The organism is Listeria farberi (genome assembly GCF_014229245.1).
Taxonomy (GTDB): Bacteria; Bacillota; Bacilli; order Lactobacillales; family Listeriaceae; genus Listeria; species Listeria farberi.
The window spans coordinates 115344-173014 of record NZ_JAARZJ010000005.1; the positions used below are offsets into that span (position 1 = coordinate 115344).

Genomic DNA, 57671 nt, shown 5'->3' on the forward strand with positions numbered 1-57671 from the left:
TTTGGCACTGCTGAAAATGACCGAACGCTGGGGATACCAGCAGATTTAGACGAATACCAAGCGCCGTTCCTAATGATACTCCCTTTTCAAATCTTAGCTCATCACATTGCAGAGTTGAAAGGGAACAAATTAACAGAACGGATCTACACAGACTTTGGTGTAGCAATGAAAAGTAAAACAAAACCTGGAGACTACGCTTAAAAATACTAATAGACTGGAAAAACCAAAGGAGAAACGGTTTTTTCAGTCTTTTTTGACTATAACTCATAAAATTACGGCAATAACTGAGCTAACCAAATATCCATTTAGAAAAGAAATTAATTGTTAAAAATTGATAAATAAGTCACAAGTCTGATACAAGGAGAGTTAACTTGTGGTAAAATGAACTTTGACTTTTAAAAAAAGAAAAGGAAGTGAGTGCCTGGTGGATTTTATTACGTACATCATTGATTTTATTTTGCATATTGACCAACATTTAGTGGAGATTATAAATAATTTTGGAATTTGGACTTACATCATTTTGTTTTTGATTGTTTTCATAGAAACTGGTCTAGTAGTATTTCCGTTTTTACCAGGAGATTCATTACTATTCGCCGCGGGAGCTTTATCCGTATTGGATGGTTCAATTTTACATATTGTGCCTCTAATTATCACACTTTGGTTAGCTGCAGTCATTGGGGATTCAGTGAACTATCAAATCGGTAAAAAAATTGGAACTTCCATACCAGAAGACAGTTGGTTTGGGAGATTAATAAATCAAGAAAAAATGGCAAAAGCAGAGGCGTTTTTCAATAAACATGGTGGGAAAACAATTTTCATTGCTAGATTTATGCCGTTCATTCGTACATTTGCACCGTTTGTTGCAGGAGCAAGTCGGATGAATTATCGCTATTTCATCAATTATAATATTTTAGGAGCCACTGTTTGGGTTCTGCTTTGTACACTTGCAGGCTACTTTTTTGGGAATTTCCCAATCGTTAAAGACAACTTCTCATTAGTTGTGATCGGAATCATTGTAGTTTCGGTAATTCCAATGGTTGTTTCCTTTATTAGAAGTAAGATGGCTCAAAAAAACGCGGATTAATTTCCGTGTTTTTTTATTTCCCGGGAAATGTATAAATGATAAGTTTTGGGGTAATTGTTTAGGAAGAGGTGATAGAAATGGAAAATGTTTTAAATATTACATCCGAAATTGGTAAACTGCAGACGGTCCTTGTAAAAAGACCAGGTTCTGAGTTGGAAAATATCACGCCAGAATATCTAGAGTCGTTGTTATTCGATGACATACCTTACTTAAAAATGATGCAAAAAGAACATGACTTCTTTGTCAAAACGATGCAAGACTCGAATATTGAAGTGCTCTACTTAGAAAAATTAGCAGCAGAAGCTTTAAAAGAAGCTAGTAATAAAGAACATTTTTTAACGAAAATGATTAAAGAATCTAATCAAATGGATGAGAGTGCTCTCTATGTACATGATTATTTGATGTCTTTTGATGAAGAAGAAATGATTCGAAAACTTATGTCCGGATTGAAAAAATCAGAAATTCCAGAACGTAAAAAGAAACATTTAAATGAAATGATGGACGAACAATATCCGTTTTTCTTGGATCCGTTACCTAATTTATATTTTACACGTGATCCGGCTGCAGTCATTGGCAGTGGTGTAACAATTAACAAAATGTTCCAACCTGCAAGAAGACGAGAGTCGCTATTTATTGAGCTTATTTTAAAACATCATCCTCGTTTTAGTAGTCAAGAAATCCCGATATGGTCTGGTCGAGAAGAGCCTTTTCCATTAGAGGGCGGAGATGAGCTTGTATTGAATGAGGAAACGGTTCTCGTTGGTGTTTCTGAGCGAACTGATGCGCGTGCGGTTGAACGGCTAGCAGAAAGTTTATTTAGTCGCGCTCCAAAAATCAAGCGAGTACTGGCAGCTGAAATACCAGAAACAAGATCATTTATGCATTTAGATACCGTTTTTACAATGGTCAATTTTGCACAGTTTACAATTCACCCTGCTATTCAAAACCAGCAAGGCGAACTAAATGTCTATATTTTAGAAAAAAGTGAAAACGGGCTAGAAATCACTCCGCGTAGAGATTTTAAGCGTGTAATTGCCGAAGTTCTAGGAGTGCCAGAAGTTGATTTTATTCCTTGTGGCGGAGAAGATGTGATTGTTTCAGCGAGAGAGCAATGGAATGATGGCGCTAATACGCTTGCAATTGCCCCGGGAGAAGTAATTACATATGATCGAAATCATGTATCAAATGATCTTTTAAGAAAGGCTGGTATTAAGGTTCATGAAGTAATTAGCTCAGAGCTTTCTAGGGGGCGCGGAGGTCCTAGATGTATGACAATGCCGATAACTAGGGAAAATTTAAAATAAGCCTTGAAAAACTGGTGATTCTCGCTAAAACACGACTTTCACAAAAAGTATTGTCGCTGTTTTTAAGATATGCTATAGTGTTTTCAAACCAGAAATTTTCGAGAAATATCTTGCTGGTTAGTTTGCGCTATGATATAATATTTTATTGTGAGTAATTATAAATTATTCCTTGCTCGCTCTTGATTTTAAGGCTTGCTAAAGGCAGTCTTAATTTCAGGGATATGGTGTGATTACATACCTTATCAGAGCCGCTTAAGACCACAAGGAGGTGTAGAGTAGATGGCTAGAAAGTACGAAATTATGTACATTATTCGCCCTAATATTGAAGAAGATGAGAAAAAAGCTGTTGTTGAACGCTTTGACGGAATCTTAACTGAAAATGGCGCGGAGATCATCGAATCAAAAGAATGGGGTAAACGTCGCTTAGCATACGAAATCAATGACTATCGTGATGGTTTTTACCACATCGTGAAATTGAATGCTGATAAAGCAGATTCTATCAACGAATTTGACCGTTTAGCAAAAATTTCTGATGATATCGTTCGTCACATGGTAATTAAAGAAGAAGCATAAGAATTTATTCAGGGCTAGGACCTTGATTTACTAAACGAGAGGAGGTTGGTTTTGCATGATGAATCGTGTAGTACTTGTAGGACGCTTAACAAAAGATCCTGAATTACGTTACACTCCAGCTGGTGTGGCCGTTGCGACTTTTACTTTAGCTGTAAATCGTACGTTCACTAACCAACAGGGAGAACGAGAAGCTGACTTTATTAATTGTGTTGTTTGGCGTAAACCAGCAGAAAACGTTGCTAATTTCCTGAAGAAGGGAAGTATGGCAGGGGTTGATGGCCGGGTTCAAACTCGTAATTACGAGGGAAACGATGGTAAACGTGTTTATGTGACAGAAATTGTAGCTGAGAGTGTTCAATTCCTTGAGCCGCGCAATGCTAATGGCGGTGGCGGAAATAATAACTATCAAGGCGGAAATAACAACAATAATTATAATAACGGTGGAAATAACTTCGGACAAGCACCTACTAATAACGGTGGATTCGGACAGGACCAGCAACAATCTCAAAATCAAAATTATCAATCCACTAACAATGATCCTTTTGCAAGTGATGGTAAGCCAATCGACATTTCTGATGACGATTTACCATTCTAAATTCATTTTAGCGGTTTGAACTTTAAGATAGGAGGAACTTTCAATGGCTGGAGGACGCAGAGGCGGACGCCGTCGGAAAAAAGTATGTTACTTTACTTCCAATGGTATTACGCATATCGACTATAAAGATGTAGAACTTCTAAAAAAATTCGTTTCCGAACGTGGTAAAATTTTACCTCGTCGTGTAACTGGAACGAGCGCTAAATATCAACGTAAACTTACTGTTGCTATCAAACGCTCTCGCCAAATGGCTTTACTACCATTTGTTGCTGAAGAAAAATAAGTTAATTTTAACAGTCTAGAATTCATTTCTAGACTGTTTTTTGTTAAAAGGAAGACTTTATGTGGAGAAAACTTAGGGCTTAAGGTGGACGTTAAGCAGCTTGCTTTTATGTTATTCTTAAATAGAAGAAAAAAATGCACAGGGGGAAACAAAATGTATAAAAAAATAGCGACAGTAGGGATGACAGTTTTACTAGTAGGTGCTTTGTCGGCATGTAGTTTTGGAGATGATGATAAGGATACTTCTTCATCTAATGGCAGTAACGAAACAACAAGTAGTAAAAGCAGTAGTAATGATAGTAATTCAACAGATAGCCTGCAAAACAAAAGCTTTGATATGAGTTATGAAGACGCAGTAAAGGCATTCCAAGACAAACATACGGATGCAGAAATATCTAGCGTTGAATTAGAGAAAAGCCTGGGAAAATATGTTTATACTGTTGATGGAATTTCAAATGACAATGAATATGAAATGAAATTCAATGCTGAAACAAAAGAACAGTTGAGTGATGAAACAGATAAGCTTGATAAAGAAGATGCTGGTGGTGCTGAAAAAGAAAACGAAAAACTTACTTTAGATGGGATTAAGTCACCGAAAGAAGCAATGGATAAAGCAATTAATCAACAAGCTGGCGACGTTACAAGTTGGAACATAGAGCGGGAATTAGATACCACATATTATGAAGTAACAGTAAAACAAGACAACCAAAAATACGATATCAAACTAAATGCTAAGACATTAGAAGTCCTTCAAACAGAGCAAGACGATTAATTAAGCAAAAAGCAACCTGTGATTATTCTTTCATAGGTTGCTTTTTTTATGAATATTATTACTAAAATTAAGAATTAATATGGGTCTTTAATCCTGTTAATAGGTTCTTTTTACACGTTTGAAAATTCTGAAATGTATCCAAAAAATTGCTGATTTGACCATTTTTAAGTCGTTCATGACAAGAATCGGACATTTCATTACATTTTTGGTTATAATGACTAAATTCGTTGTAAAATGTTAGTGGAGGTGAATTAGTTGAGTAATTTTACCGCAAAAGTACCTTTGTCAGAAAAAATGGCGGATGTTTTGATTTCAAAAGATCGCTGGAAAGATGACGAAGAAGGTTATTTAAAAGTAAAATATGGGCTAGAGATAATTTTAATTAATGTCATGAAGTTTGCAATCGTATACGGTATTGCCTTAGTAACAGGGTTATTACTGCAAACGGTGACAGTGCATCTGTCATATTTATGGCTCAGACGGTATTCTTTTGGATTACACGCAACCAAAACATTGAATTGTACACTAATTAGCTTAACAATGTTTGTGCTTGCGCCTTTTATTTTCCAAAATTTGCCCTCTAATAATTGGATTGTTTTAGGCACATTTGCATTTATACTACTCAACATGTTTTTATTCGCTCCGGCAGACACAGAAAGTTTGCCTTTAATCGGTGAAGAACACCGAAAAAAACTAAAAAGAAAAGCGATGATAGGGACGCTAATTTTAACGGGAATTGCGTTACTAATACCATTCGCAGAGATGAAAACATTAATCATGGTAGGATCTTTGTTTCAGGTGATAAGTATTAATCCACTTACTTACAAACTATTGAAAAGGAGGTATCGGAACTATGAAAAATATGAATAAATCAGTTGGTAAATTCCTTTCTAGAAAGCTAGAAGAACAATCCATGAAAGTTGCGGATTCTTCTATGAGTAAAGCTTGTTTCATGTTTGTATACGAACCAAAAAGTCCATTTGTAAAAATGCAAGAAAAAAACGAAAATAAATAAATTTAAAACTGTATAACATCAAAATTCATGCTAAAATAAAAAGAAGGCAAACTTACATATTTAAACATAGATATTTTAGACAGTGGAGGATTAATATGTTTAGTATTTTGATGGCAATTATACAGATAACGGGTATTTTTATAGCAATCCAGATTTTGACAAACAAAGTTTTTTCAATTAAAGAGGGATTGGTTACTATAGCAATTGCTATGCTAGCCTTCCCTTTATTTACATTAGTTCAATACTGGTCGATGATTTTTGTGTTGATAATTTTTGTAAGTGCCCTATATTGGAAAAATAAAAATGTGGTAGTTTCAGGTTCTATTACGCTTGTGGTTATTATTTTGCTTACTATCAGTGATTCTATAGTAGGTTTTATTTTAGTACCAGGCTTGAACTTTAAATATGATGAGATTTTTAATGAATTATTACCAACGCTAATTTATTGCGCGGGAATGTTGGCAAATTTGTTAGTATTTTCGTTTCTTCTTAGAAAACTGGTTGAAAAAGTTAACATTTCTAGATTTGTTGAACATAGAAAATATGCGTATATTATTTTTTCTATCGTGGCGCTTACTGTATTAGCGTTCTATATGAATATATACGCGGGGTCAATTGCAGGTTTCGATGGTTCAGTTTTGAAAATTAATACACTAATTTTTACAGGATACACCATTTTGCTAATAGTTATTGTGACGGTTGTTATTAATACAGCAACCAACGAACTTAAAGTACAAAATCAGAAGGAACAGCTAGAACAGTTACAGGATTATGTTACTACATTAGAGTCCCTGCATAGAGAAATGCGCGTTTTTCGTCATGATTATGTGAATATCCTATCAACGCTTATTGGATATATCGATAATAATGATATGCCGGGTTTGAAGTATTACTTTGAAAATAATATTGTACCTATAAATAAAACAATTGAATCGAATAACTATAAGATTTCACTGCTTCAAAATATTCATGTAATTGAACTAAAGGGCTTATTGGCAGTTAAGTTAATACGAGCTCAAGAGTTGAAAATTGATGCGATTTTGGAAGTTGTTGAACCGATTGATAAAATTTCGATGGATATTATAGATTTGTGTAAAGTTGTTGGAATATTGCTAGACAATGCTGTTGAAGCAGCGCTAACTTGCGAAAATCCAGTTATTCGTATCGCTTTCGTGAAAAAAGGTGATAGCATAATTATTGTGTTTGCGAATAGTTTACCTGTAAATATGCCACCAATTTATAAAATATTTGAAGAAGGTTTTTCCACAAAAGGAGAAGGTCGGGGTTTAGGCCTTGCTAGTTTGCGGGAGATTATGAAAAAATATTCGCATGTTGCCTTAGACACAAAAGTGACTAATAGAGAAGTTATTCAAGAATTAGAAATTATGTAGAAGAATGGGGATGAGTTTATGCTACCGGTTTTTATTTGTGAAGATAACAGAATGCAGCGAGAAAGGTTAACAAAATATATTGAAGACTATATAATGGTTGAACATTTTGATATGAAGTTAGAGCTTTCAACAGGAGATCCATTTGAGTTAGTGTCACGAATGCCTAGACATCAAGGTATGGGATTGTATTTTCTAGATATTGATTTAGGACAACCGGACATGAATGGCTTTGAATTAGCTCAAGAAATTCGGAAATTCGATCCGCGTGGTTTCATTATTTTCATTACAACACATGCGGAACTAAGCTATATGACTTTTACGTATAAGGTGGAAGCGCTTGATTATATTATTAAAGATGATATTGATATGTTGCAAGATCGTGTCTTAGCTTGTATGAAGCAAGCTGAAGAACGTATTTCTAATGACCAAGATATGCAGAAGTACTTTACCTTTAAAGTTTCAGATAAAAAGATTATTCATGAACTTTTAGACGATATTTTGTTTTTCGAAACAGCTCCTACAATTCATAAAGTAATTTTACATGGCAAAAATCGCCAAGTGGAGTTTTATGGTAAGCTGAAAAGCATTGAGAAAATGTTGGATGAATCCTTTTATAGATGCCATCGCTCGTATATTGTGAACAAGAAAAATATTCATGAATTAGATACAACAAAAGGCGTGGTGAAGATGTCTAACGGAGAAAATTGTTATGCATCATCGAAACTAATTAAAAGCTTGAGTTTATAAAAGTGGCCTTCTAGGTCGCTTTTTTTGTATGAAGGTTAGCTTGAATTTGATGAAACACGGAATTATAGGTAAAATAATAGTGATGAATTGTTAGTTAATTTTATGTTATGATATAGATACTCAATTTCAGACAAAAGTATGTAAAAAAATGGGGAGCTGGATGAAATGTCAGGCTATTTTCAAAAACGAATGCTTAAATATCCATTATACGGTCTGATTGCAGCGACAATTATTTTGAGCGTAATCACGTTCTTTTTTTCGTGGTGGTTATCGGCGTTAATTGTTGTTGGTGGAATTATTCTTACAGTTGCGATGTTTTATTTTGAATATCGCCTGAATGAGGACGTTCAACTATATGTTTCTAATTTAACGTACCGGATTAAGCGTAGTGAAGAAGAAGCGCTTGTAGAAATGCCGATGGGAATATTGCTGTATGATGAACATTATAAAATCGAATGGGTTAATCCGTTCATGTCTAAATACTTTGATAAAACAGAGCTAATCGGGGAGTCTTTAGAAGAAGTGGGACCTGAATTTTTGGATGTAATTACTGGAAATGATGAAAAGGGAATTATGTCGATTGCTTGGCGTGATCATCGTTTTGATACGATTGTTAAGCGTAAAGAGCGGATTTTGTATCTATACGACCGAACAGAGTACTATGATTTGAATAAGAAATTCCAAGCGAATAAATCTGTTTTCGCGGTTATTTTCTTAGATAATTATGATGAATGGGCGCAAGGAATGGATGACAGACGACGTAGTGCATTAAATAACTTAGTGACTTCCATGTTGACTAACTGGGCCAGGGAGCACCGTATTTATTTGAAGCGAATTTCGACAGATCGCTTTATGGCTTTTTTGACTGAAGAAATGTTGAAGCAATTAGAGGAAGAGAAGTTTCAAATTTTGGACCGAATTCGTGAGCGGACGTCAAAACAAAATATTCCGCTGACTTTAAGTATTGGGATTGGCTATAAGGAAGATGATTTGATTAAGTTAGCAGATTTGGCTCAGTCAAGCTTGGACCTTGCTCTAGGGCGAGGCGGAGATCAGGTCGTAATTAAACAGCCTGAAGGAAAAGTTAGATTTTATGGTGGAAAAACGAACCCGATGGAAAAACGGACTCGAGTTCGGGCACGCGTGATCTCGCAAGCCTTACAAGAACTGATTACGCAAAGTGATCAAGTTTTTGTTATGGGACACCGCTATCCAGATATGGACGTAATTGGGTCAAGCTTAGGTGTAATGCGAATTGCTGAAATGAACAACCGGAATGCTTATGTGGTTGTTGAACCTGGCAAAATGAGCCCTGATGTGAAGCGGCTAATGAATGAAATTGAAGAATATCCAAATGTGATTAAAAATATTGTGACGCCGCAAGTCGCACTGGAAAATATCACAGAAAAGAGTTTGCTTGTCGTAGTTGATACGCACAAACCTTCGATGGTTATTAATAAGGAACTGCTTGATTCTGCTACGAATGTGGTTGTTGTCGATCATCACCGTCGTTCAGAGGAATTTGTTGGTAATCCGGTTCTGGTTTATATCGAGCCATATGCGTCATCTACGGCCGAGCTGATTACGGAGCTATTTGAGTACCAACCTGACTTAGAGCAAGTTGGGAAAATTGAAGCGACGGCACTCCTTTCCGGAATTGTCGTTGATACGAAAAACTTTACACTTCGGACTGGGTCGCGCACGTTTGATGCGGCTAGTTATCTACGGTCGCTTGGTGCGGATACGATTTTAGTGCAGCAATTTTTGAAAGAAGATATTACTACTTTTACTCAGCGGAGTCGTTTAGTGGAGTCGCTTGAAATTTATCATGATGGAATGGCGATTGCAGCTGGGCGTGAAGACGAGGAATTTGGTACGGTCATTGCAGCACAGGCTGCAGATACAATGCTTTCGATGGAAGGCGTGCAAGCATCCTTCGTTATTACGCTACGTCCGGATAAATTAATCGGGATTAGTGCGCGGTCGCTTGGACAAATCAATGTGCAAGTCATTATGGAAAAACTAGGCGGTGGCGGACATTTATCGAATGCGGCCACACAGCTTAAAGATGTTACAATTGCAGAAGCAGAAAAACAATTAATTAGCGCCATTGATGCGTATTGGAAGGGAGAAACATAATTATGAAAGTTATTTTCTTAAAAGACGTTAAAGGTAAAGGTAAAAAAGGTGAAACAAAAAATGTTGCAGATGGTTATGCAAACAATTTTTTAATTAAAAATGGTTACGCGGTCGAAGCTAGCAATGCGGCTTTAAGCACACTTTCAGCTCAAAAGAAAAAAGAAGATAAATTAGCTGCCGAAGAATTAGCTGAGGCAAAAGCTTTGAAAGAAAAAATGGAAAAATTAACAGTGGAATTAAAAGCGAAATCTGGTGAAGGCGGTAGATTGTTTGGTTCCATTACATCTAAACAAATTGCTCAAACACTTGAAAAAACGCATGGTATTAAGGTAGATAAACGCAAAATGGATCTACCAGAAGCAATTCGAGCTTTAGGACATACGAAGGTGCCTGTGAAGCTGCACCATGAAGTAACGGCAACACTTGATGTACATGTCAGTGAAGAATAATTTTTCTTAAGGGAGCGTAAGACAGTGGATAATAATTTCCAGGACAGAACACCACCACAAAATATTGAAGCCGAACAAGCTGTACTGGGCGCGATATTTCTTGAGCCAAATGCGCTGATTACTGCTTCTGAAATTTTAATGCCGGATGATTTTTATCGAACTGGTCACCAAATCATTTTCGAAACGATGCTTGATTTGAACGACCACGGGAAGGCTGTCGATGTTTTAACAGTATATGAGGCGCTTGCTGCCAAGGGTAATTTAGAAGATGCGGGCGGTTTGCCTTATTTGACGGAATTATCCGGTGCTGTACCGACTGCGGCTAACTTGGAATACTATGCCCATATTATCGAGGACAAGGCGCTTCTCAGACGTTTAATTAGAACTGCTACCCAAATTGCCACAGATGGATATTCGCGCGAAGACGAGCTCGATATGCTTATGGACGAAGCGGAAAAGAGTATCTTGGAAGTTTCGCAACGTAAAAATGTCGGAGCTTTCAAGAATATTAAAGACGTTCTTGTTAAAACATATGATGATATTGAGATTTTGCACAATCGTAAAGGTGATATTACTGGAATTCCGACTGGATTTAATGAGTTGGATAAAATGACAGCTGGTTTTCAGCGGAATGATTTAATTATTGTTGCGGCGCGTCCTTCTGTTGGTAAAACGGCATTCGCCTTAAATATCGCGCAAAATGTTGCGACAAAAACAGACGAGAATGTTGCTATCTTTAGTTTGGAAATGGGTGCGGAACAACTTGTCATGCGGATGCTTTGTGCGGAAGGTAATATTAATGCGCAGAATTTACGGACAGGTGCTTTAACGAGCGATGATTGGCAAAAGCTGACAATTGCGATGGGTACACTTTCTAATTCTGGGATTTATATTGATGATACGCCAGGTGTTCGGGTGAATGAGATTCGTTCCAAGTGCCGCCGTTTAAAACAAGAAACTGGTCTTGGTATGATTGTGATTGATTATCTGCAACTTATTGCTGGGAGCGGTCGTGGCGGCGAAAATAGGCAACAAGAGGTTTCTGAGATTTCTCGGTCGTTAAAAGCTTTGGCGCGGGAACTTGAAGTACCAGTAATCGCCCTTTCACAGTTGTCTCGTAGTGTGGAGCAACGCCAAGATAAACGACCAATGATGTCAGATATTCGTGAATCGGGTTCGATTGAGCAAGATGCGGATATTGTAGCCTTTTTATACCGGGAAGATTACTATGACCGGGAAGGTGAAAATGACGGTACGATTGAGATTATTATTGCAAAACAACGTAACGGTCCGGTCGGTGATGTGAAATTAGCCTTTGTAAAAGAATACAATAAGTTTGTGAATTTAGAAGTGCGTTACGACGACGCAATGGCTTAATAAGGAAACCTTGTGAAATTCTAATTAGATTTGGAGTTCGCAAGGTTTTTATTTTACGCAAAAAGGTATCGTATTACTAAAAATGCACTTTGGTTTTCTATTAAAATGTTTAAAAAAGCGAACGATAAAATTACCTTACAAATCAATGTTCGTAAATCCATTGACTATTTTAGTGGCAAACGGTACAATGTATAGTGGAAAATGAAGAGGCTATGAAAAAATCATAGCTATCAAAGACCAATTAAATGAGGTGTTTAAATGTCTTCAGTTGTTGTTGTAGGAACACAGTGGGGCGATGAAGGAAAAGGGAAGATTACGGATTTTCTTTCCGAGAATGCAGAAGCGATTGCTAGATATCAAGGTGGAAACAATGCGGGTCATACAATTAAGTTTGATGGCGTAACTTACAAATTGCACTTAATTCCATCAGGTATCTTTTACAAAGAAAAAATTAGTGTTATTGGTAACGGTATGGTTGTTGATCCAAAAGCTTTAGTGGAGGAATTAAAATATCTTCATGACAAAGGCGTGGATACTTCTAATTTGCGTATTTCTAACCGCGCGCACATTATTTTACCGTATCACATTCGCATTGATGAAGCTGACGAAGAACGTAAAGGCGCAAACAAAATCGGTACAACGAAAAAAGGTATCGGGCCAGCGTACATGGATAAAGCAGCTCGTGTTGGTATTCGTATTATCGATTTACTCGATAAAGAAACTTTTAAAGAAAAATTAGAGCATAATCTTGGTGAGAAAAACCGTTTACTAGAACGTTTTTATGAGCTGGAAGGCTTTAAACTAGAAGATATTTTAGACGAGTATTACGAATATGGTCAACAATTTAAAGACTATGTTTGTGATACGTCAGTTGTTTTAAATGATGCATTAGATGACGGCAAACGTGTATTATTTGAAGGTGCACAAGGGGTTATGCTTGATATTGATCAAGGAACATATCCGTTTGTAACTTCAAGTAACCCAATTGCTGGTGGTGTAACTATCGGTAGCGGTGTTGGTCCTTCAAAAATCAACCATGTTGTTGGTGTGGCTAAAGCTTATACAACACGTGTTGGAGATGGTCCTTTCCCAACAGAATTATTTGATTCTATCGGGGACACTATTCGTGAAGTTGGCCATGAGTACGGTACAACGACTGGTCGTCCGCGTCGTGTAGGTTGGTTTGATAGTGTGGTTGTTCGTCATGCTCGTCGTGTAAGTGGACTAACGGATTTGTCGTTAACTCTACTAGACGTTTTGACTGGAATTAAAACACTTAAAATCTGTGTAGCTTATAAATTAGATGGAAAAACAATTTCAGAGTTCCCAGCAAGTTTGAAAGACTTAGCTCGTTGCGAACCTGTTTATGAAGAACTTCCAGGTTGGACAGAAGATATTACTGGGGTTACATCATTAGATGATCTGCCAGTAAATTGTCGTCATTATATGGAACGTATTGCACAGCTTACTGGTGTACAAGTTTCCATGTTTTCTGTTGGTCCTGATCGCGCTCAAACGCATGTCGTAAAAAGTGTTTGGCGTCTAGCTTAATAATAATTCTAAAAGCTTTTTGAGGAGTTTTCCTCAAGAAGCTTTTTTGTATTCAAATTCTAGGAGTATAAAAATAACAGCATTTCCCCCAAGAAAAGAGAACTTATAAATCTGTAAAAAACAACATTTCATATGATTGAAGTTTAAAAATATATCATCGAAGAGTTTGTTTGTGAAAAAATACTCTTTTCAATAGAGTGAGCAATCCAAAAAACGTTTATTATCAGTGTTTTAGTGGGTGTATTTTCACTTTTTTGTCACATTTTATTTTGTGAATTCATGATATAATTTTAATGTGATATCTTATTCACAATAGAAAATAAGAGGAGATGAAGTGAATGTCAGGTCAAATTCGTATGAGTCCAAACGAACTACGCGATCGTGCAAAAACTTATGGTCAAAGTGGTCGAGATATTGAGGATATTTTAAGTCGTTTAAGCCAACTACAAGATCAACTACGTAGCGAATGGGAAGGTCAAGCTTTTATGCGTTTTGATGAGCAATTTGAACAATTAAAACCAAAAGTAACTGAATTCGCAAACTTAATGGATCAAATTAATGATCAACTTGAGAAGACAGCAAATGCAGTAGAAGAGCACGATCAACAACTTTCTCAAAACTTTGGATTCTAAAAATTATTCAACAGTGAAGCATACATACAAATATCGTTGGATGCTTTACGAAAAGCCATGCAGTTTTTTGCATGGCTTTTTCTAAAATAGAAAGCTTATGTCTAAAAAGGCATTTATATAAAAAAAGACACAGCGGGAGTGGGACATGAATGAAGAAAGTAAAATGGAGTATTTTACTCTTTTTAGTCTTGGCGATTTTTCTTTCGGCAGGAATTACTTATTTGGCCTTAAATCAAGGAGCGAGTAAGGATGATAAAAATAATACGAAAAAAGCGCATAAAATGACTATCGCGCTTGTTAATGAGGACCAAGGTGACACATTCCAAGGAAAACGAGCAGAGTTTGGAAATCAATTTGTTAAAAGTATTGAAAAAGATGAAGAACATGAATGGTACGTTGTAAGTCGTGGTGTTGCAGAAAGCGGCTTGAAACGAGATGTATACAATATGATGATTGTTATTCCTAGTGATTTTTCTAAAAAAGCATTATCTATGACATCTGAGGCACCAGAAAAAGTAACCATTAGTTACAAAGTAAATGACGTTGGAAATAGCGACCTAAAAGCAGAAGCTGAAAAAACAGCTGCGTCTGTATTGGAAGATTTCAACACGCGTATTATTGATGTTTATTTTGCGAGCATTTTAACCACTCTACAAGAAGCGCAAGACAATATAGGCGCATTAGTAAAAGAAGAGAAAAAATACGACGCAATTTACAATAAAGATATAAACAATCCATTATCGAGCTATACAGACCAGTTTAAAACAGTACAAGACTACACAGGAAATTCTAAAGAGAGTTTCAAGGGATTTCAAGATATCATGAAAGACTTTGAAAAAAGCTTAAATATTTCTAAAAAAGAAAATGCAGAATACATGAAAAATATGGATGGTTTTACAAAAACGCAAGAAATGAATGCACCATTTGGCGCAAAATTCACTGAGAATTTGCAGTCATTTGACGGTGCTCTTTCGGCGGACGATATCAGGACACAAACGGTAGCATTAGAAAAAGCCAATGATCAAATGAGGTGGGAATTTCAGGTTCTAGAAGGAAATAATTCCCTGTTATCTCAAACTCAAGGGCTGCAGAATTATATCACGGACACAAATGCACGAATTGAAGCGCTTGATGCGGAAATTATTGGGACGCTTAATAACGACTTTCGAACCGCAGTCTACAATGATTTGTTACGAATTTTACAGGAAAATGAATACTCGGATAAATTAAATGAAATTGGCTTAAAAGATTTAACGGGAGAAGATATTAACGCCGGTTTTAACAAAATGCTTGTGAAAGAAATCAAAGCTTTGCCAACTTATAATTCGCAACAGCTCGCTTCGATTGGGCTAGATGAAGACATATATAAAAATATTATTATACTTTCAAAAGAATATTACAACAGTCATCGAAGTGCATTTGGGGAGGATTTTAGCTTTACAAATGACGAAAAGACACTACCAACTGATACGCTAAAAAGCGATACAATTAATAAATTAAAAACAGAAGGTATACCAATTGAGAGTAGTAAGTATCTCGTACCGGAAAATGAATATAATTCGGAAATTTTTCTTACATTAGACAAGAATTTCCGTTTTGAAAATATAATTTGTACAGTTAATGTGGATGGTCAAACAGAATTAGTTCAACAAGAACCATTTGATGAAAATGGATTGAAGCTTACTTTGCCAGCTTCAGCGACTCCAGTAGAAATAAAAATCACGGGGACTGCAAAATTAAACGAAGGAGCTACCATTTCATTAATTGGCGCTGTGAATTGGAATGCTTATTTGCAACAGTATGAAAAACAAGAGATAGAATCCACGGATTTACCTATTATTCCAACTAATCCAGACAACCCGAATCCGGAAGGACCAGTGGGGGATCCGGTGTTAGTTAGGAAAGAAATGTTGCCAATTAACGTTATAGAGTCAACTTATTTAAGCGAAACTAAATCTTCTGTAAAAGTAATTACAAAAACAGTGAAAGATTACTATAAATTACAGACTTTATTTGATTTGTACTACGGGATTGACGCGGGTGATTCGAGTCAAATGCCTGATTTCAGCAATTATGAAATGACATTGGAGGGCGCGGCAAAAAATTCTTCGTACTATTACATGTTTAATAAAGAAGATGTAATAGGAAGTTTTGTAAATCTTACAACAGATAGATTTGTAGCGGATTACACGAAAAAAATTAAAGCTTTTGAACAACGAATTACTGATTATAAATCCATGATGGCAGAAGCAAATTCAAGATCAGAAGATGTGACAAATCGGTTGAATGAAACAACTCAGGAAGCGATTAATCTAAATAATAATTTGGTGTTAACACTTCAAAACCTTGAATCATGGCGTAATACCAGCAAAGATTTAATGGAAGAAAACGATGTTGTGATAGACAAATCGGGCGAAGAAGCAATGGTAGCTCTTCAGCTAAGTTCCGAATTTGCAGGATTGCTAGCAGAAAGTGAATCACTTGCTGGAACATCAGAAGGGAATTTGAAATCAGCTGAAGTGGTTTATGACACTTTTGAAGCGATTGATAAAGAAGCAAAAAACATCCAAAAAAGCGGAAAAACATTAGTGGAAGAAGCCGCTACTTTGTCAGATGACCTCGGTGAAAAATTGAAAGATGACGAAACATTCCAGAAAAATTTTGCAAAAGTGATGAACAATAGTCGAGTTGGGGATAGACAAAATGAAAATCTTTATAGTTTCTTGAGTAATCCTGTAGATAAGATGAACGCTGGAACGATTGTGGCCGGGGATAAATCAATGCCATACTTTATGATTTTAATTTGTACGATTCTCGCGATTTTCACAAGCTATGTAATTTCACATCAAGAGAAAAAACGTGAACAATTAAATGACTTTGAGAAAGAAATGTCGATTGTCTTTAAAAATATTCCAATAACCTTCTTAATGGTTTGTGTAGCGATAATTGAAGGTCTAGTGATTGGAGCTGTTTCAGGGTTTATTTTTGAAGTAGGACAAATCGGGATGTTCTTGTGGATTGGGATTTGTGTGCTAGTTATGATAGGGCTTGTAACTGCTTTTTCATACTTACTCCGACAATTTAATATGATTGGTATGTCGATTATTCTACTCATTTTAAGTTTATATCTATTTTTGACAGATGCAGTTGGGCTGAATATTGATAATGAGTCGATTTTTGCGACATTTAGGAAGTTCTCGCCGTTGCAATATATGGAGCAACTATTAAATGGCATTTTAAGTATGCAACAAGACTATATTGTAATTGTGTACAGCTTAATCGGCGCGACAGTATTATTTGCTGCACTTAATCTATTTGTATGGCATCGTTCTAAAAATAACGAAAAAGAGGAGGAATATCTGGATGAAAATTAAAGTGGGAACATTATTAATACTCATTTGTTTTATTTTTTCTCCAAATATACTCGCTGCTGAATCGGATAGCTATCTTGAAAATAACGGAAAAATGGATATTAAAACTGATCGGCTTCAAAAAACCGATGAAGAAAAAAAGAAAGAGTTAGAAGAAATGGAAGAAACAGAGCTTGATAAAAATGGTCTTCCTCTTTTTACAGATGAGTGGGATAAAAAAGTGGCTAAACAAAAAGAAGCTGAAAAAGCGGAGTACGAACGTATTAAGGATTCTCTTTTTGAAGAAGAGCCAACCTCTGGAGAAACCGTGAAGCTAACAAAAGAAAAGCTGTTTTCTGGAAACTATGAAGCTACAGCAACGAACGAAACAACTATGACAACAACTAATACGGAAGATGAAACTAAAAAGACAAAGCAAAAAACAGTTGGAGGTGCAATCGCTGGAACACTTCTGGCCTTAGCAGGTGGAATTTATGTGGCTGCCCGTAATGTATTTGAATAGAGAGTGGGGAAAACAAAATGGTTAAAAATACACATATGAATGTAACAGTTGATTTCACTAATTGGGGTGCAGATAAGTATGATTTGCGCATCCCTGTGCATCAGCCGATTAAAGCATTAATTATCAATTTAGCAGATACACTCAAAATAGAGTACAAAGATCTATCCAAATGCACGATAAAAACAACGAACAAAGCAATTTTACTAAGTGATGACGATAAATTAACTGATTTTCAAATTGCTGATGGCGATATTTTAGAAATTTTATAGAAAAAAAGGAGAATGAAAACGATGAATAAGACAACAGAAATGGACGGAACAGCTTACGATTTTACTTATGAAGATTTAGCGTGGAGCGTTAATTTTCCTAAATCAAAAACACGTGCAAAAGAGTTGGCACAACTGGAATTATTAGAGAAACAAGCCGCTCATTTCGTTCCAGCAAAAATTACGAGTGATAGTGATTCCTACACAATTTCTTATGAGATTGCTGAACATACTTATGGTTTTGAACAAGTTCGCAAAATGGAACGTGAAGACAAGTTACGAGCGTTGCGGAATATTGCGGATTTAAGTGGATTACTGAATACACGTTATACTTTTTTCTTGCATCCCGATAATTTGATTTTTGATATAAATTTAGTCCCGAGCATCGTTCACCGCGGGATTAAGAATATTTTACCACCATATGAATTGACCGAAGAAATGTTCTTTAAGCAATATCAGTGTTTTGCGATTGCGATGTTTTCCAAGAAGTTTTCTTTTGAAAATTTATATAATGGCTCGCTTTCGGGTGCTAGAGGGACTCAGTTTGAAAAAAGTATTTTAGATGCAAAAACGATTCAAGATATTGCTGCTATTTTAGAAGAGGCATATATAAAGGAACATAAGGTTGTGAAAAAAAATATGGCAATCGTTCCAAAGAAAAAATACGGGACTTTTCGCGGACTTGCTGTTGGATTTATTATTGTAGCGATTTTACTGGCTATTCCAGTGAGCTATTTTGCGTTCATCAAAGTGCCACTTCAAAACGATTTACTTACAGCGAATGAGAATTTTCTTAAAACAGACTACGATAAAGTGATTACAGGGCTTGAGAATGTGGATCCTGAAAAAATGCCGCAATCAGTGCAATACGAACTTGCTTATTCCTACGTTAACGGCGAAAAAATGAGTGATAAAAAGAAAGAAAACATTATGAATACTATTAGTTTAAAATCAGATCCGAAAAATTTGCTTTACTGGATTTATAATGGTCGCGGTGAATTTGGTAAGTCACTAGATATTGCGAAACTTTTAGATGACCCAACGCTTGCAATGTACAGCTTAACGAAACAAATGGAACAAGTACAAAGTGATGCAAAACTAAGCGGTGATGAAAAAGTAGAGAAACTAAAAACATTAGAAGAAAATTTAAAAGAATATGATGAAAAAGTTAATACACAAACAAAGGAAACAGATGAAACAACAAATACAGAGGCAAAATAAGGGAGAATGAACCATGAATAGAGAGGCTTTATTAATTGTTACTAACGGGCAGCAATGTCATAAACACCATTTGTCTCCTCAAAAAGTCGTGACAATTGGTAATACAATCGAACACGAAATTACTTATCCAGAACTAGTTGAATCAATGGAAGTTAAATATGACGAAAACTCGTGGAATGTCGGTACAACAGCACTTCAAGTGAATCAAGTGGTAAAAGTGGATAATCTAGCATTTTATCTTTGCCAAGACCTAGATACGCAAGTGTATGATGTCGTCATGAACACTTCTGTAGCCTTTGGCGCGGGAACGGAGAATGATGTTACGATTGATGGCACAAAATCAGACTTTTTACTTTTGCGTGATGCGAAGGAAAAACTATTTAAATTACAAGTTTTAAATGGCGAAATTTATCATAATTTTTCTTTAGTGACAGAAGACTGCGTTCTAGAACCGGGCGATCAGCTCTATACGGACGGTGTGACGATTACAATCGGAAAAGAAGATATTAGTGTGCTTGCTGTAGAAAATCGCGTGACGAGCAAATTAGCGCCTTTATTTGCTGCGGACAATTCATTCGGTGAAGACTATCCAGATTATCACCGTTCCCCGCGGATTATTTACCGGGCACCAGAAGAGAAAATCAGCATGGCGAAACCCTCTAGCAAGCCATCCAAACCAACAGATGGCTTAATTAAAATTATTTTACCCCCGCTTATCATGGTTGCGATTACTGTGATGATTTCTATTTTCCAACCTCGTGGGCTGTATATTATTATGACCATCGCGATGTCAGCAGTAACGATAACGATGGCGATTATTAATTACATAAAATCACGCAAAAAATACAAAATTGATTCGAAACAAAGAATTGAGAGCTATGATTTATATTTAAAACGAAAAACAAGAGAATTACACGAAACAAGCGAGAAACAGCGTCACGCTTTAACTTATCACTATCCAGATGTAACTGAACTGGAAAAAATGGCGTTACGCGTGGATTCACGCATTTATGAAAAAACAATGTTTCACCATGATTTCTTGACTTTCCGGGTTGGACGCGGCACAGAAGCAAGCAGTTTTTCCGTCGAATTCCAACAAGAAGAATTTAGCCAGGACAAAGATGAACTTATTGATGAAGCTGTGAAAATCAAAGGACAATATTTATCAATTAATGAAGTGCCAGTTGCGACAGATTTAATGCACGGACCGGTGGGGTATATCGGGCCGCGTCATTTAGTATTAGAGCAACTTCAAATGTTGGTAATGCAAACGTCCCTTTTTCATAGTTATTATGATTTGCAATTTGTTAACATTTTCCCAGAAGAAGAGAAGGCGGATTGGGACTGGATGCGCTGGTTACCGCATGCGAATATGCGTGATGTGAATGTGCGTGGTTTTGTTTACCATGAACGTTCGCGCGACCAAGTATTGAATTCTCTTTATCAAATTTTAAAAGAACGTAAACAAGCGCTTACTGAACAAGCGAGTAAGCAGGAAAAATTATACTTCACGCCACATTTTGTAGTTTTAATTACCGATGAAAAATTAGTACTAGACCACACGGTTATGGAATTCTTCAATGAAGATCCAAGCGAACTAGGTGTTTCTTTAGTATTTGTACAGGATGTAATGGAGAGCTTGCCAGAACACGTGAAGACGGTCGTAGATATTCGTGATGCGAAGAGCGGGAACATTATTTTGGAACAAGGCGATCTAGTAAACCGAGCATTCGTGCCAGACCATTTGCCAGCAGATTTTGACAAAGAAATAATCAGCCGTGCTCTTGCGCCACTGAACCATCTTCAAAACTTGAAAAACTCGATCCCAGAATCCGTTACTTTCCTTGAAATGTATGGTGTGGAGCGTGTCGAGGAGTTAAACATTGCTGGACGCTGGGCGAAAAATGAAACCTATAAGAGCCTTGCTGTGCCACTTGGCTTACGCGGGAAAGACGACATTGTTCAACTGAATTTACATGAAAAAGCGCACGGGCCGCATGGTTTGGTAGCTGGAACGACTGGTTCTGGTAAATCAGAAATCATTCAGTCTTATATCATTTCACTTGGCGTCAATTTCCACCCATATGAAGTCGCGTTCTTGCTGATTGACTATAAGGGCGGCGGTATGGCGAACTTATTTAAAAATATGCCACATTTACTAGGAACAATTACAAACTTGGACGGCGCGCAATCGATGCGTGCTCTAGCTTCCATCAAAGCCGAATTGCAAAAAAGGCAACGGTTATTTGGCGAGCATGATGTTAACCACATCAACCAATACCAAAAACTATATAAACAAGGAAAAGCGACCGAACCAATGCCGCATTTATTCCTTATTTCAGATGAGTTCGCCGAGTTGAAATCAGAACAACCAGAATTCATGAAAGAACTCGTTTCGACAGCACGTATCGGGCGTTCACTCGGAATCCATTTAATCCTAGCAACCCAAAAACCAAGCGGCGTCGTGGATGACCAAATCTGGTCCAACTCCAAATTCAAACTAGCCCTAAAAGTACAAAACGCCAGCGATTCAAACGAAATTTTGAAAACACCAGACGCAGCAGAAATCACACTACCAGGCCGTTCGTATTTGCAGGTTGGTAATAATGAGATTTACGAATTGTTCCAGAGTGCTTGGAGTGGTGCGGATTATGTGCCGGATAAGGAAAGCACGGATTATATTGATACGACCATTTATGCGATTAATGACTTGGGTCAGTATGATATTTTGACAGAGGATTTGAGCGGATTAGATAAGAAGGATGATTTGACTAAGTTGCCGAGTGAACTTGATGCGGTGATTGATCATATTCATGCGTATACGGAGGCTTCTGGGATTGAGGCATTGCCAAGACCTTGGTTGCCGCCACTGGAGGAACGTATTTCGTTAGAAAGCATCAGTACTGTTGATTTTGAAGCAAACTGGCAAAAAGATGAAAAGGATTTAGAACTAACATTAGGAGTACTGGACCAACCGCAGTTACAAGCACAAAACGTTTTGCATTGGAATTTAGAAAAAAATGGACATATGGCAGTGTTTTCTAGTCCTGGTTTCGGAAAATCAACGTTCATGCAAACAGCTATATTTGATTTAGCAAGAAAAAACACACCAGAATTTTTCCATGCATACCTATTAGATTTTGGCACAAATGGTTTACTTTCACTTAAAGGTTTACCACATGTTGCAGATACATTTTCCATTGATGAATCAGAGAAAACGTTAAAATTAGTAAGGCTTCTTAGTCGAGAAATTAAAGAGAGAAAACAATTACTAAGTAAATTTAGCGTAGCCAGTTTGAAAATGTATGAAGAAATAAGTGGCGATAAAAGGCCAATTATTCTACTAGCAATTGATAACTATGATGCAATTAGAGAAGTGGATGAATTTGTAGCAAACCTTGAACCAACTATAGTTCAGATAGCAAGGGAAGGAGCTAGCTTAGGCATTCATTTAATGATTACAGCTAATAACCAAAATGCAATGCGTCTACAGCTACTGTCTAACATTAAAACGCAAATAGCTTTACACTTGAATGAGAAAAATGAGGTAAGCAGTAAAGTGACTACACCATTGAAGAATTACCAGGTCGAGGTTTAATTAAGATTGAAGAACCAACATTGTTCCAAATGGCGCTCCCAAATAATGGAGCCGAAGCAATCGAAATAATCAAGAACAATCAAGATGAAGCAGAGAAAATGACTGAAATTTGGACAGGCAAAAAACCACAATGTATACCAATGGTTCCAGAAACATTAAGTTTTACTCACTTTACCGATCATATGCAAACAAAGAAAATGCTTGAAATGAAATCAATACTACCAATTGGTTTAGAGTATGAGTATGCTAGCCCTGTAGGAATATCATTAGAACAGCACAATCTAGCTATCATCATGCCAACTATAGAATTAGTTCAGCAAATTATCACAAACAGTAGTCATCTACTTGTCAAAAAAGAATTAAGAGAGCTAGTTATCTTTGATACACCTTCTATGGAGTTAATGAAATTAAAAGAGCTCCCCCTAACTTACATTACAAATAGTGAACGAATAGAGGGTAAAATTGACCTTCTATACGGAGCGTTTAAAACGGCAGAACAAGCATATTTAGAAGAACTACAATTAAACAATACAATAACAAAAGAAGAATACTTCAAAAATATGCCACTTGTAGTCGTTGTTATTTATTCAACTGTTCAGCTATACAACCAGTTATCATCAAACACGCAAAAACAATTACTAGAGATGTTAAAATCAGATGGTAAAATGGGAGTACAATTCATTATAGGAAATGACTTGGGAAGCATGGCGAAAGAGTACAGCCCAATTGGAGATACTATTCGCAATTCCAAACAAGTTTTACTAGGTGCTCGATTTGCAGACCAAGCAATTTATAGCCCAACAATCAGAATTGTACAAGAAAAACCACTAGCTCCTCAAGAACTGTATCTACTAATAGAAGGAAATGCAGAAAAGCTTAAGATTCCAAAGGGATAAAATACAGAAGCAGATAGGAGAACAAATGAAGAAAAAAATCATCGGTTTGTTAGCAAGTTTATTATTATTAGGAGGTTGTTTCAATATGAATGAGAAAACAGAGCAAGGAAAAGCACAAGAAGGCACTACTCCTGTACAGGAGTATGTAGGTCAAGGGTTTTCATTTGTGGACGGGGAGAAGTCAGCAGAGCGAGTGAAAAAGGATGAAGAAAAAATCAAGCAAGAAGCGATAAACTACATGAAAAACACATACAAAACAGATGTAAAAGTAAATAATGTAGTCCCCGCGCGTAATGCGGCAGTTGTCATGGTAGAGAGTGAGGAGCCTATTAAATTTCACACCTCCATTATAGTAGGAAAAGTGATTAATAAAGAAGGTGAATGGTTAGCGAGAAGTAATGAAGGGGAGGTAGAAAAAGCGATTGTCGGGGGTTTATATGCAAAGGCATATGAAGCAGAGTTTCGCCATTTAGATACTTTTGCTAATAAAATAGCTAAAGAAAATGATTTATTAGGACTAAGGGATGAAGCGATTGATAAGACAGCTGCAGAAGGCTATATAAGCAACCATTATTTTATTGTAGCAATGGATGTTTACTATCCAAGTGTTTATAATGCTTATCTAAAAAATCAAGAAATTTCAGAAGGTGAATTAAGGAATCTATTTGAGAAAGATGATCCGATGTATGAACATATATCCATCCCAATGGAATTTTATTCTAAAGAAAATAAGCTACCTAAACAAGAGGAAGCGGATGATTTAGCAGAAAAGCTCAAACAGGAAGAAGGGTTACCAAAAGGAAGTTATGATATAAGAGTATATAAAAATGCCATTGTAAACCGAGTGGGCTTGCCCGATGGGGATAACGCAAAAGTAGAAGAAATCGCAAAGTAGTGGGAGTGAAGGTACATGACAACAAAGTTAAAAACATCAGATACAGATTTAATTGAATTAAGTGGGAAATGGGTCTATCAACATCCAAAAGAAGGTACAGAATTAAAAGTTAATGGAAAGATTTATATTGTTAAAGAAGCTGAATACAACAAATCTTCCGGGCTAGACTATATGGTTGTCGAAAATGCAACCACAGGCGAAATCAGCATGGTCTTCGAAGGCACGAAAGGCACCCAAGATTTCCTAACAGACGGCACACTCCCTGGCTCCATCCCTAACACGCAATTAAGAGAAGCTGACGCAGCATACAAAAAAGAAAGCCAAAAATATAACATTAAAAATGTCGCAGGAAACTCTCTAGGTGGTGGTTTATCTAATTATGTAGCTTCTAAAAATGATGGCATAAGGAGCGTCACATACAATCCAGCTATCCTACCCAAAGGAACGTACGACAAAAATAATCCGAGAATTACTAACTATTTAAGTGAATATGATCCACTAACCTTAGGGGAACGTGGGGCAGGATATGGAGATCGGCTACCAGGAGAATCACACATTCTTCAAAATAATGTCCCTTGGCTGCAAACCATTCTTTCTAATCATACGGGTTATGATGATGCAGGTCTCACTGTTAACGGTAAAAAAATCCCCATTGATGCGGATGCTTATCTTCCAGTCGGTATTTGGAGTGGAAAGGTTTTGACAAGTGGAGGAAAAGGGCAGAAAATCGATATGAACCCGGACAATATCCGTATTTTAGCCAATAGTTTACGGACACGAATGACGGAACAAGTAAATGCAGGGCAGTTTTATTTAGATACAGCTGTTGACTTAGTGAATAATGAGGGAAGTCATTTGGATGATAGAACGGTTTCTTTACAGAAATCATTTGAAAGATTGTTGGCGGAAGGAGAATTTGGAGGAATTATTACTTCATTTGCTAATTATGCTGAGTTTCGAGATGGAATGGAAGAAGCTAATCCAGTATGTTTTGCGGCATTAGATGTGATGCAGAGAGTGAGGACTTTACCAATATTAGGAGAGTTGCTAGATGTGGTTTCAGGTACTTTCTTAAGTGTTGGAGGTTTTTTGAGCGATATTCCGGTTCTTGTTGGAGATCTTGCTTTAAAGATAGAAGATACAATGGATCAAGTATCGAAAGTCAAAATGCAGGCTGTACCGGAACTGTTTAAAGGAATTGATAATCAGTACTTGAGCGATGCAATGGTGGCAGAACTAAAAGAGCATTATAAAATATTGGATGATAATAAAGATTTGGTCGTTAAGCAAGTATTAACTTTTAGCTCCCAAGTCACGTATGTATCGAATGAACTTGAAAAAGCAGATAAACTTTTAAGCGCAACGCAAAAAGTCCAAAGTGTTGGAGCACCGCCAGCGACACAAGCGTATGTCTTAAAAGAATCCAAAGCTTTGAAAGACGGGATGGGGAAGAAACAGCGCTTATTAGATAGAAACTATAAAGCATTCACTAATAAAACAACTAGCTTATTAATACCAGCATTAAGTGGGGTTTATAGTATTGTCAATCAATTAAAACAAGCCATTAGATCAGCTATACAGCACTTGAGAAATCTTCAAACAGGCTTTTCAATGGTGAAAATTCCCTTTACAGATGTAGACAATCGAGCAAAAGAGGAATTAGGAGAGTGTATAAAAAAATTGCAAGAAATACTATTAACAGTAAAAGGCGTAGGAAGTGCGGTAAAAGATTTGCAATCAAATTTGCCAAACGTGTTAGCTGCTTACCGTCCTTATATTGACACGGCATTATTTGATGGTACAAAATTCCGTGATGTTATTTTGTTAAATAAAGCAGCAGCAAATATCTTCCATAGTGCGGAAATGATTTTTGGAGATATTAAGCATCAATTAAGTGGGAACGATTCAGCTGCTATTTCTGCGTTAGATAAGTTAGCTGTAAAAACTAGTAAAAATATGAAAATCTTATTAGAGCAAATAAAGCGTGGAAGTATCAATGTTTAGTAATTGAGAAATTAAATCGGTAAAAATTTTATTGGGGAAATATTTTAATGCTAAATTCACAAGGGACATGGACGGTATAGTCGCGGGAATTGTGTGTTTAAGCATTTTATATTAGACGTTAAAGGGATAATGGGGCTGGCAAATATAAAGAGCGAAAAAGAGAAGAAATCGAAAGTTAACCGAAAAAATGAAATAGAATTCTTTCGACGAATTTCAAAGAGAGAATAGAAACTAACTATGTGCGGGAACAAGTAGTCTAAGATGAGGGAGAGAATCTTAGACTACTTAGTGTACATTAGGAGTTTTGGGTCATTAAATACTACAATATGGAACAAAGACAGGAGAACAAATGAAAAAAATCATCCTAAGTTTATTCGCAGCAGTATTTTTACTATCCGGATGTTTCAATATGAATGAGAAAACAGAGCAAGAGAAAGCGCAAGAAGGTACTACTCCTGTACAGGATTATGTAGGTCAAGGATTTTCGTTTGTGGACGGGGAGAAGTCGGCAGAACGAGTGAAAAAGCATGAGGAAGAGATAAAGCAAGAAGCGATAAATTATATGCAAACAAAATATAAAACAGATGTGAAAGTAAATAATGTAGTGCCAGCACGTAATGGAGCGGTTGTTATTGTGGAAAGCGAGGCACCAATTCAGTTTACTACTTCTGTTATTGTAAAATTTCTCCTTAATAAAAAAGATGAGATAGGAAGCGGAACGAGTGATGAAGGGACAGTTGAACAAGCGATTGTAGGTGGATTATACGCAAAGGCATATGTAGAAGAATTCAAACATTTAAATGAATTTACAGAAGAATTAGCCCAAAAATATGATTTATTAGGTTATACAGAAGAAGCTTTAAGTAAAACCTCACCAAGTGGTTATCAGTGGAAGTATTATTTTGTTACAGTTTGGCATGATGATTATTTAAGCCCTTATGAAGCCTATTTAGCTAATCCAAACATTTCTGCGGAAGAGTTACGCATTCTGTTTAACAAAGTTGATCCTGAAAGCAAACATATTTCTATCCCAATGGCTTTTTTCTCAAAAGAAGACAAAGTACCTAAGCAAAAATTAGCTGATAAAATTGCTGAAGAGGTTAAGCGAGAAGAAGGGATTCCTAAAGGGAGTTATATGGTTACGTTGTATAAAAATTTTATTGTAAACCGAGTTGGTTTACCAGATGGAGAAAATGTAGAAGTAGAAAATATAGTTAAATAGGAAAGGTGAGAACATTAATGACATCACAGCTAAATACTTCAGATATAGATTTAATTGAATTAAGTGGGAAATGGGTTTATAGGCATCCCGATAAAGGTGAACGTTTAAAAGTGAATGGAAATAACTATGTAGTTAAAGCAGGTGAATACAACAAATCTTCTGGTCTAGACTATATGATTGTCGAAAATGCAACCACAGGCGAAATCAGCATGGTCTTCGAAGGCACCCAAGGCACCCAAGATTTCCTAACAGACGGCACACTGCCTGGCTCCATCCCTAACACGCAATTAAGAGAAGCTGACGCAGCATACAAAAAGTAAAGTCAAAAATACACTATTAAATAATTATGTTGCCTCCAATAAAGATAATATAGCTATTATCTTATTCTGATATAATGTAATTTGAATAGTCAAAGATAAAGAAGTAAAACTTAGACCACTTAATATACATAAGGATTTTTAGGTTTGAGAAGAGTTTTTTAGTTCAAATGCGATAAGCATAGTAGTGAGATTTTCTGAGGCACTGAAAGAAAAGTATAGAAGAAAAACACGAACTAAAAGTACAAAACACAAAAGATTAAATAACCACTACCTTAAAAAAACATCCATGTTAATTTTCCTCGCACCCCCAATCCCCACACCTGCTATACTAACCCCATCCTAACAAATGGAGTTGAAACCAATGACAAATAACTTTAAAAAACTAAAATCCCTACACGAACTACCCACCCCACTAATCCTCTACAACTGCTGGGACGTCGCTTCTGCCAGAGCCATCCAACAAGGCGGAGCACCAGTAATAGCGACAAGCAGTTATGCAATTGCAGAGTCACTCGGCGCTGTGGACGGGGAGCATTTAACTTTTGACGAAATGTCTTTAATTGTTTCACGCATTGCCGCGAATGTGAGTTTGCCGCTGACCGTCGACATAGAGACTGGGTATTCCAGTGATTTAGAGGGACTGGCTCAGAATATGGAGCGGTTGCTGGCGATTGGTGTTTGTGGCGTGAACTTGGAAGATCAGCTTATTGGTGCTGCAAATCCGGGGTTAAGCAGTATTGAGGAGCAATGTGATAAAATCAAGACAATTAAAGAAACAGCGGCGAAAATGAGTACGGAAATTTTTATCAATGCACGTACAGATGTTTTTTTCCAAGGGCGGGATGAGACGGTAGACTTGGTGGAAGAAGCGATTAAAAGGGCAAAGGCATACAAGGAGGCTGGGGCGGATGCTATTTTTATTCCGGGTCTGTTATCACCAAAATTAATTCGCGCATTTGTGGAGGAATCGCCACTTCCGGTCAATGTTATGAGGATGGATGGGATGCTCTCAAACGAGGACTTACAAAAAATCGGTGTGAAAAGAATCAGCTATGGACCGTTTAGTTTTTTTCAGGCTAATTTAGCGATTCAGCAGGAAGTTGAGCGGATTTTCGAAGGAGGGGGAGCCTTATGATAACAAATCAGCGGGATATTGATAAATATTATGATATGTTAGTGGAGAAAAATTCTAATTATGAAGGAGTATTCTTTGTTGGAGTAAAAACTACTGGGATACTTTGTCGCCCAACGTGTCCGGCGAAGAAACCTTTAAAAGAAAATTGTGAGTTTTTCAGTACAGCAAAGGAGGCGCTACTTGCATCTTACCGGCCTTGCAAGCGTTGTGAACCGCTCTCCAATCCGACGAAATTGTCTCCAGCTGTGAAGTTACTTGTCGATGCAATTGAGAAAAATCCAGAGAAAAAGTGGACGGATAAAGATTTTGATGAGTTATCCATTAGTGCAAATACGGCGCGGCGCCAGTTTAAGAAGCAGTTTGGGATGACTTTTATTGAGTATGCGCGGTCGCGGCGGCTTGGACTTGCTTTTAAGCATATTCGGAGTGGGGATTCAATTATTAATGCGCAACTTGATAGTGGTTATGAGTCTGGAAATGGGTTCCGAGATGCTTTTTCAAAAACGATGGGGGATGTTCCTCATAAATCAAAAGATATAACGATTTTGTATTCTGCTTGGATTGAAACTAAGCTAGGTTCCATGTTGGTAATTTCCGATGATGATAAATTACTTCTGCTAGAATTTGTTGATCGGAAAGGATTAGAAACTGAAATAAAAAAGCTGCGAATGCGATTGAAAGCAGCAATTTTCCCTGAAAAAACAGCCGTAATTAAACAAGTAGAAGAAGAATTAGGAAGATATTTTGATGGTGAACTAGTTGATTTTAAGACACCAATTCGTTATATCGGTTCTGAATTTCAACAAAGTGTTTGGAATGAACTGCGACGAATTCCGGTAGGCGAAACGATTTCGTACAAAAGTTTGGCAGAAAAACTAGGGCGGCCAACAGCGAGTCGAGCTGTGGCAAGAGCAAATGGGGCTAACCAATTATCCCTCATCGTCCCGTGTCACCGGGTAATTAATAGTAACGGAGCATTAGGAGGTTACGGCGGTGGTCTTGCCCGAAAAGAATGGCTAATTAAACATGAAAAGATGGTTCCAAAGTAACGCGGAACCATCTTTTTTCAATTATTTAACCCGTATTCCAAATAACGGCATCAAGGCAGGAGCATGTGAATAATCAATGCTCACGCCCTTCAAATCTTGCGGCATCGCAGTGATAGACTCAAAAATGCAAGAACTAAGATCAATACCATTTAGCGCACAATTCAAAAACTGAGCTTTATTCAAGTCAAGTCGTTCCAAATAGGTATCTACCAGTTGAGCCCCGCTAAAATCGCTATTCGTATACGCACCCGCCTCAAATGCCACCCATTTCAAGTTAGCATAACGAAAGGCAACATAATCCGCATAACAATCAACAAAAACGCAATTTCTAAGCGTAGCATCACTGAAATTCACACCAATTAATTTACAATTTTCAAAACGTACCCGGTGAATAACGGCGCCCATTAAATCTAAATTCGACAAATCGCAATTTTTAAATACAACATCAGTCAAATTCGCGCTTACAAGAGAAACCGAATCAAAAACACAACCATCAAAAACAATCGTTTCTAAATGAAAATGCTCGAAAATTTCCCCGGTTAGTGTCGTTTTTCTAAAGATTTGCTCACTAACTTCTCCAATATCTTCAATAAAATATGTATCATTCGGATAAACCGTCAAATCCCCATCAGGAATCCGCGGCGCAGTAATTTTTTTCATGATTTTAAACCTCGCTTCCGCTTCTATTATATCGTATTTTGCTAGGAAAAGGTGCGTAAAATCGTTTACCTTTCATAAGAAACGGATTACAATGAAATAAGGGTAAAAATGGCACTTGAGGAGTGAATGAGATGACAGCAAGCGTATTTGTAGCAGGAAAATTACTACCAGAAACGATGGAAGCTCTAGATAAATGGGATGTGAAGGCTTTTTCAGGTGAGGAAAATATTACAGAAGCAGAGTTAATAAAAAATGTAACGGAAGTGGATGCGATTATTTGCCCGCTTTCTTCCCCAATTACGGCAAAAGTATTGGAATCGGCAAAAAATCTTAAAATCGTGGCGAATATTGGCGCTGGTTTTGACAATATTAATGTAAAAAAAGCGCAGGAGCTGGGCATCGCGGTAACTAACACACCGGATGTATCCACAGAAGCGACGGCGGAATTAACTCTCGGATTGATTTTAGATGTGGCGCGAAGAATTTCAGCAGGTGACCGTTTATGTCGTGAAACACCTGAGCAATTTAAAGGATGGGCACCGACATTCTTTTTAGGCACGGAATTAAGCGGTAAGACGCTGGGAATTATAGGTTTAGGAAGAATCGGTCAGGCTGTTGCAAAACGCGCGGCTGCTTTTGGAATGAAAATCATTTATTCTGGGCACCACCCGAAAGAAGCAGCGAAACAATGGGATGCGGAGTTTGTAAGTCAGGATGAACTATTAAAGCGCAGTGATGTTGTGACAATTCACGCAGCATATAGTCCGAGCTTGAAACATTTGTTGAATGAAACTACACTTAATACAATGAAGTCGAGTGCTTTTTTAATTAACGCGGCTCGCGGTCCTGTTGTAGAAGAATCTGCATTAATTAATGCGCTCGAAACAGGCGTTATTGCTGGTGCTGCGCTTGATGTATTTGAATTTGAACCTAAAATTGGAGCTGAACTAGGCAAACTAGAAAATGTCGTTTTAACGCCGCACATCGGTAATGCAACCATAGAAACCCGCACAGAAATGGGACGAATGGCGATCTCGAACGTCGAAGCAGTTTTAGCAGGAAAACAACCACTACATTCCGTTTACTAAGTTAAGAAACACAGTCATGGTAAGGTGCTGTGGCTGTGTTTTTACACCAAATTATGGTATAATATTTTTTGTCGGAATACGACGAGGGTTGTTAGCTCAGTTGGTAGAGCAGCTGACTCTTAATCAGCGGGTCGGGGGTTCGAAACCCTCACAACCCATTTTAGAGCCCCAACGCTTTGTGGGATTTAAGAGTTTTTGTTTTTCCTCAAAAATGGCCTGGGAGACCATAAAGAGACCATAGAAAAACTTGATTCTATGGTCTCTTTGTATGTTTGCTTATTAAAGTTAGTTAAAAATACCTAAACTATTAAGAATAAAATAGCTTCGTTTTTAATGAAGTAGATGGATAGATAAGCTAGGAAATGCTGTGTATAACTGAGTGAAAATATAATCATATATCAAATCTATAATAGGGAAAAGTAAATTGGCTTAGTTTTTTAGAAGAATATACATCTCCATATAACTTGATGATAATGGTAAAATGTAGATTTATAATGTCCGTCTTGAATCTAAAGGATAGGACTTTTTATGTAAGAAATCTTATCCGCTAAGTTTCAGTCAAATAGAAGTAAACGGTTACTTCTATTTGACTGAAATGATGAAAGAGACCATAGAAAATAAGATTCTATGGTCTCTTTACATGGTTTATTCATTAAGTAGATTAAAGGTATCTGCGGCTTCTTGATCAACTTCTTTTAAAACGTGAGCGTAAATATTCATGGTTGTTTGATAATCTTTATGCCCTAGGCGCATTTGAACGGTTTTAACAGAAGCTCCGTTTGTTAGTAGGTAGGTGGCAGATGTATGGCGTAAATCATGGAATCTAATATATCTTAAATGATGCCTTTCAATAAATCTTTTCCAGCGCTGTCTTAAGCTACTAGGACGTAAAGGTTTGCCAACTTCATTGGAAAATAAAAAGTGATGATTATTCCATTCCCATAGATTACCAGCCATTTTTTTATCTTCTAATCGGGAAGAAATATATTTTTTTAATAGCTCATTAACAAACTGTGGATGCGAAATAGTTTTAGCGATACCATTCTTGGTTGTATTTTGAACTTTGATTCCTTGTTTATTTAATTCAATAATAGTTTGTTGGAAAGTAGTGGTAGATTGTTGTATATCAATATGCGCTATTTCTACAGCGGCAATTTCTCCTTCTCTTGCTCCGTCAATAACAGCAAGATACATGATAAGTTGCCAGTCAATAGGCTCTTGCTTAATAGCATTCATTAACTTTTTAAATTCTTCTATATTGTAGTTATCATTTCTTTTTTTGTTGGTAGCTCCTCTTGTTTGTATTTTTAATTTTTCAGCAGGATTACTTTGAATAAAGCCCCATTCAACGGCAGTTTTGAAGACAGATTTTATTGCAAAAAGTATACTTTTTTGCGTGCTGAGGGATATTTCTTTCTTGCCTGTGTCAGATTGATTTGTGTGTTTATCACGCCTAGAAATATCATTGATAATATTAACGATGAAAATGGGTTTCACATTGGCGAGTTGGGTTCCACCGATTTTGGGGATGAATCTATTTTCAATAATACTTAAGTAGAGTTCGGCAGTTTTAGGGGCTTTATTTTTTTGTATATGCTTTGGAAACCATTCATTGTAAACAAAATTGCTAAAAGTGATTTTTTCAGGTGTAAAATAATTGATTGCTTCCATTTCGGAAATAAAGTCATTTAATTCTTTTTCTCTAATTCGTCCATTTTTAGAATAAGTCATTTTTGCTTTGCGAATAGGACTACCATTTTTATCATAACCAATAGTAACCCGCATTCGCCAGCCATTTTTATATATTCCAATGGTGCCTTTAAGTCGTTTCATAATAAGTATCCTCCTAAGGGGAATGTAAGTTCTTTTATGGTTGGGAAAATTTTATGAATATTTGCATATTATAAGGGATACCACATTCTTGGGTGATGCTTTCAGTTGTTGTGTCATAAATTTTTTCAGTAAGTCTGTAAAAAGCTAATAATTTCGTAGCGAATTCATTAGCTTCACGCTCATATCGTCCAAGGACTTGATATGTAGAATATTCAATGAAAAACTGGCTATTTTCTTCGTGAAGTAAACAATGCCCTAGCTCATGTGCACACACGAACATTCTTTTGTTTTCTTCAAGTTGTTTGTTCAGAATAATGTGTGTTTCATTCAAATAATCAATAATAATTCTATCCCCATCTATAGTGGAAGGAAGTTCTCTTTCAGTTACAAAAAAGCCAAGAACGTCAGCAATCTCATAAGGATTATTTGTATTAAGTGAGTTAACTAAATCATTCACAAGATCGGTAATATATCTACTCAATAAAAATACTCCTATCTGTATGGTGTTTTCATTCGATATTAACTAACCTCTATTTTTCTTTTTGTGTTCTTCAAGGCGTTCCCAGAATAATCCTTCGAGAAATCCCTTTAATTGTAATTCATCTGCTTTGGTGAGTTTTACTCCGCTGTAACGCATTTCGTGATTAGATTCAAGGAATTTACCTAGTTCTAAAATATCTTGCTCATTTGCCCATTCTGGAGGATTAGTATCTAAATAAGGGTGTTCTGTTCTTGCTAAAAGGTAATCAGTGGAGACATTGAAGTAATCTGCAACTTTTTGTAATTTATCTGAAGAGGGATTATTTTTTTTCCAGGAATATATAGAGTTTTTACCAAATCCTACTTCTTCTTCCAAGCGAGAAACCGTAATCCCTCTTTTTTTACAAAGTTCTTTAACTCTTTCAAACGTAGTCATAGCAACCATCCTTAGTAACTTCAAACACGAAATTAAAGAAATGTGTAGAAAAACTTGTTGACGATTAAATAAATCTTTAATATAATGATTGTAAGTTAAATATTCCGCTCTAATGCACAATGAAAAAAGCATGATGAATCAACGTTTCCCGACGTTTTATAGATTTCATTGCGTTTATTTCGGTATGTATATATTCTACAATATTCTTTAATTTTTGTCAATTGAGTACGGAATATTTAACTAATTTAATAGAAAAAGTGGTGTATATGAAAGAAGTGATGAGAGTGAAAGAAGTTGCTGAATATTTAGGTGTTAGTGAACAAACAATTTATCATTGGAGTATCTATGCAGGATTGCCAAGCCGGAAAGTCAATAATCGCATTCGCTTATTTAATCGAACACAAATAGATGATTGGGTATCACAGGGGTTTAATTTGATGAAACAGTAAGATAGAGAGGATGTTCCTGATGAAATTAGATAGGTGCTTAATGGAGATAGGTGTTAAATATACTCCTACAAAACAAGAAGTATATTCATTAACTATAGTTGAAGATAATTTAGATGCGGCAATAAAATTCGCGAAAAGTAAAACCATTATGAATTTAAAGCAAAAAAATTTTTCTTTTGAACGCGTTTTTTTGCGAGGTTATAAGTACATCGGTTCGGAAGAAAGAACGAATTATGATTATTTTGTAGAGTTGAAACAAAAGGGAGTAAGGCAGAAGAGGATTATGCGTCAATTAAACTTAAAGTATCCAGAGTATCTATATTTTGATAACTTCTATCAAGGCAAAACCAAAAAACTTACATATCAAAAATATTTATACGTTAAAAACTTTATGAAAGATGATCAGATAAGAAAGAGATATAAAATTCCAAAAATCGAATTTGAGCGATTCTTAAATTCACATCTATAACAAACGCTTAAATATCTATGGGGAGCACTTCAATAAGTTAGTCAATCCGTTTTAATTTATTGCCCCTTTATCAAGATGCATGCGGCTCGCTAGTTAGATGACACGAAACGATATAGTTTTAACTTATCGTGAGAAAACATAAGCGGTTGGGCGGTTTCTTACAAGCTTTTTAGTTTATAGATTAAAAGGGGATTTTATGTGTATGTGAAGAAATAGAAAAATAAAAAGGTAGTGGATAGTTGTCTGATAAAAGTTCAAAGACACAGAAAACAAAATCTCCTTAATATAAGCAACTAAAAAAACAAGAAAAAGTGACAAGTTAGTGAATTTTTCAATAACGATTTCTCTCTATTATCAGATGATGTATACTAAGGATAGAGAAGAGAATGTAAAAGGCCTACGTTTGGACAGAGGTAGAGCGGAAACTCTATCTTTGGCCAAAGGAAAATCCCTTATATAGAACTTATTAGAAATGGCAGAGGTTATTCCCCGCTCTGCCCAAGCGTAGCTGGTAAAATATTGCGGCTTTGAAAAGAACGGCGCAAAAAAGCTATCTTTAGACAGAGATAGAGCGGAAACTCGAATCTCTGAGCTTAAAACACAGTTTTTTCAAAGATATGGCAGAGGCATTAGCTGTCTCTGTCTAAGGGTAGCTAATAGAAAGTAAGATAGAAGCATTTTTTATCTGTAAATGTAAATATATACAGTTGCGTTTGGACAAAGGTAGGGCGGAGAATCTATCTTCGGATAAGGAAATGCTCTTAAATAGTCGTTTTTGGAAAAGGCGGAGGAGTTGTTCCCCCCTCTGTCCAAGCATAGCAAAAAAGAAACCATACTTATCAACGATGTAGAAGTGGTGTTATGAACAGGTAGAGGATAGGGTAGATGAGTCGCTTCCTGGGAAAGAAATGATATAAAACCACTTCTATGTATATTTTGAATACGAACAAAATATTATCAAAATTAAATGAATATTTTTACAGTTTTAGAGCTTATGTTATTGTGAACATTAATAAAATCTCGCAGTTACCTTTAGACAGGGATAGAGTGGAAACTCGAATCTCTGAGCTAAAGACCACACTTTCTTCAAGACATGGCAGAGGCGCTCGCTTTGCTGTCTCTGTCTAAGGGTAGCTAATACAAAACAAAGATAAAAGTACTTTTCATTAGTAAAATAAATACATACACATGTAGCTGCGTTTGGATAGAGGTAGAGTAGAAACTCTATCTTTGACTAGAAATTCCTTAGTAAAACATTCTGGCGGAGGGTGGCTGTTTCCCCTCTGTCCAAGCGTAGCTACAATGGAAAAACAAATACATGATTGTGATAAATAGAACAAATAAAAAAGAGAAGAGATGAAAAAATGGATAAAAAAAGAAAGTTTATGATTGGTGTGAGTATCGCCATTGGAATAGTGATTTTAGGAGGGGGTGCGCTTGGGTTTCACTATCATAGTGTAAAAGCTGAAGAAAAGAAACAAGCAGAAGCGCAACAAGCCCAAACGAAAAAGCTACAACAAACCATTCAAACCTATCAAAAAGAAGTAAACGCCTGGTATGCAGACGATAAAAAAGAGAGCTTACAAAAAGCGACGACAGAAAAAGAAATTACTTCGATGGAAAGCCATTTAGAAAAACTGGAAGGTAAAGAGATGTCTGTCGATACAGCGGCGAAATTAAATACGCTCGTGATGGATGTTGGCTATGCTCGTTCTATGCTCGACGCGCAAACGAAAGTGGCGAGTCTATTTGATGGAACAGGAGCGTTAGTAGAAAATGCGCAGCTAGAAGCAGCGGAAAAAGCCGTGAATAAATTAAAAGAGGTAAAATCAGTCTTCGTAGAAGCACAACAAAAACGACTAACGGAAGCGAAAAATCAAGCGAAGACGATCGAAGAAGCAACGAAAGCAGTCAATGCTTTATACACCAACGACAAACGAGAAACAGTGCAATCGAACGTAACGGAAGCGAATTATACGACCGCAAAAACAAAGGTAGCGTCGATTAAACAAGCGAAAGCGAAGAAAACGCTATCGGATGCATTAGCCAAAGTAGAAGCAGTGCTGCAGAAACAGAAAGAATTGGCACAACAACAAGCCACAGAACAGGCAGCGAATACGAACGATAATCAAACAACTAGCGACGACAATGCAACTTCTACTGGTGGAAATAAAACAGCGAGTAGTTATTCACCAGCTAGTGGAGATAGTTCTAATGGAAGTAGTAGTTCGCAAGCAGGTAAATCTTCTTCCTCTTCTGCGAAGAGTGGAAGTAAATCTAGTGCGTCTGCAGGTAAATCGAAAAGCTCATCTGGCTCTTCTAAAGCAAGTGGAGGTGGTTCTGAATCGGATGGTTGGTACTCCAAATATGATGATTTAAAGCCAGGAGATAGTTGGACAGGGGAGTCGACTGATAAAGGATATATTAATGGTAAAGATGGGAATACATGGGGAACAGGCACTTGGTAATATGAAATAAAACTAAATAAAAAAGACACTTTTCAATCGTGAAGAGTGTCTTTTTTTGTACAGAAAAGAGGTGGAAAGGATGAAAATTCGTTCTCCAACAGGATTATATACAGAATAAATAAACTATAAAAATACAAATTTGGAGGTAATTTTAACTATGTATAAAAATTTAAGTAAATGGCTGTCGTTGTGTTTGGCAGCCATTATTTTTGTGTCTACTATTTTAACACCTTCTCACCAAGCCCTTGCGGCAGAGTTTGGAGAAGGACTAGATGCCAGTCAGATTTTCAGTTCTAATGGCACAGAGAAAACAGAAGCGGAAGAAGAGGCATTGAAAAAAGGCGTTTTAAAATCTAAAAACACTCGTGCTTCAGCTACAGTTGTTTACTTGGGACAAGTCAATTATGGTGGAAGTATTGTGGGTCATTTTGAAGTGGATGGGGAACAGGCTTTTTGTATTGAACATCCAAAACCAACTCCGCCAACAGGGACTCCCAATAATGGAGGAACTATTTACAATAATGATCAAATTGCTGCTACTTTATATTATGGGATTAATGGAGATGGGAATATCTTTGGCTCAGACTGGGCACGAGGAACCGTGGTCACATCATTAGTACTAAGTGAAATGTATATGGGCTCTTATCAAGGGGGTTCTAGTATTGCAGGTTATGCTGAATTGAAAGCGAAAGCTCTCGCAGGTGATTATCCGGATTCAGCTGCGAATTTCTCTCAAACTACTGTAGATTCTGAAATCAATAGTAATGTTCAACGAAGTGAAACGATTAGGTTAAACGCAGATACGCGTAATAGATTCTCCTTTTCGTTACCGAGCCAGGTCACTTTTAAGAATGTGACTACAGGGCAAACACAAACAGGTGGAACGGTCACAATCAAAGGTGGCGATTCTTTTTATCTGACAGCTCCCCTAACGTATAATACTAACTACGTTTCCGGAAATTTACGTGGTTCATTAAAAGAATTTTCTCCTATTTTATATCGAATGACGAATGATAGCTATCAAAAATTGGTAAAAGGAAGATGGTATGATCCATCCTTCACTATCGCATTTACAGCAAAATTCAGAGCACGTACCGGTTCTGTAGAAATCACGAAAAAAGGGTCGGATGGTAAACTCTTACCTGGCGCACAATACGATGTGAAAAATAGTGCCGGTCAAGTGGTCGCACATGTGACAACGAATGCGAACGGAAAAATCAAAGTGAATGATTTACTCCAAGGGAATTATACCGTCACAGAAACCAGAGCGCCAGCCGGCTATACCATTAACCGTACACCACAAAACATCACGATTACTGCTGGTCAAACGGCGTATATGACGTTTGAAAATAAACAAGTATTTTTCCAAGTGAAATTGAAAAAACAAGATGCAGAAACAGACGATGACGCGCAGGGAGATGCGACGTTGGTAGGTGCGCGATACGGCATTTACTCCGATGCGGCAGCGACGGATCTATTAACTGAAGTAACGATTGGGACTGATTTAACAGCTCTTTCCAATAAAATCGCCTTAAATGGCGCTTCTCGCACGGTATATGTAAAAGAAATCCAAGCGCCGGTTGGCTATAACTTAGATCCAACCGTGCATACCGTTCGTGTGGATCAAACAAATGATACCACCGAAGTCTTTGTGGCGAACGTAACGGCTAGCGATCGCGTGATCAAAGGTGGATTTGATCTTATCAAATTCGCGAATAAACCATTACTACAAAGTACGCTTGCTAGTCTTCCAGATGGCCAAAAACAAGCGCTCGTTGGTGCAGAATTCACAGCGAAACTAAAATCGACGGGTGTTGTCGCACAAACGCAAACAACGGATCTCGATGGAAAAGCATCTTTCCAAAACCTTCCATACGGAACCTATGTGGTGAGCGAAACCGTGACCCCAATCGGCTACAAGCCTGTCGCAGATTTTGAAGTAACCATTTCTGAACAAGGGCAACAATTCCACTATATCTTAGAAGATAAAGTCATCGAAGCGAAAGTAAAAATCGTCAAAAAAGACAAAGAAACAGGGAAAGTGATTCCACTCGCTGGCGCGACATTTAAAGTGAAAGATAGCGAAGGGAACTTTATTTCGCAACATATTAACTACCCTACAGAAAGAGATTTAACCGAGTTTACCACTGCGGCTGACGGCACGTTGGTGTTACCAGAAACGTTAGTCTACGGCGATTACACCTTAGTGGAAGTGAAAGCGCCGAATGGTTATTTACTTAACCGAGAAGAAATCAACTTCACTATTAGTGAGGAACATGATGGGAATAGGATCACGCTAGCCTTCAGCGATATGGCTGCGAAAGGAAAAGTCAAAGGAGTCAAAACCAAAGAAGTGATCGATACCGCAAAATCCACACAAGATAAAATTGTGTACAAACACGTTCCTGCAGCCGGTATTAAGTTTAATATTGTCGCTAAAGAAAACATCGTAACTCCAGATGGTACGGTTCGAGTGAAAGCAGGCAAAGTAGTGGATCAGGTGACCACTGATGCGAAAGGTGTTTTTAAGTCCAATAAAGAATTATATCTCGGCAGTTATCAATTAGTGGAAACCAATACACCAAAAGAATACCGTGATTTAACGCCGGTATCCTTCCAATTAACGTATAAGAATGACCAAACAAACATCGTTTGGGCCAACGTATCCGTTCAAAATAAATTGAAAAAAGGTACCGTGGAAATTTCTAAAAAGGATCTCACGGGGGAAGAAGAACTACCAGGAGCGACGCTAAATGTGAAAGGGAAAGACATCGATGTGACATGGGTTTCTGGTAAACAAGCGAAGAAATATACGCTTCCTGAAGGCAATTACACGCTAACGGAAAAAATTCCTAATCCAGGCTACAAACTGAATACTAATACTATCACATTTACGGTGAAAGATGGGAAAGTAACAAAAACAGTGATGCATAATGAAAAAATCCCAACGCCAATGAAAAAAGGATTCCTACCAACGACAGGGGATAGTTCATTAGATTTACTATTATATAGTTTAGGAACGATTCTTCTTGCGCTAGGCGTTTATTTGCTTGTGCAAAATAGAAAACAGCGTTGGAATAAAGAGTAAGTAAGCATAAAGAAAATAGGAAAAGAGGGGAATAGCGCTTCCTCTCTTTGTCCAGGAACTTTATTTCAAAAGGAAAGGAGCGAAGGAATGAAGAAAGAAGTAAAGAAAATTCAGCTCACCCTCTTTTTGCCGAAAGATCGAAAAAACCTAACGAATCCGAAACCACTACCCAATTTTCAAGTAACGGTCTGTATTCCTACCCAATTTAATGAAGCGGACTTTATTAAAGCTTTATTCGAATTACAGCGACTGGCACCTAAAACAACGGTCCTCCTTCAGACAAAACAAACCAAGAAACAAGTGCCTATTCCGTTACGGAAAATCGAATATATTCATTTTAGGAAGTATAAGGCGTATGAGAATGAGTATGAATTAATTTTTGATGAAGCCGATTATCAAACATTGCTTTATGCGATGAAAAAGCAGTGTAAAGAAATGGGCGTTTTGTAAGAAGGATTATTCCTACGACTGGAAAATAGAGGAGGTGGTGTAAATGAAGGAAAAACAAACATATACGAAAGCAGAACGCAATAAGACTAAAAGTCTATTCAATCTGTATCTGGAGTCAGAAGGAATCGATAAGGAAGATGGCTTACATGAAATCATTCTTCAGTATCTGGAACAACAAACGAAATACGGTATTAGTGAGCGAGATCGACCTCATTTAGAACGACTCAGAGATTTACAGAAACAACTACATGCAGAAAAGAACAAACATCATTAATTAAAAGAGGTGAAGGAAAATGGAAAAATTAACTACTTTATTCATTGCGTTGATTCGTATCGTACAAGGCTTAGGTGGTACGTATGCAGCATTAAAATTATCGTTGTATGGTATAGCGTACATGCGTAAAAATCAACAAAAAGTAGAAGAAGCAAAAGAAGGCATTATGAATATCTTTATTGGCTTAGCGATTGTTATCTTGTGTGAAGTTATCGTTAATATTGTTAAAGGAGCGATTGGATAAGGAGGAAAACCGTTGTTTACGATTCGATTTGAGGTAGAGAAGAAAGTTCGAAAGCTGCTTCGTCCCATCATCCGAGGAGGAGTGGACTATGAACTTCGGACATGTAACACTATTTTACAAGAAGCAGAAGAAACCTTGTTGGAGAAAGGCATTTCTTCTCTTCTTTCTTACCATATTCAAGAACTAACTATTCCAGTTTCTTTTCGCGCTTCGGTGATGTTGGGCGAAGGACGGCCAATGAACATTCTTCTTTTAGTGAATCAAACGTTAAATACTGTTTTCACCGATAAACCAGAGGAAGAAAAACGTTCCCTTATTCAATTATTAGAACAAGCTTTCTTAGAAGAGGAAGTACGGCCTATACCAGAAGTAAAGCTGGAAAAGAAAGTAATCCCTGAAAGCCCACCACCTATTCCCATCGTTGAAGTACAAGAAGTGCTTTCCGCAACACAGATAGAGGAAACCAAGCTGGAAAAACCAACAAAACAATTAAATAATCGACCAAAAAAAAGAGAAATCCAATTACGCATTAGTCGATTCTCTTCTTTTTTTACTTTATCCAGGAAAGGCTGGATTATTTTAGCCAGTGTCGTATTGCTTTCTTGTAGTATGATGCTATTTTTATTACTTCCTTCAGAGAAGACCAAAATGGAAGATGATAAAAAAACACCTAGCTTTGAGACGTTGATGAAAGAAGAAAAACTTTCGGAGATAGCTCATTATTATCCAGAAGAATGGGAACCAATTCGCCTAGTGTATATTCAGGATGCGAATGTACGAGCGTTACAGGAAATGAAACAAGTAAAAGCTTCTGTGTTATTGGAGATAAATATTGCTTACTTTGAAAAAAATTATGACCAGGTAATTCCGTTATATGAAGCTAATAAAGCGTTAAAATACGCTCGTATTGATTATGCATTTGTTGGCTTTTCTTATTTGACGAAAGGAAATATACAACAAGCAGAAGTCTTAAATTTATATGCAGAGGATTCTGATTTAAAAGCCTATATTGCCGACTACAAATTAACGCAAAGTATGGTGGTGGAAACCAAACAAGTACTTCAACGAAAGGATATAACGAAAGAGTTGCGAACAGAGCTTGAAACAAAGTTGAAAGAAGCAGAAAAACATTTACAAGATTACCACAAAGGAAAGGTTGAGGTGGAAAAAGATGGAGAAAAAGAAACGCTCTAAGAAAACAGTGCCCTACACCGTTGTATCTTCTCTGGCAGTTATTTTAGTGGCAGGAAGTATATATGCGTATACAGGTATGAATAATGAATCCACAAAAAAAGATAGTACACCAAAAACAACAATGAATGATGGAAAGGGAAGTAAGGCTACTCCCAATACAAATCGTAAGGATGGGAAGAACACGAATCCAACACTTGGCGCAGTCATGGCAAAAGTAGAAGAAAAAGCAGCTACTACAGGCGTTACGAGAAGCGCTGTTGTAGCGAATTCACCAGTAGAACAAATCCTTCAAACTTTAACAAAAGTTCCTGACAAGCCTCCTGCGTTGTCAGAAGTAGCGTCTGTTACTCCAACTATTCTTCTGCCAAACAATCCAAAGGAGGAAAATACATCGCCTAGACCTGTTTCACCAGAAATACCGATAGTGCCCCCAACCCCACCAACGACACTACCGGAAGGACCATCGGGGCCAGTTACTCCGGAAGAAACGAATGAAGGACCAACTATCTATGCAGAGAATCAAGAAATTTCCATTGGTTCTGCTTTTAATGCGAGTGATTATGCGACAGCAAGCGATGAAGAGGATGGCGATATCACTAGCGCAATACAAGTGACTGCGAATAGTGTGAACAACGAGGAAGAAGGATCCTATCAAGTAACGTATCATGTGGCAGATAGTCACGGTGCCTGGGCCGAAAAAACGATTATGGTGACCGTTACCAATGAACGTCCAGTCATTACGGCGACAGATCAGTCTGTTTCCTTAGACGCCTCTTTTGATCCACTAGAAAATGTATCCGCGTACGATGCAGAAGAAGGGGATATCACTACGTCGATTCACATCGTTTCGAACAATGTAGACACTTCTACAGAAGGGACATATCAAGTGACCTATTCGGTAGTAGATGGTTATGGAAAAGCAGCACAAGAAGTGACGATTCAGATCACTGTCAACAATGATTTACCGATTATTACGGCTACTGATAAGGTGATTCTTGTCGGAGAAATGTTTGATCCACTAGAAGAGGTTACAGCAAGCGATCGACAAGATGGAGACCTAACGAGTGTTATTCGTGTCCTTCGTAATGAAGTAGATACGACGACACCAGGAACCTATTCTGTCACGTATGAAGTAACAGACCGAAACGGAGGAACAGCGACTAAAACGGTAATCATTACGGTAGAGGCTCCACAAATTTAATTAGATTAGAAAGAGGACACTAAAAGCGTGTCCTCTTTTTTATGTTAGGAGAGGTTTTTATGGCAAATAATGGAAATGAATCAGGAACAACGCTAAGTTCTGAGCCACTCTTTCATGGTTCAACAGCGAATTTTGATCAGTTCGCTTATCAACAAAAGTACTCTGCAGGTATTAGTGGTCTTGCGTTCGGGATCTATTTAACAAACGATAGAGATACTGCGCTAGATTTTGCGCAAAATAAATACCTATACGAAGTGAATTCAGCTGTTTTAGATGGAAGAGCTATAGAGTCAACGGAAGTGACTTTATCCAAAGAAGACATAGCACATGTAGTGGAAGAGTTAGTGAAAAAAGAAATCCAAGAAAATGAAATATCGTATTTTTTCACAGATTATTTTGGAGAAGTAGCTGAGTTAAATGAAAAGGAAACATGGAATGAGCTGTATACAGACCTAACGAACGTGGTCGCGGAAGGCATGTTAGATCGAGCTTCTAGCGATGTGAATGTTGTCAATGAGCTATACGTTGCTTTTGGTGGAAAAAATTCGGAGAATGCGGCTTCTTTGTTAGGTGGAGCGTTAAAAAATATTGGGGTAACTCACTGTGTTCAAACTCGAAGATACGAACAAGAAAGAGCCATCCAAGAAGTGGTTGTTTTTCAACCAGATGAGCTAATCATTCAAGATAAAATGGATTTAGAAAAACGAAGAGAACAACAGCAATCTAAGCATGTGCAAAATGAAAAGGAGCAAGACATAAAACAAGTGGTACCTATAGTTATTCCAACAAAAAATAAACAGAAACAAAACACAGGTGTGTTGGAAGAACAATTAGAGCGATAAATAATGAATAAAAAGTAAGAGGACCAATTCTTAGGGTTCTCTTACTTTAATAATGGAGGTTATCGTTTGTATAAGGAGTACAAGCAATGGAAGCGAGTGTTTGCTCACCCCTTGTTTTTGACCGGATACGCAATCATCGCCTTTTTGATGGTGACAGCTGGACTTAACTTCCTTTTAGGAACAGCTAGAAATCTTCTGCAAGAAAGTCTTTCTACAGGTGGAGGACTAGGAAGTTATATAGAGCAAACTGTCCATAATACAGTAGAAGGGCAAGCTACAGCTACCACCAGTTCCCTTTTCCAAGTGAGTTATTTATGGACGTTTCAGTGGCAATGGTGGCAAGCATATCTCGTCGTTTATTTACTTGCAGCTTTTTTTATTGGCCGTAAAATCTATGTGAAACGGATGTCTTTCCGTAGTATCTTACTTGGCTTAAAAGGAACCATGCGGTGGACAACCTTAGATGAAATTAAACAGCAATATCATGCAATACCAACGAATCACCAGCCGTATGAAGGGAGCGCGGGCATTCCTATTATCCATTACGATGGATTCATTTACATTGATGTCAATAAAACGAATGCATTAATTGATGCATCTACTCAGTCAGGTAAAACAGAAACGTTTACGTATCCTTTTTTGGATAGTATTATGCGTGCTTCAGAGAAAGATTCTGTGGTTATATTAGATATCAAAGGAAACATTTTAAAAAATACCAAGGAAGAATTTGAAAAATTTGGTTTTCTAGTAAAGGTTTTTAATTTACTGGATCCTCATTTGAGTATTGGGTTTAACCCATTAGAGTTAGTGAAGAAAGCGTATTGGAAAGGCGATGTGGCTCAAGCCCAAATGCTCGCCCAAACGCTTTCTTTTTCTTTTTATAATAATGAAGAAGCCAAAGACCCTTTATGGCAAAAGGCCTCCATTACGTTGCTAAATGCAATTATTTTAGCTGTATGTGAAGAATGTAAAAAAGCGAATACACCGGAAAAAGTTACCTTATTTACTTGTGCTATGATGTTACTTCAATTAGCTGGGGATCCTGATGAAGATGGATTAACAGAACTGGATTATTATTTCATGAATTTACCCGATTTAAATCCGGCCCAATTATCCTTTGCGACAATTAAATTTTCAAAATCGGTTACGCGTAGTTCTATTTATACAGGGACGACAGCGGAGCTGCAAAAATACTTATTGGAAAATGTGGCCAAGTTAACAGCACAAAATGATTTTGATTTTGAAGAATTATCAGAAGGCGATAAACCTGTAGCTTTGTTTATCATACTCAAAGATTGGGATGACTCACTAAATGATTTGGCTGCTAGTTTCTTGTCCCAAGAAAGTGCTGTTCTATCTGAATTAGCTGTGAGATCCAAGAAGAGTAAATTATCACGAAAAGTGCATCATATTTTCGAAGAAATTGGGAATGTACCACCTATTCCTAATTTACCAAGATATATGGGGGTTGGACTTGAACGGGGATTATTATATTACCTGGTCATTCAAAGCTTTAAGAAATTGGAATCTGCATACGGAGAAAATGCTGCAGAGGATATGAAAGAGCTGTGTGGTAATTGGATTTATATTATGTCCGAATCACCAGATGACTCAAAAGTATTTAGTGAAAAACTGGGTAAAACTAGTGTTATTGCTCCTAATCGTAATGGTGATCCAATGAGTGAGGATAAGAGTTACGGAGAACAAGAGGATAGTCGCGATTTAATGATGCCAGAAGAACTAACTAAACTGGTTGAAGGAGAACGTGTCATCTTACGTACGAAAAAACGGCGTGATTTGAAAGGTAAAAAAGTTAAACCTTTTCCTATTTATGCTTCAGAGGATGAAGGTACCGCAATGTTACACCGTTATGAATACTTGCTGGATTATTTTGAAAAAGAGCTGGCCTTTGATGAATTAGGGTTAGAAAGCACGCATCAAAACATTCAGTTGGAAGATTTAATGCTGCACTTTACTACAGAAGAAAGTGCCAGTAAAGCGCCTGACAGCGTACCATTGAAAGCAGTTCCGGAAGAAAGGAGTGAATTTTCGATGAATGATGTAGAAGAAGTTCATCATACAGAAACACCTATTTCCAATGTCTTAACAAAAGATCAGTATAATTTTATCTCTTCCATGATTAAAGAAAACACGAGTAGTAGTGCATTTACGTGTTTTAGTGCGTTTGATACGATGGAAGAAATTATTACGTTCTTAGAAGCCCCAGAACACCGATTTATTTATGATCAAGTAAGTTATTTGGTTGAGAAAGAAGGTGCTTAATGGGTGGATAATCAAGAGATTATTAACATACTGAAAACGTTCCAGGAAATACTTGGTTTAACAGACTGGTTTTCTGCCGCAGGTCGTTCATTTATTTGGTGGGTGGATAAAATGTTCGCGAATATTTTAGACTCTTTAACCTCAGGATTAAATGATGCGTATGCATTCTTGGATTTTTATAACGACTCTAAAATTAATGATTTTATGAATGACTACAAAGGCATCTTTTTTAGTTTAATGACCCTCGCAATAGCTTACTTAGGTTTCCAGATTATACGAGGGAATAAGGAGTTAAATAAAATAGTTAGTTCTACTTTATTTGCGATATCCTTATTTGTTGCACTCCCGTGGTTGCTGGGACAAGGGACCGATTTATTAATGGCTGGGAAAAGTGCCTTACCAAACAACCAACACCAGGCGCTTACTATTATTCAAGAAAATATAACGGATGTCTACGCGATCGACGCGGCAGGATGGACCACTAAAAATCCAGAGCCAAGAAATGATATCCAAACAATGAACGATGTGCATCTCCTGGACATTAATGAAAGTGTTGATATGGGGGGCTTTTTTATTGATGATAGTCCACTGTCTGATAAAGGACAAGCTGTTTTGAGTAAAAAACTAACTAAAATCGAGAACGTTTACACGTTGACAGATCCGGCTTCTCATTTTTTTATGGAAGATCAAACCTATTACAGGTATTCGTTCCATCCCTTTCTCATGTTATTTCAGTTAGTCGGAAAAGCACTCGTTTTAGGGTTTACCATAGCTAAAACGATGATGCTGCTTTCCTCACTAGGGATACTCAAAGTTATCACCTTAGGAACGGCATTAACCGATTTAGAAACAGGACAGCGAAATAAAAAATTGTTGTTAAAGATACGAAATACACTCCTGGTTCTGTATATTATGTTAGTTATGTTGTACATGTATGACATCACAATGGCATTTATCTCTGCGAGTGCTATGTCTTCCTTTATGAAAGCTTTTGCGATTATTGTGCTGTCTATTATGTTCATGGATGGGCCAGATATTGTAGAAGAAATATTTGGACTAGACGCAGGTCTGAAAAGTGTCAGTCGAAGTCTCATTGGCTTTGCGGTGGGAGCAAAAACAGGTACCGATTTAGCCAAAGGTGGAACGGATTTGTCGAAGAAACTAGCGAAAACAGCTGGTGGAGTCACCAAAAAGGCAGCTACGGTCGGTGGCGTATTGGCCGGTGGCGCAAAAGGTGCGTTAGATGGGTTTGCAGAAAGAGCTAGCGGTCCTGGAGGAAGTGCGGATAAAGAGAGTCTGCTTGCTGGTCAGGCTGGTAAGAATGAAACAGTCAATAATGATACAGCAGGCGAGAAGAGGACGACTAGTGGTAATGCCGAAGCAACGAATGGAATAGGAAGTGTTGCAGCTAGTGAGCGTCCTTCTACGCTTAATTCTGGTGGTATAACAAGTCCAGGTGAGAAATCCAATCTTCCTTCCGATAGTCCAAATGCTACCTCTTCACCAGGTGCAGCGCAGCAAGTAGAAAAAAGCAATAAAAACTTTGCGACACGACCGCCAGGTAAGCGTGCAGACGAGATTTTAAGTGGGCATACTTCGAAAAGAATGCCAGCAGTCGCACATAAAAGTTATCCAAAAGGAGCGACAAGTGCCAGAGAGAACATGTTGCAGTATGCGAAAGGAAGAGATACTGATCCACAAAGTCTTCCAGAAAAAGCCTTAGCTACGTATGCAAATACGGCACAAAAAGCGTATGATTCTAGCCTTGCGAAGAAAACAAGAAAATCCTATGATGTGATGAAAAATACAACGAAGGGAGGACCAACAGGATGAGTGGACGAAAAATAGTACGCGTACCAAGTGAAGTCAATGCGAAGCAAAAATGGACCAAACTACAAGTAAAAGATGGTTTTATTATTATTGGTTCTATCGGCATAGGATATCTTCTTTCCGTACCGCTTCCCTTGCATGCGGTTATAGCGCCGTTTTTTGTTGGAGTTTTTCCTGCTTCTTTGTATTTTTTACTATTACCAAATGGAGAAGTCCCACAAAAGAAGAATTACCAAGTGATGTTAACGGTCCTCCGAAAAAGGCATGTGGTATATCATCGGGAATCTAGAGAATCGTTAGAAGAGAGGAGGAATGGATAGGTGGAATTTGATGCGACCAAAGCTGTCCAGCAAAAAGAACCTTTGAAAAATAGAGCTGCTAGGAAGCGGTATCAACGTTTAGATAAGAAAATGGTTATACAGGGAAAAACAGAAGAAGGTTATATCAAAATTCAATATGGAAGTAAAATAAGTTTCATGGATATTGTAACGGTGAAAAAATACGATATTGATTTAATCGATGATGAAGAATTTTATCGTACAACGGATGCTTACTGGGATTTTATGAAAAACTATCCATATCCGATCAAAGAAGTATTTTTGAATTTTAATGAGGATAACCAAATGCAACAAGCGTATTTTACAGATAAAATTAAAAAAAGTAAGAATGCCAGGCAAACGGAACTTCTCGAAGTGGAGCTGGATAAGCTGCAGTACATTGAAAGAACCTTACGAAGAAACGATGTGTATATGTACGTCTATGCCCCTACAGTCCAAGAACTAGAGAATCGAAAAGAAATCCTGCGAACCAAATTTAGCGATACCTTAATGCAGGATGATATTGATTTTAATACAAAAACAAGAATCATCGCTACAGTGGTGAATGGAGAAGCACCAAGAAAAGAGATTTTTGATGAAATCTCTTTTCTGGAGGCGATTCAACCGCAAGGGAATATAAGCTTCAAAGATGAGTTTCATATTCGCATGGGTCATTCCTATCAAACGTGTTTACATGTTTTTGGTTATCCAAGTATTTATCTAGACAACTGGATGAAAGATGTGATAAATCATGATGAATTATTGGCTAAATCTGGAGAAAAGGAAAGTGTGCTATCTCTCATCGACACAATTGTGACAGTGGATTATATGACCGAAAAAGAAGCTGATTTTGGGGACATGTTGAAAGGAACCGTTGGAGAATACACTTCGCAATATAATCGAGCGATAGATATCACAGAAAAAGATAATCTCCAGGAGGAAATAACTGCAGCGCGAGAGTTAGCTTATAAGGTAAATAACGCTGGAGAACAAATTAAAATGTGTCATATACGCATCTATGTTTCTGCTGCTACAAAAATGGATTTAGAAAAGCATACAGATAATATTCGGAGGAAATTGTCGAATAAAGGCTATCAAAGTGCCGTATATTTGGAAGAAAACTTAGAAGAATGGCAAAGCCTTTTCCTTGGTTACGATTTACAAAAAGCGCTGCCTAGTTTTCATCCAGGAAATGAGATTCCGGCAGAAGCAATGGGACTTGGTTTTGCGCATGATCAGACGTTTTTAAAAGATCCTACAGGAAATTACTTCGGTTTTACACGAACGGGAGGAACGGTTTATTGGGATCTTTTTCATAAGAGTGAAAAACGCTTGGCCTACAATTTATTTATTGCTGGTGATATGGGAGCTGGGAAGTCCACTGCGCTCAAAAAATTGGTAAAAAGTAATGGGATAAAAGGAAACTTTATTCGAGGGTTTGATAAAGCTGGGGAGTTTACGCAGGTGGTTGCAGATATCGGTGGACATAGTATTAAATTAAATGGAGAAGATGGACGACTTAATTTGTTCCAGGTTTATCCAAATGTTTCAAAGAAAGACGCCAATGGTCGTTTTATTGTCGATGAAGAGCAGTCTTTTTCGCAACACGTAAAAAATCTTGGTATGGTCTATCAGTTGAAAAACGGTTTAGTCGATGCTGGAGATTTAGACGATATCACTGCATTAGCCTATGACTTCTATCGAGATATTGGTTTATGGGGTAGTGGGCAAACAAGCATTACTGATTTGCCTGAAAATGCGTACCCAATTTTAGAAGATTGGGTTCAATACATCGATAAAAAGATGGCCGAAGAGCAGGATACAGAAACCAAAAAAACGTATAGAAGAATTTATAAAGCTTTTAAAGCCATGCTGACAAATTATGGAAAAATGTTTAACGGTCATACCACTATTCCTGATTTTTCGAAACAACCAATTTTGTTCTATGAAACTGGTGGCATGGAAACATTCGATGATTATGTATTCGATATTCAAATTTATCTCGCTACTACCCAAATATGGGCTACCATGACGACACTTGGTCGACAAGAACAAAACGCCTATACAGCAAGAGAAAAACATTGGTTTGATTACACGAGATTCTTAGTAGTAATGGATGAGTGTCACAATTACTTAAACATTGAAAAAGCTTATACAGCCAAATTTTTTGTCACCATGTTATCGGAAGCCCGTAAATTTTTTGCTGGTATTGTTTTTGCTACACAACGTTTAGAGAGAATGTTTCCAAAAGCAGATAATGTGCAGTCAAAAGAAATGGTATTAGCTTCTAATCAGTTGAACCAAATCGTTGGGTTATGTCCATATAAAATGATTTTTAAAACCGATATCGCTTCGATGGACAGGGTCAAAGCTGTATTCAAAACGCAGCTAACAGAAAGTGAATATGAACTCATCCCAAGATTTCAAACAGGGGACTGTATATTAAGTATGGCTGGAGATCAAAACTTAACCATGCACGTAGAAATTACGGAAGAAGAGAACCTACAGTTCGCTGGTGGTGCCTAAGCCTAAGGAGGAAAAAAGATGAAAGAAGGAAAAAGAACCTATACGCCGAAAGAAAAAGGCGTTTTTGCATGTATCATCATACTGCTCGTTTGTATGGGTTTCTATGTGTATAAAACTTATTTATACACGACTCCAGAACCCGAAAAGACAAACAGTCCACTCATTATAGATAAGAAAAAGAACCAGGCTACTTCTGAAAAAGGAACTGGTGTGGATGACACAAAAGTGGCGGATGAAGACAAGCAACAGGATACTGCCGAACAAGTTTTTGCGAGGTTTTTAGAGCGTTATCCTACATTTGATGCGAACAAACCAACAGAACATATTGAAAAAGTAAAAGATATGTTAGAACCAGGTTTTTATCAAACGCTCTTAAGCGAGCAGAAAAACATGACAACTGTTCCTCAATACCAAACAACGGTTGTAGAGTCCATTAAAAACATGAGCAGTAAGGCAGCTGAAAACGATTCCGTTTACTGGAAAGCAGAGATAACAACCATCAATAAAGACAAGGCTGGAAAAGCACTATCGACCATTAAAACGCAATATGTGGCTACCATGAAACAAGTAAATAACAAGTGGCAAATTATTGATTTAATGCAACAAGGTCAAGGTGCGAAATTACATGAGTAGCATGGATAAAGGAAAGAAAGCCATACGCTGGCTTTCTTTTTGTTTGCGCCATTCTTGGGTAGCTCTTTTTTTATTAGCAGCGTTCATGTGCTTAGCAATTTTGTTAGCTATTAATGGTGGAGAATCATCAGAACCAGAAGTTACAGAAGTGCCATCAGCATTAAATATTTCTCCAGCTGTAGAAGCCTATCGCTCGGTTGTAGAGAAGGAATGTATCGCTAATGATATACCGGAATGTGTTGATATTATTCTTGCCATGATTATGCAAGAGTCTGGTGGCTCTGTTCCTGATATCATGCAAAGTAGTGAATCAAAAGGATTGCCACCAAATACTATCACAGACCCCACAGAGTCTATTAAAGTGGGCGTTGCTTACTTTAGTAAGGGGTATAAAAAAGCGAAAAAAGAAGCAAAAATAAATCCGAAAGAAACGGCTATTCAAGGCTACAATTTTGGTAGTGGATTTATTGGTTGGTCCATCAAAAATGGTGGTGGCTGGACAGCTGATAGGGCAGTTGAATTTGCTCGGATAAAAAGTAAAGGGCAGAAGCGAAGTGGTGGAGTTAGAGATGGCCAATATGCTTATGGAGATCAATTATATGTTCAACATGTCATGGCCTATTTACAAGCGAATGTCGGCGACAATGGAGGTACTGGTTCGACAAAAGGTGGAACTAAAGAAGTAGAAAAAGCAATCTCTACAGGTTCTACTATTGTAGGGAAATCACCCTATGTATGGGGTGGAGGAAGAAACGCTGCGGACATCAAGGTAAGAAAATTTGATTGTTCTTCTTTTGTCCGTTGGTGTTATTCAGAAGCCGGAATTGACCTTGGACCTATCGGTTCTACTACTACCGATACGCTAGTGAAAAAAGGAAAAGCTGTTTCGAAAAAAGATATGAAACGAGGCGATTTAGTTTTCTTTGATACGTATAAAGTAAATGGTCATGTAGGGATCTATTTAGGTGATGGTAAATTCATCAATGATAATTCGTCTAAAGGTGTTTGGGTGGATGAAATGAACAATTCCTATTGGAGTACAACCTTTAAAGGCGTGGTAAGAAGAGTAACCAATTAGTAAGAAAGGAGTCTATAAAATGTGGAAAGCAATCACAAGAAAACTTTCTTTAAAGCGAACCAAATATCAATTTTATGCTGGTGCAATGGTATCTATTTTTTTATTTTTCATCGTATCAGCTTTTGTTTTTCCGGATTATACTAGCGTGAAACATTCTACTGTTGGGACCAGTTTAGATTTAACCCATCGGCAAGTAACGATCATCGATGAAGTTTATTATGAGGACAAAAATTTGGTAGAAATGAATTTTTATGCGACCATTCCGGATGCAGCGACAGCAAAAAATTTAACGATAGAAGTTACCGATAGTAGCAACAGCAAGAAGAAATTACCTGTTACAACGGAAAAAATAAATGAAACTTTTTACGTGGTATTTGTAGAAAGTTTACCCAAAAAATGGAAAAGCATTAAGGTACTAGTAACCGAAGAAGGTGCAAGTTCCACTGACAAAGATATGATAGAACCTTTTTATGTTGCGAATGAAAAAGTGCCGCATGAAGATACGTTCAAAGCTAAATCAGTTACCTACTATGAAGCAAAACAAATCAATATATTTATTAGTCAATCGGAAAAAACGCTTGCCAAAAACAAGAAGGAGATAAAGAAATTAAAAGAATCCAACGTGAAAATCTTAGAAGTTAATCGGGATATTCAAGCGAATCTTTCTTATCAAACAGAGAAACAAAAACAAGAAATGAAAAGCGAAATACAGGCAAATGAACAAAAAATTGTTACGCAAAAAGAGAACATTGAAAAACTGGAAAAAGAGAACAACGAGTTGGATTTAGCTATTGAAAAGGCGAAAAAACAGAAAGATTTACTCGAATGGTTATAACGGATTTTAGTTGCAAAACCAAAGAATAAACAACTAAACAGTAAAAAAGTAATAAAACCACTAAAAATAGTGGTAAAAAATAGTTTGAAAAGAGGAGAATTAAGGCGTTTTGCCTTTCGTTCTAATACCACCTAAAAACAAGTCGCACTGCGACTTTATCCCGTAGGTGATACCAGTTTTCCCTTATGCTCTTTTCCTTTTCCCCCCTTTATCCGTTCCGGCTAAAGAGGGCGATATTTTGCTTCGCAAAATTATCGTTCGAAAAGGCAACAAACGTCTTTGCTGCATGCAATTAAATTTGTGGTTTACTGAAAGGATGGTGTGTTCTAATTATGAAAGATTTCCATTTGCGAAAAGTGCCCGATACTACTTTTGCTTTTCTAAAAGATCGAGCAGACGAAGCAAACATATCAATCAATAAATATATCATCGCTGTGTTGAATCAACATGCCGTTTTACCAGAAATTCAAGCAGTGGAAAGTAAATTTTCTGAGCTTGTCCAAGCGACTATCGAAGTGGTAGATTCTAATAATCAGCTTTTTAAACAGGTAGTTCAAGTACTGGAAGGAGGAGATTAAAAATGGTTCAAAAGCACATCAATTTTCGAGAGAAAACAAAAACATTGTATGGAACGGTTTATTTGGAAAAACAAATGGAACGATTTCAGTTAAAAGCTTCGCAGACTATTGAAAAAGTATTTGAAGAACATGCTAAGTTGCTAGAAGAAAAAGAGAATACATTCATGAATGAACGGATGAAAAAAGATATCGGTTTAATCCGATTACGGACAGGTTATGCAGATAAAAATACGCAAATATTGATTGAACTAGTCAACACGTTGATTTTTCATTTAGGTGTACCACATGCCGTCTTAACAATGGTCCAATCAACTACTCCTTTAGTAGAAGCAAAACAGAAAGTAGAGGACATGATTAAAGCGAATATGGAGAAAAAAGCTGGGAAAACAAAACAGGATGAACAGACGAAAGAATATGCTGAAAATGGAAAGGATGGAACTTCTGATTGAGTCGACCAGGCATTGTCAACGTATCCAAATTTATTTCTTCTAGTAACCAAAAATTTGCGAAGTATGTGGATTATGTAGATCGAGAAAAAGCTATTCGGAATGAACATTTTTCTGAGTTCAATGCAAATAAATATGATGGATATCATCGCTATATGGAGAACCCGGAAAAGTCTTCCGGGTTATTTACAGCGAATAAAAATAATCTTAATAAAGAAGAACGTCAAAAGTTAAAAGAGTCATTCCAGCTAGCACAAAAAAATGATTCGATCATGTGGCAAGATGTGATCTCTTTTGATAATCAATTTTTAAAAGAAGGAGGGATTTATAATCCAGCAAATGGTTATTTAGATGAAGTGGCATTAAAAGCATCTATACGCAAAGGAATGCTTGCGACTTTACGTAATGAAAATATGGAAGCTTCAGCAGTTTGGACAGCATCCATTCATTACAATACGGATAATATTCATGTTCATATTGCTATCGTAGAGCCACACCCCACACGTGAATACGGTACATTCAAAAATAAAAAGACTGGCGAAATTTACAAAGCAAGAAGAGGTTTAAGAAAACGGAATTCACTAGATTTAATGAAATCGAAAGTAGCCAATCATTTAATGGATCGTGACAAAGAACTGATAAAAGTGACGGAACTTGTGAATCAACGAATGTTGCCAACGGAAGAACGATTGAATGAATTTCTAACGCTTCCTATGCAACAATTAATGAAAAGCATTTACCAGGAACTTCCAGAAGATATGCGCAAGTGGAAGTACAATATGAATGCTTTAGATGCTATTCGTCCAAAAATTGATGTATTAACAAATATGTATGTTAATCAGTATCACCCGGAAGATCGTCATGAATTAAATGAAGCACTGAATGATCAAAAAGAGTTTTTCAAACGAATGTATGGAGAAGGAACGAAAGAAGCTAATCGGTTTGAAGATTATAAAACAAATAAGGAGCAAGAGTTTTACGCCAAGATGGGAAATGCTTTCTTAAATGAATGTAAAAACATCCGGATAAATGAAAAACATGCTTTTCATCAGAAGTTTGGTGAAAACAAAAATTTCTATTCAACTGGTCTATCAAGAAGAACTTTAAAAAAACTTAGAGATAGTCTGCAACATGATTATCGCAGTATGAAAAATCAACGAAAATATCAAGAACTACAGGATGAAATGGAGCGAAAATAATGAATATGATTTGGTTGCAAGGACTATTATGGATGGTCTTTTTATTTTGCTTATTTTGCTTAAGAAGATGGCATAAAAATAAAGCAAATGTTACGCATAAATATAAAGCACTTATTTTTTGTGTGACAATTTATGGTTTATATCGAACAAGTTTTACCTTTTATGAAGCTGTAATTTCTCAACAAACGGGGATATGGATTCCTTGTTTAGGCATCTTAGTTTGTTTGAATTTTCTTTTATACGTACAAATAGTACGTCTGCTAACGCCTAAAAGAATGCAAATAATCACTACTATTTTTTCACCGCAAGATAACGATATGGGCTTCACTATTCTTTTTCAATCTATCTATTTGGCAATAGGGTTGTTCATCTGGATTCAA

Annotated in this window: 51 protein-coding genes, 1 tRNA gene and 2 pseudogenes (2 of these 54 cut by a window edge); 50 read left to right on the plus strand and 4 right to left on the minus strand. The window is 37.1% G+C overall.

Annotated elements, in window-relative coordinates:
- From HCB45_RS06095 to HCB45_RS06225, 27 genes and pseudogenes are all read left to right on the plus strand, one after another.
- A protein-coding gene (locus HCB45_RS06095) for a glutamine--fructose-6-phosphate aminotransferase (protein WP_185619247.1) crosses the window boundary here: on the plus strand, positions 1 to 201 show its 3' end. Its footprint begins 885 nt before the window's first position; the window shows 201 of its 1086 coding nt (coding positions 886-1086); the start codon falls outside the window, past its left edge; it ends in the stop codon at positions 199 to 201.
- 223 nt (positions 202 to 424) lie between these two features.
- On the plus strand, positions 425 to 1084 hold the full coding sequence (locus tag HCB45_RS06100; protein WP_185319585.1) for a DedA family protein: 660 nt from the start codon (positions 425 to 427) through the stop codon (positions 1082 to 1084).
- A gap of 71 nt (positions 1085 to 1155) precedes the next feature.
- Positions 1156 to 2388: an arginine deiminase gene (gene arcA / locus HCB45_RS06105; protein ID WP_185619323.1), complete on the plus strand. Its 1233-nt coding sequence runs from the start codon at positions 1156 to 1158 to the stop codon at positions 2386 to 2388.
- 279 nt (positions 2389 to 2667) lie between these two features.
- A complete protein-coding gene (rpsF, locus tag HCB45_RS06110) occupies positions 2668 to 2961 on the plus strand; it encodes a 30S ribosomal protein S6 (protein ID WP_003718123.1) in 294 nt (97 codons plus the stop codon).
- 55 nt (positions 2962 to 3016) lie between these two features.
- The gene (gene ssb, locus HCB45_RS06115; protein WP_185319584.1) at positions 3017 to 3556 is read left to right on the plus strand and encodes a single-stranded DNA-binding protein; all 540 of its coding nucleotides are present in this window, start codon (positions 3017 to 3019) and stop codon (positions 3554 to 3556) included.
- Positions 3557 to 3599: 43 nt separating this feature from the next.
- Entirely contained in the window at positions 3600 to 3839 is a 240-nt protein-coding gene (rpsR, locus tag HCB45_RS06120; RefSeq protein ID WP_003721669.1) for a 30S ribosomal protein S18, read from the plus strand.
- Positions 3840 to 3992: 153 nt separating this feature from the next.
- The gene (locus HCB45_RS06125) at positions 3993 to 4610 is read left to right on the plus strand and encodes a PepSY domain-containing protein (RefSeq protein ID WP_185619249.1); all 618 of its coding nucleotides are present in this window, start codon (positions 3993 to 3995) and stop codon (positions 4608 to 4610) included.
- 255 nt (positions 4611 to 4865) lie between these two features.
- Positions 4866 to 5480 (plus strand): accessory gene regulator ArgB-like protein, encoded by a 615-nt coding sequence (locus HCB45_RS06130; protein ID WP_185319582.1) that lies wholly within the window; start codon positions 4866 to 4868, stop codon positions 5478 to 5480.
- Positions 5464 to 5625, plus strand: a complete 162-nt coding sequence (locus HCB45_RS06135; RefSeq protein WP_003721672.1) for a cyclic lactone autoinducer peptide — start codon at positions 5464 to 5466, stop codon at positions 5623 to 5625. The genes HCB45_RS06130 and HCB45_RS06135 overlap by 17 nt, the downstream gene beginning before the upstream one ends.
- Before the next feature lie 95 nt (positions 5626 to 5720).
- A complete protein-coding gene (locus tag HCB45_RS06140) occupies positions 5721 to 7016 on the plus strand; it encodes a sensor histidine kinase (protein WP_185319581.1) in 1296 nt (431 codons plus the stop codon).
- Positions 7017 to 7034: 18 nt separating this feature from the next.
- Positions 7035 to 7763, plus strand: a complete 729-nt coding sequence (locus tag HCB45_RS06145) for a LytR/AlgR family response regulator transcription factor (protein ID WP_003764753.1) — start codon at positions 7035 to 7037, stop codon at positions 7761 to 7763.
- A 165-nt stretch (positions 7764 to 7928) separates the two neighbouring features.
- Positions 7929 to 9902, plus strand: a complete 1974-nt coding sequence (pdeA, locus tag HCB45_RS06150) for a cyclic-di-AMP phosphodiesterase PdeA (protein WP_185319580.1) — start codon at positions 7929 to 7931, stop codon at positions 9900 to 9902.
- 2 nt (positions 9903 to 9904) lie between these two features.
- Entirely contained in the window at positions 9905 to 10351 is a 447-nt protein-coding gene (rplI, locus tag HCB45_RS06155) for a 50S ribosomal protein L9 (protein ID WP_003772680.1), read from the plus strand.
- A 24-nt stretch (positions 10352 to 10375) separates the two neighbouring features.
- On the plus strand, positions 10376 to 11728 hold the full coding sequence (gene dnaB / locus HCB45_RS06160; RefSeq protein WP_003721677.1) for a replicative DNA helicase: 1353 nt from the start codon (positions 10376 to 10378) through the stop codon (positions 11726 to 11728).
- Positions 11729 to 11986: 258 nt separating this feature from the next.
- Positions 11987 to 13279: an adenylosuccinate synthase gene (locus HCB45_RS06165; RefSeq protein WP_185619251.1), complete on the plus strand. Its 1293-nt coding sequence runs from the start codon at positions 11987 to 11989 to the stop codon at positions 13277 to 13279.
- 338 nt (positions 13280 to 13617) lie between these two features.
- Entirely contained in the window at positions 13618 to 13911 is a 294-nt protein-coding gene (locus tag HCB45_RS06170) for a WXG100 family type VII secretion target (protein ID WP_185319578.1), read from the plus strand.
- A gap of 149 nt (positions 13912 to 14060) precedes the next feature.
- Positions 14061 to 17285 carry a type VII secretion protein EsaA gene (gene esaA / locus HCB45_RS06175; protein ID WP_185619253.1) on the plus strand — a complete coding sequence of 1075 codons (3225 nt, stop codon included), beginning with the start codon at positions 14061 to 14063 and terminating at the stop codon, positions 17283 to 17285.
- Complete coding sequence (essA, locus tag HCB45_RS06180; RefSeq protein WP_185619255.1) at positions 17275 to 17784, plus strand: type VII secretion protein EssA; 510 nt, start codon at positions 17275 to 17277, stop codon at positions 17782 to 17784. Before esaA ends, essA begins: the two co-directional genes overlap by 11 nt.
- A 17-nt stretch (positions 17785 to 17801) precedes the next feature.
- Positions 17802 to 18053, plus strand: a complete 252-nt coding sequence (locus HCB45_RS06185) for an EsaB/YukD family protein (protein ID WP_185319575.1) — start codon at positions 17802 to 17804, stop codon at positions 18051 to 18053.
- Positions 18054 to 18074: 21 nt separating this feature from the next.
- Positions 18075 to 19271, plus strand: coding sequence for a type VII secretion protein EssB (gene essB / locus HCB45_RS06190; RefSeq protein ID WP_185319574.1), 1197 nt, complete (start codon positions 18075 to 18077; stop codon positions 19269 to 19271).
- A gap of 13 nt (positions 19272 to 19284) precedes the next feature.
- Positions 19285 to 23765 (plus strand): annotated as a pseudogene (essC, locus tag HCB45_RS06195) (type VII secretion protein EssC).
- Between the two features lie 25 nt (positions 23766 to 23790).
- Positions 23791 to 24660 (plus strand): DUF1672 family protein, encoded by an 870-nt coding sequence (locus tag HCB45_RS06200; protein ID WP_185619256.1) that lies wholly within the window; start codon positions 23791 to 23793, stop codon positions 24658 to 24660.
- A gap of 15 nt (positions 24661 to 24675) precedes the next feature.
- Positions 24676 to 26664 (plus strand): SA1320 family protein, encoded by a 1989-nt coding sequence (locus tag HCB45_RS06205; protein ID WP_185619258.1) that lies wholly within the window; start codon positions 24676 to 24678, stop codon positions 26662 to 26664.
- 349 nt (positions 26665 to 27013) lie between these two features.
- Positions 27014 to 27886: a DUF1672 family protein gene (locus HCB45_RS06210; protein WP_185619260.1), complete on the plus strand. Its 873-nt coding sequence runs from the start codon at positions 27014 to 27016 to the stop codon at positions 27884 to 27886.
- Between the two features lie 17 nt (positions 27887 to 27903).
- Positions 27904 to 28203 (plus strand): annotated as a pseudogene (locus HCB45_RS06215) (SA1320 family protein); the annotation flags it as partial.
- Positions 28204 to 28567: 364 nt separating this feature from the next.
- The gene (locus HCB45_RS06220; RefSeq protein WP_185619265.1) at positions 28568 to 29341 is read left to right on the plus strand and encodes an isocitrate lyase/PEP mutase family protein; all 774 of its coding nucleotides are present in this window, start codon (positions 28568 to 28570) and stop codon (positions 29339 to 29341) included.
- Complete coding sequence (locus tag HCB45_RS06225) at positions 29338 to 30390, plus strand: bifunctional transcriptional activator/DNA repair enzyme AdaA (RefSeq protein WP_185619267.1); 1053 nt, start codon at positions 29338 to 29340, stop codon at positions 30388 to 30390. The genes HCB45_RS06220 and HCB45_RS06225 overlap by 4 nt, the downstream gene beginning before the upstream one ends.
- A 21-nt stretch (positions 30391 to 30411) precedes the next feature.
- On the opposite strand, the gene HCB45_RS06230 is transcribed toward HCB45_RS06225, so the two are convergent.
- The gene (locus HCB45_RS06230) at positions 30412 to 31050 is read right to left on the minus strand and encodes a pentapeptide repeat-containing protein (protein ID WP_185319567.1); all 639 of its coding nucleotides are present in this window, start codon (positions 31048 to 31050) and stop codon (positions 30412 to 30414) included.
- 131 nt (positions 31051 to 31181) lie between these two features.
- Here HCB45_RS06230 and HCB45_RS06235 point away from each other — a divergent pair, with 131 nt between their 5' ends.
- Together HCB45_RS06235 and HCB45_RS06240 are read left to right on the plus strand one after the other, a co-directional pair.
- Positions 31182 to 32138 (plus strand): 2-hydroxyacid dehydrogenase family protein, encoded by a 957-nt coding sequence (locus tag HCB45_RS06235; protein ID WP_185619268.1) that lies wholly within the window; start codon positions 31182 to 31184, stop codon positions 32136 to 32138.
- A gap of 85 nt (positions 32139 to 32223) precedes the next feature.
- Positions 32224 to 32296: transfer RNA gene (locus HCB45_RS06240), tRNA-Lys, on the plus strand.
- 487 nt (positions 32297 to 32783) lie between these two features.
- On the opposite strand, the gene HCB45_RS06245 is transcribed toward HCB45_RS06240, so the two are convergent.
- Genes HCB45_RS06245 through HCB45_RS06255 form a run of 3 tightly spaced genes read right to left on the minus strand, consistent with a single transcriptional unit; the run spans position 32784 to position 34887 of the window.
- On the minus strand, positions 32784 to 33971 hold the full coding sequence (locus HCB45_RS06245; RefSeq protein WP_185619270.1) for a tyrosine-type recombinase/integrase: 1188 nt from the start codon (positions 33969 to 33971) through the stop codon (positions 32784 to 32786).
- Between the two features lie 34 nt (positions 33972 to 34005).
- Positions 34006 to 34452 (minus strand): ImmA/IrrE family metallo-endopeptidase, encoded by a 447-nt coding sequence (locus HCB45_RS06250; protein WP_160132303.1) that lies wholly within the window; start codon positions 34450 to 34452, stop codon positions 34006 to 34008.
- Between the two features lie 42 nt (positions 34453 to 34494).
- On the minus strand, positions 34495 to 34887 hold the full coding sequence (locus HCB45_RS06255) for a helix-turn-helix domain-containing protein (RefSeq protein ID WP_149042061.1): 393 nt from the start codon (positions 34885 to 34887) through the stop codon (positions 34495 to 34497).
- A gap of 266 nt (positions 34888 to 35153) precedes the next feature.
- Here HCB45_RS06255 and HCB45_RS06260 point away from each other — a divergent pair, with 266 nt between their 5' ends.
- From HCB45_RS06260 to HCB45_RS06360, 21 genes are all read left to right on the plus strand, one after another.
- Positions 35154 to 35336, plus strand: coding sequence for a helix-turn-helix domain-containing protein (locus HCB45_RS06260; protein ID WP_149042060.1), 183 nt, complete (start codon positions 35154 to 35156; stop codon positions 35334 to 35336).
- A 19-nt stretch (positions 35337 to 35355) separates the two neighbouring features.
- Positions 35356 to 35805, plus strand: coding sequence for a hypothetical protein (locus tag HCB45_RS06265; RefSeq protein WP_185619273.1), 450 nt, complete (start codon positions 35356 to 35358; stop codon positions 35803 to 35805).
- 1364 nt (positions 35806 to 37169) lie between these two features.
- Positions 37170 to 38273 carry a PilN family protein gene (locus HCB45_RS06270; protein ID WP_185619275.1) on the plus strand — a complete coding sequence of 368 codons (1104 nt, stop codon included), beginning with the start codon at positions 37170 to 37172 and terminating at the stop codon, positions 38271 to 38273.
- Between the two features lie 157 nt (positions 38274 to 38430).
- The gene (locus HCB45_RS06275) at positions 38431 to 41361 is read left to right on the plus strand and encodes a SpaA isopeptide-forming pilin-related protein (RefSeq protein ID WP_260508438.1); all 2931 of its coding nucleotides are present in this window, start codon (positions 38431 to 38433) and stop codon (positions 41359 to 41361) included.
- Positions 41362 to 41448: 87 nt separating this feature from the next.
- Entirely contained in the window at positions 41449 to 41811 is a 363-nt protein-coding gene (locus HCB45_RS06280) for a hypothetical protein (RefSeq protein ID WP_185619277.1), read from the plus strand.
- A 43-nt stretch (positions 41812 to 41854) separates the two neighbouring features.
- Entirely contained in the window at positions 41855 to 42085 is a 231-nt protein-coding gene (locus HCB45_RS06285) for a hypothetical protein (protein WP_185619279.1), read from the plus strand.
- 19 nt (positions 42086 to 42104) lie between these two features.
- The gene (locus tag HCB45_RS06290; protein WP_185619281.1) at positions 42105 to 42329 is read left to right on the plus strand and encodes a hypothetical protein; all 225 of its coding nucleotides are present in this window, start codon (positions 42105 to 42107) and stop codon (positions 42327 to 42329) included.
- A 12-nt stretch (positions 42330 to 42341) separates the two neighbouring features.
- Positions 42342 to 43523: a hypothetical protein gene (locus tag HCB45_RS06295; RefSeq protein ID WP_185619283.1), complete on the plus strand. Its 1182-nt coding sequence runs from the start codon at positions 42342 to 42344 to the stop codon at positions 43521 to 43523.
- Complete coding sequence (locus HCB45_RS06300; protein WP_185619285.1) at positions 43501 to 44724, plus strand: immunoglobulin-like domain-containing protein; 1224 nt, start codon at positions 43501 to 43503, stop codon at positions 44722 to 44724. Before HCB45_RS06295 ends, HCB45_RS06300 begins: the two co-directional genes overlap by 23 nt.
- 59 nt (positions 44725 to 44783) lie before the next feature.
- Entirely contained in the window at positions 44784 to 45566 is a 783-nt protein-coding gene (locus tag HCB45_RS06305) for a hypothetical protein (RefSeq protein ID WP_185619287.1), read from the plus strand.
- A gap of 66 nt (positions 45567 to 45632) precedes the next feature.
- Positions 45633 to 47849 (plus strand): VirD4-like conjugal transfer protein, CD1115 family, encoded by a 2217-nt coding sequence (locus HCB45_RS06310; protein WP_185619288.1) that lies wholly within the window; start codon positions 45633 to 45635, stop codon positions 47847 to 47849.
- Between the two features lie 3 nt (positions 47850 to 47852).
- The gene (locus HCB45_RS06315; protein WP_185619290.1) at positions 47853 to 49682 is read left to right on the plus strand and encodes a pLS20_p028 family conjugation system transmembrane protein; all 1830 of its coding nucleotides are present in this window, start codon (positions 47853 to 47855) and stop codon (positions 49680 to 49682) included.
- On the plus strand, positions 49679 to 49999 hold the full coding sequence (locus HCB45_RS06320; RefSeq protein ID WP_185619292.1) for a DUF5592 family protein: 321 nt from the start codon (positions 49679 to 49681) through the stop codon (positions 49997 to 49999). Before HCB45_RS06315 ends, HCB45_RS06320 begins: the two co-directional genes overlap by 4 nt.
- The gene (locus tag HCB45_RS06325) at positions 50000 to 52522 is read left to right on the plus strand and encodes a putative type IV secretion/conjugal transfer ATPase (protein WP_185619294.1); all 2523 of its coding nucleotides are present in this window, start codon (positions 50000 to 50002) and stop codon (positions 52520 to 52522) included.
- A gap of 18 nt (positions 52523 to 52540) precedes the next feature.
- A complete protein-coding gene (locus tag HCB45_RS06330) occupies positions 52541 to 53155 on the plus strand; it encodes a hypothetical protein (RefSeq protein ID WP_185619295.1) in 615 nt (204 codons plus the stop codon).
- A complete protein-coding gene (locus HCB45_RS06335) occupies positions 53148 to 54233 on the plus strand; it encodes a bifunctional lytic transglycosylase/C40 family peptidase (protein WP_185619297.1) in 1086 nt (361 codons plus the stop codon). The genes HCB45_RS06330 and HCB45_RS06335 overlap by 8 nt, the downstream gene beginning before the upstream one ends.
- A gap of 19 nt (positions 54234 to 54252) precedes the next feature.
- Positions 54253 to 55068 carry a plasmid-related protein gene (locus HCB45_RS06340; protein WP_185619299.1) on the plus strand — a complete coding sequence of 272 codons (816 nt, stop codon included), beginning with the start codon at positions 54253 to 54255 and terminating at the stop codon, positions 55066 to 55068.
- A gap of 332 nt (positions 55069 to 55400) precedes the next feature.
- Complete coding sequence (locus HCB45_RS06345; RefSeq protein WP_185619301.1) at positions 55401 to 55646, plus strand: hypothetical protein; 246 nt, start codon at positions 55401 to 55403, stop codon at positions 55644 to 55646.
- 2 nt (positions 55647 to 55648) lie between these two features.
- On the plus strand, positions 55649 to 56095 hold the full coding sequence (locus HCB45_RS06350) for a hypothetical protein (protein ID WP_185619303.1): 447 nt from the start codon (positions 55649 to 55651) through the stop codon (positions 56093 to 56095).
- Positions 56092 to 57291: a MobP2 family relaxase gene (gene mobP2, locus HCB45_RS06355; protein ID WP_185619305.1), complete on the plus strand. Its 1200-nt coding sequence runs from the start codon at positions 56092 to 56094 to the stop codon at positions 57289 to 57291. Before HCB45_RS06350 ends, mobP2 begins: the two co-directional genes overlap by 4 nt.
- On the plus strand, positions 57291 to 57671 hold the 5' portion of the coding sequence (locus HCB45_RS06360; RefSeq protein ID WP_185619307.1) for a hypothetical protein. Its footprint extends 408 nt past the window's final position; only the first 381 of its 789 coding nucleotides appear in the window; the start codon lies at positions 57291 to 57293; its stop codon lies beyond the right edge, outside the window. Before mobP2 ends, HCB45_RS06360 begins: the two co-directional genes overlap by 1 nt.

Excerpts from the sequence above, each read along its gene's own strand:
- HCB45_RS06265 (WP_185619273.1), top strand. The coding sequence starts at position 35,356 with ATGAAATTAGATAGGTGCTTAATGGAGATAGGTGTTAAATATACTCCT.
- HCB45_RS06340 (WP_185619299.1), top strand. The coding sequence starts at position 54,253 with ATGTGGAAAGCAATCACAAGAAAACTTTCTTTAAAGCGAACCAAATAT.
- HCB45_RS06345 (WP_185619301.1), top strand. The coding sequence starts at position 55,401 with ATGAAAGATTTCCATTTGCGAAAAGTGCCCGATACTACTTTTGCTTTT.
- HCB45_RS06140 (WP_185319581.1), top strand. The coding sequence starts at position 5,721 with ATGTTTAGTATTTTGATGGCAATTATACAGATAACGGGTATTTTTATA.
- HCB45_RS06330 (WP_185619295.1), top strand. The coding sequence starts at position 52,541 with ATGAAAGAAGGAAAAAGAACCTATACGCCGAAAGAAAAAGGCGTTTTT.
- rpsF (WP_003718123.1), top strand. The coding sequence starts at position 2,668 with ATGGCTAGAAAGTACGAAATTATGTACATTATTCGCCCTAATATTGAA.
- HCB45_RS06165 (WP_185619251.1), top strand. The coding sequence starts at position 11,987 with ATGTCTTCAGTTGTTGTTGTAGGAACACAGTGGGGCGATGAAGGAAAA.
- HCB45_RS06305 (WP_185619287.1), top strand. The coding sequence starts at position 44,784 with ATGGCAAATAATGGAAATGAATCAGGAACAACGCTAAGTTCTGAGCCA.
- HCB45_RS06230 (WP_185319567.1), bottom strand. The coding sequence starts at position 31,050 with ATGAAAAAAATTACTGCGCCGCGGATTCCTGATGGGGATTTGACGGTT.
- HCB45_RS06200 (WP_185619256.1), top strand. The coding sequence starts at position 23,791 with ATGAAGAAAAAAATCATCGGTTTGTTAGCAAGTTTATTATTATTAGGA.
- HCB45_RS06270 (WP_185619275.1), top strand. The coding sequence starts at position 37,170 with ATGGATAAAAAAAGAAAGTTTATGATTGGTGTGAGTATCGCCATTGGA.
- HCB45_RS06285 (WP_185619279.1), top strand. The coding sequence starts at position 41,855 with ATGAAGGAAAAACAAACATATACGAAAGCAGAACGCAATAAGACTAAA.
- HCB45_RS06300 (WP_185619285.1), top strand. The coding sequence starts at position 43,501 with ATGGAGAAAAAGAAACGCTCTAAGAAAACAGTGCCCTACACCGTTGTA.
- HCB45_RS06185 (WP_185319575.1), top strand. The coding sequence starts at position 17,802 with ATGGTTAAAAATACACATATGAATGTAACAGTTGATTTCACTAATTGG.
- HCB45_RS06135 (WP_003721672.1), top strand. The coding sequence starts at position 5,464 with ATGAAAAATATGAATAAATCAGTTGGTAAATTCCTTTCTAGAAAGCTA.
- HCB45_RS06125 (WP_185619249.1), top strand. The coding sequence starts at position 3,993 with ATGTATAAAAAAATAGCGACAGTAGGGATGACAGTTTTACTAGTAGGT.
- HCB45_RS06255 (WP_149042061.1), bottom strand. The coding sequence starts at position 34,887 with ATGACTACGTTTGAAAGAGTTAAAGAACTTTGTAAAAAAAGAGGGATT.
- HCB45_RS06260 (WP_149042060.1), top strand. The coding sequence starts at position 35,154 with ATGAAAGAAGTGATGAGAGTGAAAGAAGTTGCTGAATATTTAGGTGTT.
- HCB45_RS06235 (WP_185619268.1), top strand. The coding sequence starts at position 31,182 with ATGACAGCAAGCGTATTTGTAGCAGGAAAATTACTACCAGAAACGATG.
- HCB45_RS06145 (WP_003764753.1), top strand. The coding sequence starts at position 7,035 with ATGCTACCGGTTTTTATTTGTGAAGATAACAGAATGCAGCGAGAAAGG.
- HCB45_RS06335 (WP_185619297.1), top strand. The coding sequence starts at position 53,148 with ATGAGTAGCATGGATAAAGGAAAGAAAGCCATACGCTGGCTTTCTTTT.
- HCB45_RS06320 (WP_185619292.1), top strand. The coding sequence starts at position 49,679 with ATGAGTGGACGAAAAATAGTACGCGTACCAAGTGAAGTCAATGCGAAG.
- esaA (WP_185619253.1), top strand. The coding sequence starts at position 14,061 with ATGAAGAAAGTAAAATGGAGTATTTTACTCTTTTTAGTCTTGGCGATT.
- HCB45_RS06210 (WP_185619260.1), top strand. The coding sequence starts at position 27,014 with ATGAAAAAAATCATCCTAAGTTTATTCGCAGCAGTATTTTTACTATCC.
- essA (WP_185619255.1), top strand. The coding sequence starts at position 17,275 with ATGAAAATTAAAGTGGGAACATTATTAATACTCATTTGTTTTATTTTT.
- rpsR (WP_003721669.1), top strand. The coding sequence starts at position 3,600 with ATGGCTGGAGGACGCAGAGGCGGACGCCGTCGGAAAAAAGTATGTTAC.
- HCB45_RS06290 (WP_185619281.1), top strand. The coding sequence starts at position 42,105 with ATGGAAAAATTAACTACTTTATTCATTGCGTTGATTCGTATCGTACAA.
- pdeA (WP_185319580.1), top strand. The coding sequence starts at position 7,929 with ATGTCAGGCTATTTTCAAAAACGAATGCTTAAATATCCATTATACGGT.
- HCB45_RS06350 (WP_185619303.1), top strand. The coding sequence starts at position 55,649 with ATGGTTCAAAAGCACATCAATTTTCGAGAGAAAACAAAAACATTGTAT.
- essB (WP_185319574.1), top strand. The coding sequence starts at position 18,075 with ATGAATAAGACAACAGAAATGGACGGAACAGCTTACGATTTTACTTAT.
- rplI (WP_003772680.1), top strand. The coding sequence starts at position 9,905 with ATGAAAGTTATTTTCTTAAAAGACGTTAAAGGTAAAGGTAAAAAAGGT.
- HCB45_RS06225 (WP_185619267.1), top strand. The coding sequence starts at position 29,338 with ATGATAACAAATCAGCGGGATATTGATAAATATTATGATATGTTAGTG.
- HCB45_RS06280 (WP_185619277.1), top strand. The coding sequence starts at position 41,449 with ATGAAGAAAGAAGTAAAGAAAATTCAGCTCACCCTCTTTTTGCCGAAA.
- HCB45_RS06205 (WP_185619258.1), top strand. The coding sequence starts at position 24,676 with ATGACAACAAAGTTAAAAACATCAGATACAGATTTAATTGAATTAAGT.
- HCB45_RS06275 (WP_260508438.1), top strand. The coding sequence starts at position 38,431 with ATGTATAAAAATTTAAGTAAATGGCTGTCGTTGTGTTTGGCAGCCATT.
- HCB45_RS06245 (WP_185619270.1), bottom strand. The coding sequence starts at position 33,971 with ATGAAACGACTTAAAGGCACCATTGGAATATATAAAAATGGCTGGCGA.
- HCB45_RS06170 (WP_185319578.1), top strand. The coding sequence starts at position 13,618 with ATGTCAGGTCAAATTCGTATGAGTCCAAACGAACTACGCGATCGTGCA.
- ssb (WP_185319584.1), top strand. The coding sequence starts at position 3,017 with ATGATGAATCGTGTAGTACTTGTAGGACGCTTAACAAAAGATCCTGAA.
- HCB45_RS06220 (WP_185619265.1), top strand. The coding sequence starts at position 28,568 with ATGACAAATAACTTTAAAAAACTAAAATCCCTACACGAACTACCCACC.